Below are 55,997 nucleotides of genomic sequence, written 5' to 3'. Positions count from 1 at the left end.
GCCCTGGCCGTCCCCGGTGAACTTCAGGCTGACCACCCACTGGCTGGTCTGGTCCAGCGCGGCGTCGGCGTCGGCGACGTCGGTGCCGAGCACCTTCGCCACGTCGAGCAGGTTCTTGACCGCGCCGCCCTCGCAGGCGACCGCCCGCTGCTTCTCGTCCTTGACCGAGCCGGCGGGCCGGTCATCCAGCTGGGCGCAGGTGATCGTCGGGACGTTGAACTGCATCTCCGGCGTCAGCACCGCCACCTCCTGCGGGGAGAGCTGGCCGAACGGCTTGAGCTTCTCCGCCAGGGCGGGGTCGGCGGCGAGGTCGGCCGGAGCCTGCAGGCCGCTGGCCGCGGCCCAGGCGGCGGCGCCGACCTTCTTCTCGACCGCCGCGCGCTGCTGCTGGATGCTCTGCGGCACCGGGGCGGCACTGGCGCTCGGCGAGGCCGCCGGCGCGCTCGGCGAGGCCGAGGGGCTGGCGCCGGGGCTCGCCGCGGGAGCGCCGCCACCCTGGCCGCCGGCGCCCGGCGAGGCGGTCGCCTTCGCCGAGGCACTGCCGGACGGCTTCGGCGAGACACTGCCCGAGGGCTGCGGCGAGGCGCTGGCCGACGGCGACGGGGCCGGGCTGGCGATCGCGCCGCTACCATCGGTGATCTTGAGCACCTTGCGGAACCGCAGCTCGGCCGCCTCGCCGACGCCGCTCATGTCGCGGTTCTCGCCGGGCAGGGAGATGACGATGTTCCGGTCGCCCTCGGTGACCACCTCGGCCTCGGCCACGCCGTAGACGTTGACCCGGCTCTCGATGATCTGCCGGGCCTCCTCGAGGTTCTCCGCCGTCGGCGGCCTGCCGTCGAGGGTGTTGGTGGCCTCCAGGGTGAGCCGGGTGCCGCCGACCAGGTCCAGGCCGAGCCGGGGCTCCAGCCGGTCCTTCCAGCCGCCGCTCGCCCCGCCCGAGAAGAACACCAAAAGATAGAGGACGACGAAGATGAGCCCGAGTACGGCGAGCTGCCGCCCGGGGCGCATCTGTCCCTGAGGTGGTGCCACGGCTGTCCTGTCTCCCTGTAACGGTCGCGCCGCCGGTGCGGCGGCGGCGAGGTCGGACCGGGTGGCCCGGCCGACGCGCTCCACGGAGCCGGTGCCGACGGTCGGCGGGACCAGCCGCCGACGCCGCGGAGGCGTCGTACGGGCGGACCCGCCGCTCCGGCGTCGGACGCCGGCTCACCTGTCCAGTTGTCCGGTCACCCCGCCCGGCCGTTGCCGGACGGGCGGGGTGCTGTTCACTCCTTGACGGCGTCCGCGTCCCCGGTGACCGGCTCGCTCGTCGGCTCGGTGCTCTCGGCCCTGGTGACCACCCGGGCGATGGCCGGCCGGGCGTAGCGGGTCTGCACGCCGGGAGCCACCTCGAGCAGCACGGTGTCGTCGTCCACGCCGGTGACCGTGCCGTAGAGGCCGCCGATGGTGACCACCTCGTCCCCGGCGGCGAGCCCCTTCTGCATGGCCTCGGCCTCACGGCGGCGCTTCTGCTGCGGCCGGATCATCATGAAGTACATGACCCCGAAGAGCAGGGCGATCATGAGGATCGGCGTCAGACCACCGGCGCCTCCGCCGGTTTGTGCGAGGTAAAGCACGGTGTGCGACCTTCCCATTGGCCCCTGTCCGGCGGCGAAGCGCCGGAGCGGAGGCGGATTCTCACATCCTGTACAGACCGCGGCGAGTCTAATCCCTGCGCCTGAGAACGCCGAATGCGGTGCAGATCACGTTCGGATCACGGCTGATCGGGCGCAGCGGAGAACAGATCGGGCGCGGGCGGGGCATCGGTGCCAAATGTACCAGTTGGTGGGGTCCGACCCAGGTGCCGCCAGGCCGCCTCGGTGGCCACCCGGCCCCGTGGTGTCCGGGCCAGCAGACCCGCCCGCACCAGGAAGGGCTCGCAGACCTCCTCCACGGTGTCGGGCTGCTCCCCCACCGCCACGGCGAGCGTGGAGAGCCCGACCGGGCCACCCCGGAACGAGTCGACCAGCGCGGTGAGCACCGCCCGGTCCAGCCGGTCCAGGCCGAGCGCGTCGACGTCGTACACGGTGAGGGCGGCCCGGGCGGTCTCCAGGGTGACCACCCCCTCGGCCCGGACCTCGGCGAAGTCCCGGACCCGGCGCAGCAGCCGGTTGGCGATCCGGGGCGTGCCCCGGGACCGGCCGGCGATCTCGGCGGCCCCGTCGTCGGTGATCGGCACGCCGAGGATCCGCGCCGAGCGGTGCAGCAACGTCTCCAGGTCGGCCGGGGAGTAGAAGTCCAGGTGCGCCACGAAGCCGAACCGGTCCCGCATCGGGCCGGTGAGCAGCCCGGACCGGGTGGTGGCGCCGACCAGGGTGAACGGCTCGACGTCCAGCGGGATGGCGGTGGCGCCCGGCCCCTTGCCCACCACCACGTCGACCCGGAAGTCCTCCATCGCGCTGTAGAGCAGCTCCTCCGCCGGCTTGGCGATCCGGTGGATCTCGTCGATGAAGAGCACGTCGCCCTCGGCGAGGCTGGTCAGGATGGCCGCCAGGTCGCCGGAGCGCTCGATCGCCGGGCCGCTGGTCACCCGGATGCCGGCGCCCAACTCGGCGGCGACGATATTGGCCAGGGTGGTGTTGTGCACCACGAAGTCGTTGACGGTGAAGGTATGGTCGCCGTCCACGGTCAGGCATCGACATTCGTGGAGGCCCACCCGATCCACGGAAACCACCCGGTCGGCGGCGAGCCGCTCCTCGAAGCGGTCCCGACGTGGCGCCCATCCCGCGAGCCGCTCGCCCCGCGCACCGATGATCGTCATCCGCTGGACGAAGCGGGCCACGTCGTCCTGACTGGTGATGCTCAGCCGCCAGGACTCGTGGGGTCTGCCCTGGTAACGCCCCCGCTTGAGCTTCAATCGGGACTGAACCCCCAGCCGTAGCAGCAGGTGCTGCACGTCCTGGAGGAGCCCTCGGGAGACGCTGTAGTACTCAACCACGACGTCGTAGCGGTCGCGCCCACGCCGGCTGACCGAGCCGTCACAGGCGAAGTACGCGGCGAGGAACGCCGACACCTGCCAACTGTCACCCCGGAAGACGAAGTCCGGCACGCGCTTCTGCCAGGCGGTCTTGTCGAGGAGGCCGTGCTCCTCCAGCCACGGCCGTAAGCCACTGATCCGGATCAGCGAGCTCCGGGCGCTGTTGGGCCTCGTGGTGTGCGGGTGACCAAGCTGGTCGCACGTCGCCCGGAGGTCCGCCAGGACGTCCTCGTCCCCACCGGTGAACGTCACCTGGTTGGTGGTGCACCCGTCACCGATCAGATAGCCGGCGAGCTTGTACTCCGCGAGGTCCTCGGTGGCGTCGGCGACTAGATCGGGGCAGAGGACGTTCGCCAGATAGTCGTCCTCCGTGAGGTCTCCGGCCTTGGCCCAGCCCTCGGGCGTCCAGAACGGGTGGTCCGGCGCCGCGACGACCTCCCGTCCGCTGCCGGTACGGATCCGGACGCAGTCGAGTTCGCCCTGCTCGTGTACGGCTGTCACCGCCGCGCCCTGACCCGTCCGGGTTATGACGCGGTCACCGACGACGATGTCGCCCAGCCTGCGCCGTGATCCGTCCTCCATGAGCACGAGCGCATCCACGGAAACGGGCTTCCCAAGGCCAGGCGGCCCCGACAGGAGAATGTGGTCGGGTGGGGAGCCGCGCCGCATCGCGCCCTGGAGCAGCAGGTCGAGCTGGTCGCGGACCCGGTGCTGGGCGATGAACTCCTCCAGCCGCTTCGGACGGACGCTGGCCTCCGCGTCCAGCTCGGCGTCGCTGACGTACGCCGAGACCAGGTCGTCGCCCGTCACCGGTGCCGACCCAACAGCCGGATCGCCTGCTTGAGCAGGACCGGCACGGGCGGGGTCTCCCCCTCGACGGTCTCCGCCACCGCCGCGACCGCCTGGTCCGCCTGGGCGGCCGTCCAGCCGAGCCCGACCAGTGCCTGGCGGACCTGCTCGGGCCACGCCCCACCGGTGACCCCGGCCGCGCCGTCCGCGCCGACCGGCACCGGACCGATCCGGTCCCGCAACTCCAGCACCAGGCGTTCGGCGCCCTTCTTGCCGATCCCGGGAACCCGGGTCAACGCGGCGGTGTCGGCGTTGGCGATGGCCTTGCGGACCGCGTCGGGAGTGTGCACGGCGAGCACCGCCTGGGCCAGTCGGGGGCCGACCCCGCTGGCGGTCTGGAGCAGCTCGAAGAGCTGCTTGGCGTCGTCGTCGGCGAAGCCGTAGAGGGTGAGCGAGTCCTCCCGGACGACCAGGCTGGTGGCGAGCCGGGCCGGCTGACCGACCCGCAGCTCGGCGAGGGTGCCGGGGGCGCACTGCACCGCCAGGCCCACCCCGCCGACCTCGACCACCGCGTGGTCCGGACCGGTCGCGATCACCGTGCCGCGCACGCTGGCGATCATCGTGCTCCTCCTCGTCGTACCCGGTCGGCGGCGGCGGCCAGCTTCGACCGGGTGCCGCCGCGCCACACGTGACAGATGGCCAGCGCCAGGGCGTCGGCCGCGTCGGCCGGCTTCGGCGGCTCGGGCAGCCTTAGCAGCCGGGTCACCATAGCGGTCATCTGTTTCTTGTCGGCCTGACCGGAACCGGTCACCGCCGCCTTGACCTCGCTGGGCGTGTAGGTCTGCACGGGCAGGCCGGCGCGCGCGCCGGCCAGCACCGCGACCCCGCTGGCCTGGGCGGTGCCCATCACGGTGCGGACGTTGTGCTGGCTGAAGACCCGCTCGACGGCGACCGCGTCCGGCCGGTGCTCGGCGACCAGGTCGGCGAGCGAGCGGTCCAGGTGCAGCAGACGCAGCGGCAGATCCTCGTCGGGGTCGGTGTAGACGACGTAGTAGGCGACCAGGGTGCAGGGCCGGCCCGGCACGCCCTCGACCACGCCGACCCCGCACCGGGTCAGCCCCGGGTCGACGCCCAGCACGCGCACGCCGCCTCCCTCCCAGCCGCCGGCAGTACGTGTGTTCGACACCCTACTGGTGCCCGCCGACGGCCGCCGGACCGGACACGCCAACCGGACACGCCGGGCCGTCAGCGGGGACGCATGCCTTCCAGCACCCCGTCGACGATCCGCTCGGGAAGGACCCGCTCGTCGAGTTCCGGATGCCAGCGCAACATCCGCTGCATCAGCATCGGGCCGGTCAGCAGCGCCATCGCCACCTCGACGTCGAGGTCGGCGCGGAGCTCGCCGGAGCGGACGCCTCGTCGCAGCACCTCGCGCATCAAATGCCGGCGCGGCTCGATGATGGTCTGGTAGAGCCGGTAGTTCTCCGGGCTGCGGTTCACCTCCGGCACCAGGCAGGGCATGATCTTCGCGGCGCGGGGGTCGATGTGACGCCCGACCGCGCCGACGAGCTGCACCAGGTCGTCCCGGACGGAGTGGCCGGCCGGCTGCGGCACGATGCCCTTGAGCCGGCGCAGCGCGTCCAGCAGCAGCGCCTCCTTACCCGGCCAGCGCCGGTAGATGGTGGCCTTGCCGACCCCGGCGCGGGCGGCGATCGCCTCGATGGAGAGCGTCTCGATGGTGCTGCCCTCGGCGAGCAGGTCGAGGGTGGCCTCGATGATGGCCTCGTCCGCGGTGGAAGTCATGTCAGACATTGTCCCGAACCTAGGCGGTTGCGGCCAGTTCCCGCTCGCCCACCGGCGCGCCCGCCGGCCCGGTCGCGCGGCCGGGCATCCACCGCAGCACGACGAGGATGCCCAGGGCGACCACCAGCGCAGCGAGCCCGGCCACCCAGTGCATGGCCGACACGTACGACGCGTTGGCCGCCGCGATCAGCGTCGGCGCGGCCGGCCCGAGCTGCGCCGCCGCGGCGTACGCGCCGGCCAGGGACTCGGTGGCGGCGTCTCGAGCCGACGCCGGCAGCGTGTCGACGGCGCTGGCGACGTCCGCCCGGTAGAGCGCGGAGAGCAGCGAACCGAGCACGGCCACCCCCAACGCACCGCCGACCTGCCGAACGGTGTTGCTGACCGCGGAGCCGACGCCGGCCTTCTCCCGGGGTAGCGCCGACATGATGGACTCGGTGGCCGGCGGCATGATGTTCGCCATCCCGGCGCCCTGGAGGAAGAAGAACACCAGGATCGCCCAGATCGGGGTGGTCTCCGAGACGAAGGCGAAGGCGCCCAGCGCGACCGCGGTCAACACCAGCCCCACCACGGCGACCGCCCGCCCGCCGTAGCGGCGGACCATGGCGGCGCTGCGCGGCGCGAAGACCAGTTGGGCCCCGGCGAAGGGCAGCAGGAGCAGGCCGGTCTCCAGCGGGCTGTAGCCACGGACCAGTTGCAGGTAGAACGAGCTGAAGAAGAAGAGGCCCATCGCGGCGAAGAAGACCAGGCCGACGATCACCACGGGCGCGGCGAACTGCGGCACCCGGAACAGTCGGACGTCCAGCGACGGGTGGTCGCTGCGCCGCTCGTGCAGGACGAACAGGGTCAGCACCGCCAGCCCGCCGACGACCGAGAGCCACACCAGCGGGCGACCGAAGCCGTGCTCACCGCCATCGATGATGCCGTAGGTCAGCGCGACCAGACCCACCACCGAGAGCAGCACGCCGAGCACGTCCACCCGGCCGGGGCGCGGGTCGCGCGACTCGGGCACCAGCAGCGCCACCAGGACGACACCGAGCGCCACCACCGGCACATTGATCAGGAAGACCGAGCCCCACCAGTAGCGCTCGAGCAGCGCACCGCCGAGGACCGGGCCGATCGCCACGGCGAGGCCCACCGCGCCGGCCCAGACGCCGATCGCCCGACCCCGTTCCCGGGGATCGAAGACGTTGGAGATGATCGACAGAGTCACCGGCATGATCGCCGCGCCACCCACACCCATCAGCGCGCGCGCCGCGATCAGCTGGCCGGGGGTCTGCGCGTACGCCGACAGCAGCGACGCCAGCCCGAACAGCACCAGCCCGATCAGCAGGAACCGACGCCGCCCGGCGCGGTCACCGAGCACTCCGCAGGTGAAGAGCAGACCGGCGAAGACCAGGGTGTACGCGTTGATCGCCCACTCCAGCTCGCCCTGTGTGGCGCCCAGGCCGTGCACCGGGTCGGCCAGAGTGCGTAGCGCGACGTTGAGGATGGTGTTGTCGAGCACCACCACGAGCAGGCTGACCACCAGCACGCCGAGGATCGCCCAGCGCCTCGGGTGGCCGGTGTTCTCGTACGGTTCCATGCGAATTCTCTCCCCCGGGACGTCCACGGCGTGAAACACGGACGGGACTCGTAACAGCGCTCCCGAGCCTAGGGCGAGTCTTTTCGATACGGAACCGTCTCGTATCGTTTGTGACGGGCTTCACCCACGCCGCCACCAGACCCCGACCACCACATCGCGGCATGATCGACGTCGGTGGCGGCATATCGTGGTCTGCCGCAGCGGACACCTACCGCAAAATGCCAGACCAGCGACGCACGACCTCGCGGAAGCGCGCAGGGCGTGCCAGGGTGTCCGATTTGCGGCCGTCCGGGGGCGGTGTCCGGTGCCGCTGGCGCGCGTGGTCGGGGAATCCCGGCGTGCCGCCGGTGGTTACACCCTGTGAACGATCGCAGCAGCCCTCGCTGCCTGGCCCGACACCCCGGCGCTCGACGCCGTTGGCGGAATGACGCCGGGCCGGTGGTCGTTACACATGGTCCCGGCGCCGCGAGCGAGGCCGCCACGGCCCCCGGCCTGCCGGACACCGATCCCCCACTCATGAACTTTCCGCGCGCCTGTTCGCAGGCGTCCGTGCGTGGCCGCACCCCCCATGCCACCCGCGCGTCGATGTGTGAAGGAGTCACCCCCATGAACACGATCATGCGTAAGAGCGTTCTCGGTATCGCCGGTCTGGCGTTCGCCGGTGGACTGGCCGCCGGCCCGCTGAACCACGGCACCACCGGCGAGCCCGTCGACACGAACCCCATCGCCTTCGTCCAGGCCGACAAGCCGGCCGTGGACACCGCGAAGCTGGTTCCGCACGGTGTGCAGGGCGAGCAGTCGCGCATCGAGCTCTCCGGCGAGCAGGTCGGCAACGTCAGGGCGATCATCGCCGCGACGAAGAAGGCCGGCATGGACGAGCGGGCCGCCGTGGTCGCGGTCGGGACCGCCTTGCAGGAGTCGAAGCTGGAGAACCTGGGCCACCTGGGTGACCGCAACGACCACGACTCGCAGGGGCTGTTCCAGCAGCGTCCGTCCTCGGGCTGGGGCACGGTGGAGCAGATCACCGACCCCGAGTACGCGACCACCGCGTTCCTCAAGGGCCTGAAGCAGGTCGACGGCTGGCGGGACATGCCGCTGACCCGAGCCGCGCAGACCGTGCAGGTGTCGGCCTACCCGGACCACTACGCGCAGTGGGAACAGCAGGCCGCCGACCTCGTCGCCCAACACTGGAACAGCTGACCCACCCACAGCACGCTGGCCGGCACCCCACCCGGGGTGCCGGCCAGCGGCGTGCAGGCACCCTGCTCAGCTCGTCAACGCGTCCAGCGCCAGGTCGACGTCCGCCTCGGTGGTGTAGAGGTGGAAGGAGGCGCGGACCCGTCCGGCGCGGACGGCAGCCCGTACCCCGGCCCGTGCCAGCTTCTCCTGCGCGCCCGGCACCTCCACCGTGACGATCGCGCTGTCCCCGGGCGGCTGGCCCAGGCCGGCGAGGAAGCGGTTGGCCAGCGCCACGTCGTACGCCTGGATCACCGGCGGGCCGATCTCGGCGACCAGTTCCAGGGCGGGCGCGGTGCCGACCCAGCTGAACCAGGCCGGGGAGATGTCGAACCGACGGGCGTCGTCAGCCAGCCGCAACGGCGGGCCGTAGTAGGAGGAGTGCGGGTCGGCGCCCGCGTACCAGCCGGCGGCGTCCGGGCGCATCCGCTCGCGTAGCGCCGGGGCCAGATAGGCCAGGGCCGAACCACGCGGCGCCATCAACCACTTGTACGCCCCGACCGCGACCGCGTCGGCCAGGCCCGCGTCGAAGGGCAGCCAGCCGCATGCCTGGGTGGCGTCGACCACCACCAGCGCGTCGTGCGCACGGGCGGCGGCGACGACCTTCTCGTACTCGGCGACCGTGCCGTCGGCGGACTGCACCAGACTGAACGCGACCAGGTCGGTGTCGGAGTCGATCGCGTCGACCAGCCCCGCCAGCGGTACGGTGCGCACCCGCACCCCACGCTGCTCCTGCGCCAACCAGGGGAAGAGGTTCGAGGTGAACTCCACCTCCGGCACCACCACGCTCGCCCCGGCCGGTAGGGCCGCGGCGACCGGCGCGAGCAGCTGCGACACGGTACTGCCGACGGTGACGTCCGCCGCCGGTACGCCGACCATGTTGGCGAAGGCCGTCCGGGACCGTTCGGTGGCCTCCCCCCACACCTCCCAGGAGGTACGCCCCACCCGCCAGTCCGCGAGGGCGTCCTGCACCGCCGTCCAGACCGGTTCGGGCGGCACCCCGTAGCTGGCGGTGTTCAACCAGCCGGGCTCCGGCTGCCACAACTTCTGCGCCTGCTCCAGTTCCATGCGGCCGACGGTAACCGCGCCCCGGCGGCGGCGTCAGCGCCAATCTCCGCCTCGTGGCCCGGGTCGCCGCCGACGTCGGTTGGCCGATGCGGGAAATGCGGCCGGGCCTGTCCGACCCGGGGACCGTGACCGGAGGCAGGTGACGACCGCACGAAGCCGTCAGCCGCCGCCTCCGGGGCCACGGCGACCAGCGGGGCCTGCCAGCGTCAGCTGACGTTGGCCGGGCCGAGGACGCTCTTGAGGTCACCCATCAGCGCGGTGGTGGGCGCCACCCGGAACGGGCCGAGCCGCAGGGTGGTGGTCCTGCCGCCGTTGAGCAGTTTGACGTGCACCTCGGTGTCACCCGGGTGCAGCACCAGGGTTTCCTTGAGCCGCTCCACCAGCGGTGGGGTGCAGCGGTGCACCGGGATGGTGAGGGTCACCGGCTTGTTCGCCGGGTTGCTGCTGATATCCGGCATGGACATGTCCATCGCCATGATCCGTGGGGTGTCGTCACGGCGGTCCACCCGCCCCTTGACCACCACGATCGCGTCCTCGGCGATGTACTGCCCGATCACCTCGTACGTGTTGGGGAAGAACAGCGTCTCGACCCCACCGGCCAGGTCCTCCAGCGTCGCCGACGCCCAGGCACGGCCCTGCTTGGTGACCCGCCGCTGCACCCCGGAGAGGATGCCGGCGAGGGTGACCACCGCCCCGTCGGGGACGGTTCCCTCCTCGGACAGGGCGGCGATGGTGCAGTCCGCCGCCGCACCGAGCACGTGTTCCAGGCCGAAGAGCGGATGGTCGGAGACGTACAGGCCGAGCATCTCGCGTTCGAAGGCGAGCTTGTCGCGCTTGTCCCACTCGCTCTCGCCGATGGTGGGCATGACCGTGGTGCTGCCCCCGGTGTCGGCGTCACCGAAGCCGGCGCCGAAGAGGTCGTACTGCCCGACGGCCTCCTTGCGCTTGACGTCGGCGAAGGCGTCGATCGCGTCGGCGTGCACGGCGAGCAGGCCCTTGCGGGTGTGGCCCAGGGAGTCGAAGGCGCCCGCCTTGATCAGGGATTCGATGGTCTTCTTGTTGCAGACCACCGCGTCGACCTTGGACAGGAAGTCGTAGAAGTCGGCGTACTCGCCCTTCTCCTGGCGGCACCGCATGATCGCCGCCACCACGTTCGCGCCGACGTTGCGCACCGCCGCCAGACCGAAGCGGATGTCCCGTCCGACCGGGGTGAACGGGCCGGCCGAGGTGTTGACGTCCGGCGGCAGGACCTGGATGCGCATCCGCCGGCACTCCGACAGGTAGAGCGCCATCTTGTCCTTGTCGTCACCGACCGAGGTGAGCAGCGCCGCCATGTACTCGGCCGGGTAGTGCGCCTTCAGGTACGCCGTCCAGTACGACACGAGGCCGTACGCGGCGGAGTGCGCCTTGTTGAAGGCGTACCCGGCGAACGGCACCAGGACGTCCCACACCGCCTGGATCGCCTGGTCGGAGTAGCCGCGCTCGCGGCAGCCGTCCCGGAACGGGATGAACTCCTTGTCGAGGATCTCCTTCTTCTTCTTGCCCATCGCCCGGCGCAGCAGGTCGGCCTGGCCGAGGGTGTAGCCGGCGAGGATCTGGGCGGCGCGCTGCACCTGCTCCTGGTAGACGATCAGGCCGTGGGTGGGGGCGAGGATCTCCCGCAGCGGCTCCTCCAACTCCGGGTGGATCGGGGTGATCTCCTGGAGGCCGTTCTTGCGCAGCGCGTAGTTGGTGTGCGAGTCCACGCCCATCGGGCCGGGCCGGTACAGCGCCAGGACGGCGGAGATGTCCTCGAAGTTGTCCGGTTTCATCAGCCGCAGCAGCGAGCGCATCGGCCCGCCGTCGAGCTGGAACACGCCGAGGGTGTCGCCTCGGGCCAGCAGTTCGTACGCGGCCTTGTCGTCCAACGGCAGGGCCAGCAGGTCCAGTTCCTTGCCGTGGTTGAGCTGGATGTTCTTGACCGCGTCGTCGATGATCGTCAGGTTGCGCAGGCCGAGGAAGTCCATCTTCAACAGCCCGAGCGACTCGCACGTCGGGTAGTCGAACTGGGTGATGATGACCCCGTCGGAGTCCCGGCGCATCAGCGGGATGTGCTCGATGATCGGCTCGGCGGACATGATGACGCCGGCGGCGTGCACGCCGGTCTGCCGGATCAGCCCCTCGATGCCCTTCGCGGTGTCGATCACCTTCTTGACGTCCGGGTCGGACTCGTACAGGCCACGGATCTCGCCGGCCTCGGCGTAGCGCGGGTGCTTCGGGTCGAAGATGCCCGACAGCGGGATGTCCTTGCCCATCACCGCCGGCGGCATCGCCTTGGTGATGCGGTCGCCCACGGCGTACGGGAAACCGAGCACCCGGGCCGAGTCCTTGATCGCGGCCTTCGCCTTGATCGTGCCGAAGGTCGCGATCTGGGCGACCTTGTCCTCACCCCACTTGTCGGTGACGTACTTGATCACCTCACCGCGCCGGCGCTCGTCGAAGTCGATGTCGACATCCGGCATCGAGACCCGCTCGGGGTTGAGGAACCGCTCGAAGATCAGCCCGTGCGGGATCGGGTCCAGGTCGGTGATGCCCAGCGCGTACGCGACCAGCGATCCGGCGGCCGAACCACGGCCCGGGCCGACGGCGATGCCCTGGCTCTTCGCCCACTGGATGAAGTCGGCGACCACGAGGAAGTACGACGGGAAACCCATCTGGACGATGACGCCCAGCTCGTACTCGGCCTGGACGACGTGCCCCTCCGGGATCCCGTTCGGGAAGCGGCGGGCCAGCCCCTTGAAGGTCTCCTTGCGGAACCAGGACTCCTCGGTCTCCCCCTCGGGCACGGGGAACCGGGGCATCAGGTTGTGGAACTCGAACATCCCGGCCGGGTCGACCTTCTCGGCCACCAGCAGCGTGTTGCGGCAGCCCTGCTGCCACAGCTCCGAGGAGTCGACCGCGCGCATCTGCTCGGCGCTCTTGACGAAGTAGCCGCCGCCCTCGAAGCGGAACCGGTTCGGGTCGGCGATGTTGCTGCCGGTCTGCACGCAGAGCAGCACGTCGTGCGCCTCGGCCTGCGCCTCGTGCGTGTAGTGCGAGTCGTTGGTGACCACCGGCGGGATGTCGAGCTTGCGGGCGATCTCGGTGAGCCCGTCGCGGACCCGGCGCTCGATCTCCAGGCCGTGGTCCATGATCTCCAGGAAGTAGTTCTCCCGGCCGAAGATGTCCTGGTACGCGGCGGCGACCTTGAGCGCCTCGTCGAACTGGCCCAGTCGCAGCCGGGTCTGCACCGCCCCGGAGGGACAGCCGGTGGTGGCCATGATGCCCTCGGCGTGCTCGGCGATCAGCTCCATGTCCATCCGGGGCCACTTGACGTAGTGGCCCTCCATCGAGGCGCGCGAGTTGAGGGTGAACAGGTTGTGCAGGCCGGTCTTGTTCGCCGCCCACATGGTCATGTGGGTGATCGCACCGTTGCCCGAGACGTCGTCGCTCTTCTGTTCCGGCCGGCCCCACTTCACCCGCGCCTTGTGGAACCGCGACTCCGGGGCCACGTACGCCTCGACGCCGAGAATCGGCTTGACCCCGGCAGCCATCGCCTGCTTGTAGAAGTCGTTCGCGCCGTGCATGTTGCCGTGGTCGGTGATCGCCACCGCCGGCATGCCGAGCCGGTTGGCCTCGGCGAAGAGATCCTTGAGCCGGGCCGCCCCGTCGAGCATCGAGTACTCCGTGTGCACGTGCAGATGCGCGAACGAATCGCCCATGCGGAGCGCCCCCCCGGGGTCGGATCGTGGATGGTCGGCCTACCCTATCGCCGGCCGGACGAGCGTCTCCAGCGCACGCGCGGAGACACCCGCGGCCAGTGGCGTGGATCTCCCACGGCCGATGTGGATCTTCCCGAAACGGTGGGCCACCGCCGTCGTCGAGTCGGCTGCCGGACTCGGTCCGCGCACCGGCGCAGGTGTCGTCGTAGCCTGGACGCCAGCGCGGCATCGGCGAACACGGGACGGCGCAATGGCCCTGGGCAACGGCATCGACGAGCTGGCCGCGGCGGCGGCGCGCGGCGAGCCGGGGGCACTGGACGCCCTGCTGGCGGCGGTACGTCCGGAGGTGCTGCGGTTGTGCGGCCGGCTGCTGCCCAACCGGGAGGACGCCGAGGAGGCCTGCCAGGACGCGCTGCTCGCGCTGGCCCGGGGCATCACCCGGTTCGAGGGCCGGTCGTCGTTCCACACCTGGCTGTACCGGCTGACCGCCAACCGGGCCCGCTCGACGTACCGGGCGCTGCGCCGGCGGTGGCAACTGGAGGCCGGTGGGGTTCCGCTGCCGGATGCGGCCGACCCCCGGCGAACCAGCGTGGTCGCCGGCACCCGGCTGGACCTGCTCGACGCGCTCGACCACGTCCGCCCCGAACTCGCCGAGGCGGTGGTCCTGCGCGACGTGCTCGGACTGAGCTACCGCGAGATCGCCGGCCTGCTCGACCTGCCGGAGGGCACCGTGAAGTCACGGATGCACGAGGCGCGCCGGCAGGTGCGCGCCCGGTTGGCCGGCTCCGGCGACTGATCCGCCGGACCGGCTCGTCGGGTCGGTGGCGACCGGCGGGTGCGGGTGGGGGGTGGGGTGGTTCTCCGCGGCGGAGAAGGCTCGGCCATCCGACGAACCGCCACGGCCGGCGCGGGGACCAACAGGGCAGGCAAACCCCACCGTCGAGAAGGAGACTCCCGTGCACCGTCTTGCGTACGTCGTCGTCGCGGCCGTGCTGGCCCTCGCCGGGCCGGCTCCGGCCGCTGCCCGGGTGGCGTCACCCGGCCACCAGTCGCCCGGCCGCCCGGCCGCGGCGCCCGCCGCGCACCCCGACAGCACCAACCCCGCCGGCACGGGCCGCACCGGCACCATCGCACCGGCCGGGGCGGGCCGCACCGGCACCGCCCGGGCCGGGGCCGGCCACCCGCGACCTGTCACCCCTGGGGCCGACGAGGTCGACCTGATGAGTGTCCGGGGTGCCGGCCCGTTCCGGATCGGTGCGCGCCTGGACGACCTGTCGGCCGCCGGCCTGATCGACTGGACGGCGTCCGACTGCGCGGGCGTGGTCCGGGCCGGGGTCACCGGCACCTGGGCGGGGGTGATCCTGCTGGCCTTCCGGAGCGGACGGCTGGTGGAGATCGGCACCGCCACCGCCCCGCCCCGCTCGCCCGCCGGGGCCGCCGTCGGGATGAGCTTCGCCCAACTGGAGGAGATCTACGGGCCCCGGGGAGAACTCATCGCGAACGACGCCGGGACCGCCAGCGCGTACCTGGTGCGGGTGGGTGCCCGGGTGGAGCTGTTCACCGGCCACCCGATCCGCTCGGGGGTCGGCTACTTCCAGGTGGGTCCGGCGTCCTTCGTCGAGCGCGCCTTCCAGCGAGGCGCCTGCTGAGCGGTGGGTACGGGCGCCCGGACCAGACCGGGTGCCCGGTACGCCGGATCCGTCCCGTTGTGCAAATGATCCAACACAGCAATGTCTGCTCACCCATTAGTGTGTGGCACACAGTATGGTGTGACACATGGTCAGCGATGACGTCCTACGAACACACCTCCAAGAGCTCCGCCGGGGCACGGTGGTGGTGGCGAGCCTGGTCGCCCTACGCCACCCCGACTACGGCTACGCGCTGCTGCAACGCCTGACGGCACACGGCTTCCCGGTCGACGCCAACACGCTCTACCCCCTGCTCCGCCGGCTGGAGGAGCAGGGGCTGTTGACCAGCGAGTGGAACACCGAGGAGAGCCGGCCCCGCAAGTTCTACCGCACCAGCGGCGACGGGGAGACGGTGCTGGGCCGCCTCCTGGACGACCTCGCCGCTGTGCAGACCTCCGTCACCGGGCTGATCGAAGGAGTGGAGCGATGACCTCCCTGACCGACCGTTACCTCGCCGCGACCCTGCGGACCGTGCCCGCGCCGCGCCGCACCGAACTCGCCGACGAACTGCGCGCCTCGATCGCGGACATGATCGAGGGCCGGACCGCCGCCGGGCAGGACACCGCGGTCGCCGAGCGGGAGGTGCTCACCGAACTGGGCCACCCCGACCGGCTCGCCGCCCGGTACGCCGACCGCCCGCTCCAGCTCATCGGCCCGACGTACTACCTGGTCTGGTCGAGCCTGCTGCGCCGGCTGCTCACCCTCATCCCGGCCCTGGTGGGGGTGGTGGTCGGCGTCCTCGAGGCCACCGTGGGTGACCAGCCGCACCGGGCGATCGGGGCGGGCATCGCCGCGGCCTTCCAGGCCGCCGTGCAGATCGCCTTCTGGGTGACGGTCATCTTCGCGGTGCTGGAACGCACCCGCACTCCGCTGGACCTGCCGGAGTGGAACGTGGACCAACTCCCGGAGGCGCCGCTGGAGCGGGACGTGACCCTCACCGACACCTGCGCGTCGATCGCCTTCCTGCTGCTCACCCTCGCCTTCCTGCCCTGGCAGCACTACCGGTCCTGGGTCTCCGACGCCAACGGCGACAACCTGCCGATCCTCGACCCGGCGCTGTGGACGTCCTGGCTGCCGGTGCTCGCCGCCGTGCTGGTCGCCAGCATCGGTTTGGAGATCGTGAAATACCGCGCCGGCCGGTGGACGTGGCCGCTGGTGGCCGTCAACGCGGCGCTCGGCCTGGCCTTCGCGCTGCCGGTCGGCTACCTGGTGCTCGCCGACCGCCTGCTCAACCCGGCCCTGGCGGACCGGTTCGAGTGGCTGCGCGAGGGCGACAACCAGGGCCTCAGCGCCGGCCTCGTGGGCGTGGTCGTCGCCGCCATCACCATCTGGGACATCGCCGACAGCGTGGTCAAGGCCCGCCGGCACCACCGCTGACCGAGCCCCGCCCCGGCGCGACCCGCGCCGGGGCGGACGGTTGTCCGGTCCGCCCGACCGCCGGTTGTCCGGTCCGCCCGACCGCCTCACCGCCGGGTCGGCGCAGCGGCCACGTGGCGGGGTGCGATCCTCGACCCCGATGAGCACCATGACCGCCGGCGAATGGCGCCGCCCCGGCCCCACCCCCGAGCAGCAGCGGATCGACGTCTACAGCGGCCTCATTGTGACCGTGCTGGCGCTGTTCAGCCTCACGCTGGCCCGCAGCACCGGAGCGTTCCTGCTCGGCCCGCCGCCGTCCGGGCCCGAGCAGGTCTTCTGGGCCGTCGCGGTCACCCTGCCGCTGCTCTGGCGGCGCCGGTTCCCCACCGTGGTCATGATCGTCGTCGCGGCCGCGTTCATCGGCTCCCAGGCCCGGGCCGCTCCCGAGACGCAGCTCTCCGGCTGGGCGTTGTTCGCCGCCCTCTACACGCTCGGGGCCTGGGGGCAGAACCGCCGGACGGCACGGCGGGTGCGCGCCGCGGTGATCGCGGTGATGTTCGTCTGGCTCGGCATCTACCACGCGGTCAGCTACAACAGCATCCCCGACGACGCCTTCTCCGACGCGGTCGGTCCAGTGCCCCCGCTGCTGGCCGCGATCATCGCCACGGTCCTGGCCAACGTGCTCTACTTCGGTTTCGCGTACTTCGTCGGCGAGACCGCCTGGCTGGCCGCCCGCCGGCAACACGAACTCCAGCAACAGGCCGAACAGTTGCGCCGCTCGCAGGCCGAGGCCCGCGAGCGGGCCGTGGTCGGCGAACGGGTCCGCATCGCCCGGGAGCTGCACGACGTGGTCGCCCACCACGTGTCGGTGATGGGGGTGCAGGCGTCCGCCTGCCGGCGGGTGTTCGACAAAGACCCGGCCAAGGCGCTCACGGCGCTGTCCTCGATCGAGGAGACCGCCCGTACCGCGGTCGACGAGCTGCGGCGCATGCTGGGCGTGCTGCGCGCCTCCGACAGCGCCCCGGTCGGGCCGGAGCAGGACCGGCCGGCCGCGCTGGAACAGATCGCCGCCGTGGTCGACCGGGCACGTGAGGCCGGGTTGCGGGCCACGCTCGGGGTGTACGGTGAGCGTCCGCCGCTGCCGGAGTCGGTCTCGCAGGCCGCGTACCGGATCGTGCAGGAGGCGGTCACGAACACGCTCAAGCACGCCACCGGCGCCACCATGATCGACGTCCGCATCCGCTACCTGGCCCAGGAACTGGAGGTCGACGTGACCGACGACGGACGCGCCACCCGGCCCGCCAACGCCGACGGGCTCGGCCTGGTCGGCATGCGGGAGCGGGTCGGCACCCACGGCGGTGTGCTGGAGGTCGGCCCCCGTGCCGGGGGCGGCTGGCGGGTACGCGCCCGGTTCCCGGTGTCCACGATGGCGGAGCGTTCCGCGTGAGCGCGACGCACCCGGCGGCTGCGGCCGGTCGGCCCGTCCGAGTTCTGCTCGCCGACGACCAGCACCTCGTCCGCACCGGCTTCCGGGTCATCCTGGAGGTGGAGGACGACATCGAGGTGGTCGGTGAGGCCGCCGACGGCGAGCGGGCCGTCGCCATGACCCGGGCGCTCCGTCCCGACGTGGTGCTGATGGACGTCCAGATGCCGGGGATGGACGGTCTGGAGGCGACCCGGCGGATCACCACGGAGTTTCCCGCCGGCCCCGCGGTGCTGATCCTGACCACCTTCGACCACGACGACTACCTCTTCGCGGCGCTGCGGGTCGGCGCGAGCGGGTTCCTGCTCAAGAACGGCACCCCGGAGGACCTGGTGGAGGCGATCCGGGTGCTGGCCCGCGGCGACGGCCTGCTCGCCCCGGAGCTGACCCGGCGGGTGATCGCCACCTTCGCCCGACCCGGCGTCGCCGGTCCGACCGGGGTCGACGCCCAGGGTGCGCTGGGCGAGCTCACCCCCCGGGAACGGGAGGTGCTGGTGCTGGTGGCCAGCGGGGCCAGCAACGCCGAGATCGCCGCCGCCCTGCACCTGGGCGAGGCCACGGTGAAGACCCACGTCAGCCGGGTCCTGGCCAAGCTGGGGCTGCGCGACCGGGTCCAGGCGGTGGTCTTCGCGTACGAACACGGGGTGGTTCGACCCGGCGGCTGAGCTAATCCGCCTCGCGGCGGACGCCCAGGACCACCGCCGGACGGACGGCGACCCCACGGCGGCCGATCTAGCGTGAACGCCGTGACCAACGTGCTCCGTCTCGACGGCGTCGACCGCAGTTTCGGCGACCGTCGGGTACTCAGGAACGTGTCGTTCGACGTGACGGCGGGCCGGATGACCGGCTTCGTCGGCGGCAACGGCGCCGGCAAGACCACCTCCATGCGGATCATCCTCGGGCTGCTCGCCCCCGACGCCGGCCAGGTGAGCTGGCGGAACGCGCCGCTGACCCGGCAGGCCCGCCAGCGCTTCGGCTACCTGCCCGAGGAGCGGGGCCTCTACCCGAAGATGAGCGCCCGGGAACAGGTGATCTACCTGGGCCGGCTGCACGGGATGGACGCGCCGGCAGCCCGGCGCGCCACCGACGCCCTGCTGGACCGGCTCGGCCTGGCCGAACGCGGCGACGACCTGCTGGAGACGCTGTCTTTGGGCAACCAGCAGCGCGCCCAGGTCGCCGCGGCGCTGGTGCACGACCCGGAGGTGCTCATCCTCGACGAGCCGTTCTCCGGGCTCGACCCGCTGGCCGTGGAGACGGTCGTCGCGGTGCTGCGGGAGCGGGCCGCCGCCGGCGTGCCGGTGCTCTTCTCCAGTCACCAACTCGACGTCGTCGAGCGGCTCTGCGACGACCTGGTGATCATCGCCGACGGCACGATCCGCGCGGCCGGCTCCCGGGAACAGCTGCGGGCGACGTACACGGTGCCCCGATACGAGTTGGTGGTGGCGACCGACGCCGGTTGGCTGCGGGACCAACCGGAGGTGACCCTGGTCGACCTCGACGGGGTACGGGCTGTGTTCGATCTCGCCCCCGGCGTCGACGAACAGCCGTTGCTGCACGCGGCGCTGGCCCGCGGCCCGGTCCGCGCCTTCCGCCCGGTCACCCCGTCCCTCACCGAGATCTTCCGAGAGGCCACCCAGTGAGCACCACGCAGGCCACCGCCCTGGTCGCCGCCCGGGAGATCCGGGTCAAGCTGCGCGATCGCACTTTCCTGATCAGTACGCTCTTCTTCCTGCTCATCGCCGCCGCGGCGACGGTGCTGCCGCCGTTGCTCGACGGCGGCCCGGCCAGCGTGGCGGCCACCGAGGCGAGCGCCGGGAAACTACGGGCGGCCGGGCTCGACGTCCGGGTGGTGCCCGACGACCGGGCGGCCGAGCAGGCGGTCCGCGACGGCGACGTGGACGCCGCGGTCGTTGCCGGTCCCGTCGTGCTGGCCATGGACGAGGCCCCCGACGACGTGGTGTCGGCGTTGAGTACGGCACCGCCGGTGCGGCTGCTCGACCCCGACGCGGTGGATCCCGTGGTGGCCTTCCTGGTGCCCTTCGCCTTCGCCTTTCTCTTTTTCGTGACCTCACAGACCTTCGGCATGCAGATCGCGCAGAGCGTGATCGAGGAGAAGCAGACCCGGGTGGTGGAGATCCTGGTGGCGGCGGTGCCGGTCCGAGCGCTGCTGGCCGGCAAGCTGATCGCCGGCACCCTGCTGGCGTTGGGCCAGATCATCCTGGTCGCCCTCGCCGCGGTGGTGGGGATGCGGTTCACCGACACCGGCGGGCTGCTGGACCTGCTCGCCCCGGCGATCGGCTGGTTCCTGCCGTTCTTCCTGTTCGGGTTCGTGCTCGTCGCCGCCATGTGGGTGGCGGCCGGCGCCCTGGTCGCCCGGCTGGAGGACATCGGCGGCGTGTCGATGCCGGTGCAGTTGGCGGTGATGCTGCCGTTCTTCGCGGTGATCTTCCTCAACGACAACCCGGCGGCCATGCCCGCGCTGTCGTACCTGCCGTTCTCCGCCCCGACGGCGATGCCGCTGCGCCTGTTCACCGGGGACGCGGCCGGCTGGGAGCCGCTGGTGTCACTGGCCGTGCTGCTGGTGACCGCCGGGCTGGTGCTGGCCGCCGGGGCACGGGTCTACGAGGGTTCGCTGCTGCGGACCAACGGCCGCACCTCGCTGCGGACCGCCTGGCGGGGACGCGAGCCGCTCGGCTGAGCGGCCGGCGGGCGCGAGGCGGCCGGGGCCGGGCGCGGCGCGTCAGTGGACCGGCACGGCGGCCCAGCCGGCCGGCAGGGCCGGCAGCGGCCAGGTGGGATCGGGCCGCCACCCAGCCCAGCCCTCGTCCCACCAGCGTTTCCCGGCGTCGAGCAGCGCGGCGATCCGGTCGCCCTCGGCCCGGATCGCCGCCGCCATGCCCGGGTAACGCCCCTCGACCAGGCGTTGCGCGAACATCTCGACGTCCTTCCAGACGTACCGGTCCGCGCCCGCCGGCCACCACAGGTCCAGCTCGTGATCGAGGGTGTCCACGCCGATCGGGGTACGCCGGAACGGGTCCTGGAGGTTGAAGTACCAGCCGGCGAAGTCGCGGCCGGGACCGGTCCAGAAGACGTCCACCGAGTGCGCCTCACCGGGGCGCTGGAGCATCAGCTTGCCGTGCCCGGACCACGCGGTGTGCCCGGCGACCTGCCAGGGATGCCGGCCGCAGGGGAACGCGCCCCGCTCCGGGAAGCCGAACTCGGCCCCCGGCGGCAGGTAGAGCGCGAGCAGGTCGGCGGAGTCCTCGACGCAGATCGTCGGGCAGCCGAACCAGACCTCGCCGCGCAGCACCTCACGCCGGACGACCACGTCACCCGGCGTGAACCGATGCCCGGCGACCGCCTGGCCAGCGCTGTCCCCCGCGCCACCGCTCAGCTGCATCAGCCCAGCCTAGCCGCGGCCCGGCGAGGCCCGGGCGGCCTGCCCGCACCGTGCGCAGCCGCGACGTGGGTCTACCGCGACGCACGCAACAACGAGAAGTTTCGACCTCGACTTCCCGTTCCCCAGCCTGGTCGGCCCGCCAGCCTGAGACGAGCTTCTGCCTCGGAAAGCTCGTCGAACGCGATGGCACCGCCTTGGCTGCATCGCGCACCGCGGCGGGTCGATAGGGTGGCGCGGTGTTCTCCGCCGAGGAACGTGACACGATCCGGCAGCGCCTGCTGGACCTGGCCGCTGCCGACCCCATGATCGTCGGCGCGGCCATCACCGGTTCACAGGCCACCGGCGACGAGGACCGTTGGTCTGACATCGATCTCGCGTTCGCGGTCGACGGCTCGCTCGCCGTGACCATGCAAGGCTGGACCGACCGGCTCTATGACGACTTCGACGCGGCGCACCATTGGGACTTGCCGTCCGGCTCGGCCGTGTACCGAGTGTTCCTGCTTCCAGCATGCCTCGAGGTAGACATCGCGTTCACGCCGGCCGCTCACTTCGCTCCGCACGGCCCGAGCTGGCGGACCGTCTTCGGCAACCCCGCCCAGCCGCAACCCGCACCGCTGCCTGCCCCGGACCACCTGGCCGGCCTGGCATGGCACCACGCCCTACATGCCTGGATCAGCATCCAGCGGAATCGACTCTGGCAGGCCGAGTACTGGATCGGTGCACTGCGCAGCCACGTGATTGCACTGACCAGTCTGCGCCTCGGGCATCCGACCAGCTACGCAAAGGGCGCCCACCTGCTCCCGGCTGACCTGACGGAAGCACTTCACGCCACCCTCGTCCGTACGCTCGACCACGCCGAGCTACACCGCGCCCTCACCGCTGCCATCAATGCCCTGATCGCCGAACTTGAGCGCACTGATCCGGCGCTGGCGAACCGGCTGTTTCCCGCCCTCGCGGAACTCGCGGGACATCAACCTCGTCACGCACCCGTCCACGAGTCTTGACAATTCCTCGCCGCGACATCACCGAAGCCGCTCACTGAGCCAGCCGCAGCATGACCGGACCCTCAACCTTCCTCGGACCCAGACCATGATGTGGAAACGCCTGTGTGGGCACGAGGAAGGGAGAGCCTCCGGGGCTCTCCCTTCCTCGTCATCCGCGACGACACAGGCCACAACCCTGGGAACAGGCTCCGTCGTCAGGCGGGTCAGCTCAGGGCATCTGCCCGCACGCCCTCAATGAAGGTCTGCCAGGTTTGCGGAGTAAACACCAGGGCCTGCCCCTGAACGTCCTTGCTGTCGCGGACGCCGACAATGCCGGGCAGGTTGTCAGCCACCTCGACGCAGGCCCCCTCATTGCCGCTGCGGGTGGACTTGCGCCAGAGGGCACCAGTCATGTCACTCATCGTAGCTCTCCTTGATCACGATACTGACCAGATCCTCTGACGCGCACTCATCGAGGGCAAGCTTCCACAGCGTCTGCCATGCGTCAACGTACGTCTCAACCTCACTTGGCCTGTCCAGGTAAAGGCTGCCTGTTAGTGACTCACAGTAGATGGTGGATGGCTCGGCAGGCCGAGTGCCGAGCGCCGGGAAATCCAGCACGATGAACGCGCCAGCAACGGACGCCTTGTGCGGGCCGACATTCAGAGGCAGCACGCGGAAGCTCACGTTTCGAGCCTGCGAGGCGTTGACCAAGTGGGCAAGCTGTCTACGCCACGCCTCGAGGTCACCGATCGGGCGCCGGATCACAGCCTCGTCAATGATTGCCTCGAAGCGTGGCGCAGCAGGACTACGCCTGGCGAGAAGCTTCTGACGCTCCATCCGCAGAGCAACCTTCTGGGCAACCTCCTGCGGCGAACGGCTCTGCTTCGTAGCGAACACAGCAGACATGTATTCAGGAGTCTGAAGTAGGCCAGGGATCAAGTTCGGCTCATAGTGCCGGACGTAGCAGGCTGCGGCCTCCAGACCGACGTATAGCTCGAACCATCCCGGGATCACTTCTCCGTAGGCGTGCCACCAGCCCCGGGCCTTGCTCTCCTTGGCAAGCGACACCAACACTTCCGTTAGGTCCGACGCGGTGCCGTACAGGTCGCACATGAGTTTCACGTCATGGGTCCGCAGGGACGTGTGCCCGCCCTCAAGCCGATACATCTTGGCCCGGGACCACTCCAGCGCTTCGGCTGCGGCTTCAAGGTTGATCCCAGCTTCCTCCCGTGCCTGACGGAGGAGCCTGCCGAGCTGCCGCCGTGGCACGGAAGATCCAACATCGCTCATGTCGCCTCGTCTCAGTCTGCCGCAACCGACTGTCTCATTCAGAGCACACTGCCGTACTAGATGGCACGCCGTCAATCTCTAAGCACGAATTTCGAACTGAGACGTTGCAGATACTTGCGCATCACCGCATCGTGGCAGGTAGAGAGCTGGGCGATGATCACGGGAGGTTGATTCATGTTTCGGTGGAAATGGTTTCAGCGTCGCAACGAGCCGGTCGACGTCGTGAATCGACCCCGCTACGGGCACCAGAATGGGGCGTACGGCCCGTACCCGGACCAGGCGGCGGGCCGGAACCAACCGACCGTGCTGACGCCGGTCGTGACCCCGGGTGACTTGCGGAGGAATTGCCGTGGGTGAGTGCGACTTGGTTCCGGCTCCCCGATGGCCCTTGGTGGAAGTGGGGGACGTTCTGACGGTCCAGCCGTGGGACTACGTGTACGGGGATGTCGTGCTACGGCTCAAGGTCACTCACGTGCCGAGCAACGCAGACCTGCTCTCCCTCGAATGGGTACGCCTGTTCGGCATTGAGCTACGCCCGGACGGAAGTCCGTGGAGGGAGCGGGATGCCATGATCCGCGTCAAGGCGATACGCGCCAACCCTCCGACACGAGACGGCGTTGGAGACGTGGGGCGTCTGCGGTGAAGTTCCAAGCTGGGGAACTGTTCTACGTGACACGACGGGCGTCACCGCAGTTCGTGAAGCCGATCTACTTCCGACTCATCCGCGTTCTCGATCTGTCGACATACCAGGGGTGGATCTGGCTCGACGGCTACGAGCTGAACGCGGCGGGGGACGCCACCGAGCGACGGGAGATATACGTCCAGAAGGAAGGGCTCAAGAGGCTTCGCGTCATCCCTCGGCAGTACCGGCACCAGAAGGAGCCATCGGCATGAACGCGACCGAGGCCCTACCTCTGTCCGAGGTAGGGCCTCAGTCGCAGGCGTGGTCAGCCGACCGCGGCCATGACCTCGTCGGAGACGTCGAAGTTGGCGTAGACGTTCTGCACGTCGTCGCTGTCCTCCAGAACGTCGATCAGCTTGAAGATCTTGCGCGCCCCCTCCTCGTCCAGCGGCACGGTGACGCTGGGGATGAGGGAGGACTCGGCGGACTCGTACTCGATGCCGGCGTCCTGCAACGCGGTGCGGACGGCGATCAGGTCGCCCGGCTCGGAGACCACCTCGTACGCCTCACCGAGATCGTTGACCTCCTCGGCCCCGGCGTCCAGGACCGCCATCATCACGTCGTCCTCGGTGGTGCCTGCCTTGGGGACGATCACCACGCCCTTGCGGGAGAACATGTACGACACCGAGCCGGCGTCGGCGAACGAACCGCCGTTGCGGGTCAGCGCGGTGCGCACCTCGGTCGCGGCGCGGTTGCGGTTGTCGGTCAGGCACTCGATGAGCAGCGCCACGCCGTTCGGGCCGTACCCCTCGTACATGATCGTCTGGTAGTCGGCACCACCGGCCTCCAGGCCGGAGCCCCGCTTGACCGCGCGGTCGATGTTGTCGTTCGGGACCGAGTTCTTCTTGGCCTTCTGGATGGCGTCGAACAGGGTCGGGTTACCGGCCGGGTCGCCGCCACCGGTACGCGCCGCGACCTCGACGTTCTTGATCAACTTCGCGAACATCTTGCCGCGCTTGGCGTCGATGACCGCCTTCTTGTGCTTGGTCGTCGCCCACTTTGAGTGGCCGGACATCTGTTACCTCCGTTGCTACCCGCCGTCTGCATCGACCGCACCGCGTACGCCCCGTTCCCGCTGGCGCACGCGGACGGTGCCGGTCAGCCCTGCGGGAAGCCGTGGCGGGCAGATGGCCCTGCCGAATCTCGGCAATCCTACCGACGTCCGGCCGGCCGGTGTCACGCGCCGCGCGTCGCGGCACCGCCCCGCCCGCCCCTATCGGGACAGACGGGGCGGAAGCGCCGGCGCGAATCCCGTCGCGCCAGTCAGCGGGCGGTCCGCACCAGATCCACGAAGTACGCGTGCACCCGCGTGTCACCGGTCAGCTCGGGATGGAACGAGGTGGCCAGCAGGTTGCCCTGCCGGACCGCGACGATCCGGCCGGCGGAGGGCCCCTCGGTCACCGTGCCGAGCACCTGGACACCCGCACCCACCCGCTCGACCCACGGGGCCCGGATGAACACGGCGTGGAACGGCCCGCCCTCGACACCGGTCACGTCGACCGGTGCCTCGAACGAGTCGACCTGCCGGCCGAACGCGTTGCGTCGCACCGTCATCTCGATGCCGGCGAAGCCGCGCTGGTCGGGGCGACCGTCCAGGACCTCGGTGGCCAGCATGATCATGCCGGCGCAGGATCCGTAGACCGGCATGCCACCGGCGATCCGCTTGTCGATCGGGTCACGCAGCTCGAAGATGTCGGCGAGCTTGCTGATGGTGGTGGACTCCCCGCCGGGGATGACCAGGGCGTCGACCGCGTCCAGTTCGGTCGGCCGGCGCACCGGCCGGGCGTCCGCCCCGGCAGCGGCCAGGGCCGTGACGTGCTCGCGGACGTCCCCCTGGAGGGCGAGCACCCCGATGACGGGCGTGTCGCTCATCGCGTCGTGGCTCCTTCTCGTGTCGTCCCCGCCACCGGCGCGGGCGGCGGGCGCGGGGCGCGCCGATGACGCGCCCCCGTGATCACCAGCCGCGCTCGGCGAGCCGGTGCGGCTGCGGGATCTCGTCGACGTTGATACCGACCATGGCCTCGCCCAGGCCCCGGGAAACCTTGGCCAGCACGTCCGGGTCGTCGTGGAAGGTGGTGGCCTTGACGATCGCGGCGGCGCGCTGGGCCGGGTTGCCGGACTTGAAGATGCCGGAGCCGACGAAGACGCCCTCGGCACCGAGCTGCATCATCATCGCCGCGTCGGCCGGGGTGGCGATCCCGCCGGCGGTGAACAGCACCACCGGCAGCTTGCCGGTCTCGGCGACCTCCTTGACCAGCTCGTACGGCGCCTGAAGCTCCTTGGCGGCGACGAACAGCTCGTCGGCGGGCAGCGACTGCAGCCGGCGGATCTCCTGCCGGATGCGGCGCATGTGGGTGGTGGCGTTGGAGACGTCACCGGTGCCGGCCTCACCCTTGGAGCGGATCATGGCGGCACCCTCGGTGATCCGGCGCAGCGCCTCGCCCAGGTTGGTCGCCCCGCAGACGAAGGGGACGGTGAACGCCCACTTGTCGATGTGGTTGGCGTAGTCCGCCGGGGTCAGCACCTCGGACTCGTCGATGTAGTCGACGCCGAGCGACTGGAGGATCTGCGCCTCGACGAAGTGACCGATCCGCACCTTGGCCATGACCGGGATGGAGACGGCCTCGATGATGCCGTCGATCATGTCGGGGTCGCTCATCCGGGAGACGCCGCCCTGAGCGCGGATGTCGGCGGGTACGCGCTCCAGCGCCATCACGGCGACGGCGCCGGCATCCTCAGCGATCTTGGCCTGCTCGGCGGTGACCACGTCCATGATCACGCCGCCCTTGAGCATCTCGGCCATGCCGCGCTTGACGCGCGCGGTGCCGACGACCGGAGAGGCGTTGCTGTTCGGGGAGGTGGTTTCGGACACGGTTCATCGCTCCTCGGACGTGCTCGGGGGTGGCTAGCACTTGATGTTACGCCGGGGTCAACGCCGGCCCGACAGCCAATCAGCCCCACGGTGGCCTGCACTGTGGCCCTCATCACCGGAGGTCGTGCAGGCCAATCCGCCCGCCGAAACAGCCACCGGAGACGACCGGACGCAGCGGGCACGTCAAGCCGCGGATGTCTCGCCAGGGACGATGAGGGTGGGATCGTCGACGTCGAAGTAGCGGGGCCACTGCTGCCCACGCCCCATCCGCAACAACCGCACCAACGGTCTGCTGCGGGCCGCCCGGGCGTCGCGCACCAGGTCCGTGTGCACCTGCCGGGCCAGGGCCAGCCGCCGGCTCGCGGCGATCACCGCCTCGCAGGCCGGGTCGGTGGGATCGAGCTCCACCGCGCGCAACTGCCGGGTGAGGTCGTTCTCGGCGGCCTCCCGCTCCTCCGGGGCGGCGTCCAGGGCGATCCGCGCCGCCGCGTACAACTCCACGCCGTAGCGCTGCTCCGCCAGCACCGCCGCGGCGGCCGCGCGGCGCAGCAGGTGGGCGTCGAGCGCGCGGGCCGCCGACTCCGCCCGGATGTGCAGCCGCTGCACCCGGCCGGCCGTCCAGGCCAGGTACGCGGCGACCAGCGCCACCAGGACCGCGGTGCCGAGCACCCACCACGCCGTCGAGCTCACCCCGGGCCACCCAGTCCGGCCCACTCCTGGTCCATGACCCGACCGTCGGTGGCCTCGATCGCGGCGGCGTACACCTCCAGGACCCGGCGGGCGACCACCGGCCAGTCGTAGTGGGCTACCACCTGGTCACCGCAGGCGGTCAACGCCGCCCGCTGGTCGGCGTCGTCGAGCAGCTCCACCAGGGCGTCCCGCAGCGCCGCCGCGTCCCCGGTGGGGAAGAGCCGGCCGGCCCGCCCCCCGTCCAGCACCCGGCGGAACGCGTCGAGGTCGCTCGCGACCACGGTGGTGCCCGCCGCCAGGGCCTCGGTGAGGATCATCCCAAAGGACTCCCCGCCGGTGTTCGGCGCGACGTAGAGGTGCAGGCTGCGCAGCATCCGGGCCTTGTCCGCCTCCGGCACCATGCCGAGGAAGGTGACCCGGTCGCGCAGCTCGGCCGGGAACCGGTCGAACAGGTCGTCGGGGTCGCCCGGGCCGGCCACCAGCAGACGCAAGCCGGGCCGGTACGGTGCCAGCGCGACGAACGCGTCCCGCAGGATCGGGAAACCCTTGCGGGCCTCGGTGAACCGGCCGAGAAAACCGATCGTGCCGCCGCTGCCCGGCGCGCACTCCCCCGGCCACCCCGGCAGCGGCTCCACCCCGGCGAACTTGGTCACGGCCACCCCGTTGGGGATCTCCACCGCGCCGCCGTCCATGTGCTCGACCTGCACCTTGCGGGCCAGCGCGCTGACCGCGATCCGGGCGGTGATCCGCTCCAACACGATCTGCAGGACACCCTGCGCGGCGGCCAGCACCCGGGAGCGGGTCATCGCGGTGTGGAAGGTGGCCACCACCGGTCCCCGGGCGGAGAGCACAGCGAGCATCGACAGGCTCAGCGTCAGTGGTTCGTGCACGTGCAGCACGTCGAAGTCACCCCGGGTGATCCACCGGCGTACCCGGGCGGTGGAGACCGGACCGAAGGCGATCCGGGCCACCGAACCGTTGTACGGCAGTGGTACCGCCCGCCCCGCCGGCACCACGTACGGCGGCAGCCGGGAGTCCTCGTCGGCCGGCGCGAGCACACTCACCTCGTGGCCGAGCCCGATCAGTGCCTCGGCGAGATCCATGACGTGGTTCTGCACCCCGCCGGGGACGTCGAAGGAGTACGGGCACACGATGCCGATCCGCACGCGTCAACGCCTCTCAGACCTGTCCGGTGGCCGGGCCGGCCGCGACGTGTCGCCGCCCGTGCCCCGCTGGTCCAGCCACATCCGCTGCAACATGTGCCAGTCTTCCGGATGCCGGGCGATGCCAGCCGCCAGACTCTCGGCAATCCGCTGGGTCAGCACCCGAACCCGCTCGTCCAACGGCGCGGCATCCGGGTCGGGCAGCGGCAGCGGACCCTCGAGCGAGGCGCACGCGGCATCCGGCTCGTACCACATCGAGGCGACGTAGAGCGGGGCGCCGGTGCGGATGGCCAGCAGCGCCGGACCCGCCGGGATCCGGGTGCGCCCGCCGAAGAAGTCGACCTCGATGCCCCGGGCCGAGAGGTCCCGGTCGGCCAGCAACGGCACCACCGTGCCGGCGCGCAGCCGGTCCACCAGCACGTCGAAGGCGGGGCGCGGGCCGCCGCTGGTGGGCAGGATCTCCATGCCCAGACCCTGCCGGAAGGCGAGGAACCGCTCGTAGAGGCCCTCGGGGCGCAGCCGCTCGGCGACAGTGGCGATCGGCCAGCCGGTGGCGGCCACCCAGGCGCCGGCGGCGTCCCAGTTGCCGGCGTGCGGCAGCGCCACCACCGCGCCCCGCCCGCTGGCGACGTCGTCGGCGAGCATCTCGGTGCCCTTCGGGTCCAGCCGGAACCCGGCGAGAATCTCCGCGCGGCTCAGCGCGGGCAGCCGGAACGCCTCCATCCAGTACCGGGCGTACGAGCGCAGGCCCCGCCGGACCAGGTCGTCCAGTTCGACCTCGGGCAGCTCCGGGCCGACCACCCGACGCAGGTTGGCGCGCAGTCGGGCGGTACCCCCGCCGCCGGCGCGGTGGGCGCGGTCGGCGCCCGCCCGGAAGGCCGCGGCCACCACGGACCGGGGCAGCGCGCGGACCAGGCGCCACCCGGCCACGTAGCCGAGCTCGGTGAGGTTCACTCCTGGCCGACCCGCTGAACCTGCCGGTACACGTGGACCATCCGCTGCCCGACCGTGAAGATCGAGACTGCGGCGAGCAGCCAGAGCGCGACCTCCAGGGCCGGGCCGACGCCCAAGCCGGTGAGCAGACCGCCCACCCCGACGATGAGCAGCCGTTCGGTGCGTTCGGCGACACCCACGTCGCAGGTCAGCCCGAGCCCCTCGGCGCGGGCCTTGACGTAGGAGACCAGGCCGCCGGCGGCCAGGCAGAGCAGCGCGGCGGCCACCCCCGAGTGGTCGCCCTCGGTGGCCAGCCAGTACGCGACCGCGCCGAACACGGCGCTGTCGGCGATGCGGTCCATGGACGAGTCGAGGAACGCGCCGAACCGGGTGGAGCCGCCGCTCATCCGGGCCATCGTCCCGTCGAGCAGGTCGGTGAGCGCGAAAACGGTGACAATCAAGGCACCGGCGACCAGCTTCCCGCGAGCGCCGAAGCCGAGCGCACCGACGAGCACGCCGACGGTGCCGGTCACCGTGACCACGTTGGGGGACACGCCCGCGCGGAGCAGGCCGCGCGCGACCGGCTCCACGACTCGGGTCATCCCCGCGCGGGCCGTCACTTGGAAGATCTTCGCCATGGCGATCCCACGATAACGGCCGGCAGCAGGGTGCGATACGCCCGGTCGTCCGACCCGCGCGCCGCGGGCTTGTGCCCGGTCGGCAACGGGTGTGAGATCGGTGTGGAAGGGTGACCCAGTTCACCGACCGCACGGCTCAGACCCGCCGGCCAGCAGAGCACCGGAGGATATCGCCGCGGCACCCGCCCCGGGCCCGCTTTCCCGTCGTGCGCGGCGGTCGCCACCAACCACCGTGAGGGAGGTGCGCCGCGATGGCGCAGAAGAACCAGGAGAAGGGTGTCACCGGCGGCGTGCCGGTGGTGATTGAGCCCGGCAGGGTTCGCAACGTGGTGCTCGTGGGGCACTCCGGGGCGGGCAAGACCACACTGGTCGAGGCGCTGCTGGCGGCCAGCGGGACGATCGGCCGCGCCGGCACGGTCACCGACGGCACGACCGTCTGCGACCACGACCCGGCGGCGGTACGCCAGCAACGCTCGGTGAGCCTGGCCTGCGCTCCGCTGGTCCACTCCGGCGTGAAGGTGAACCTCCTGGACACCCCCGGTTACGCCGACTTCGTCGGCGAGCTGCGCGCCGGCCTGCGCGCCGCCGACGCCGCGCTCTTCGTGGTCTCCGCCGTCGACGGCATGGACCTGGCCACCGCCGCCCTGTGGGAGGAGTGCGCGGCGGTCGACATGCCGCGTGCCGTGGCGGTCTCCCGGCTGGACCACCCGCGCGCCGACTTCGACGAGGCGGTGGCGCTGTGTCAACGGGTCTTCGGCGACAACGTGCTGCCGCTCTACCTGCCGATGCTGGGCGACGACGGCGAGTCGGTGGCCGGTCTGATGGGGCTGGTCACCCGGCGGGTCTTCGACTACTCCGGGGGTCTGCCCGCCGCCGTACGGGACCCGGACCCGGAGCACCTGCCGGCCATTGTGGAGGCCCGCAACGAGCTGATCGAGGGGATCATCGCCGAGAGCGAGGACGAGACCCTGATGGACCGCTACCTGGGCGGCGAGGAGATCGACACCGAGGTGCTGATCACCGACCTGGAGAAGGCGGTCGCCCGAGGCCACTTCTACCCGGTGGTGCCGGTCTGCGCCCCGACCGGCGTCGGCCTCGACGTGCTGCTCGACGGCCTGGTCGCCGCCTTCCCGTCACCGTTGGAGCACGACCTGCCGCCGGTCACCGGGGTCGACGGGTCCCCCCGCCCGCCGCTGGCCTGCGACCCGGACGGCCCGCTGGTCGCCGAGGTGGTCAAGACCACCGTCGACCGGCACGTCGGCCGGGTCTCCCTGGTCCGGGTCTTCTCCGGCACGCTCCGCCCCGAGCAGGTGGTGCACGTCTCCGGGCACGGCATGGCCGAACGGGGGCACCCCGACCACGACGCCGACGAGCGGGTCGCGCACGTCTACAGCCCGCTGGGGGCGACGCTGCGCGAGGTGCCGGCTGGCGTCGCCGGCGACATCTGCGCGATCACCAAGTCGGGCAGCGCGGAGACCGGCGACACCATCTCCGCCAAGGACGAGCCGCTGCTGATCGCACCCTGGGACATGCCCGAGCCGCTGCTGCCGGTGGCCGTCGTGGCCCGCAGTCGGGCCGACGAGGACGCCCTGGCCCGCAACCTGGGCCGGCTGGTGGCCGGTGACCCGACCCTGCGCCTGGAACGCAACCCGGAAACCAACCAGCTGGTGCTGTGGTGCATGGGCGAGGCGCACGCCGACGTGGTGCTGGACCGGCTGCGTGCCGGCGGGGTGGAGCTGGACACCGAGCCGGTACGGGTGGCGCTGCGGGAGACCTTCGCCGTCGCCGCCACCGGCCACGGCCGACACGTCAAGCAGTCCGGCGGGCACGGCCAGTACGCCGTCTGCGACATCGAGGTGCAGCCGCTGCCGCGCGGCGCCGGCTTCGAGTTCGTCGACCGGGTGGTTGGCGGGGCCGTCCCGCACCAGTACGTCCCGTCGGTGGAGAAAGGCGTGCGCGCCCAGATGGAGCGGGGTTTGGTCGCCGGTCACCCGATGGTGGACCTGCGGGTGACCCTCGTCGACGGCAAGGCGCACAGCGTCGACTCCTCCGACGCGGCTTTCCAGACCGCGGGCGCGCTGGCGCTGCGCGACGCCGCGGAGAAGGGCCAGCCGACGCTTCTGGAGCCGGTGGACGAGGTCGTGGTCCGGGTGCCCGACGGCTCGGTCGGCGCGGTGCTGGGCGACCTGTCCGGCCGGCGTGGCCGGGTGCTCGGCACCGAAACCGACCCGGACGCCGAGGGCCGCACCCTGGTCCGCGCCGAGGTGCCCGCCACCGAACTGCTCCGCTACGCCATCGAGCTGCGCTCGATCACCTCCGGCACCGGCACCTTCCGTCGGGCCTTCGTCCGGTACGAACCCATGCCCGTCCACCTGGCCGAGCAGGCCCGCGGGGAACACGCCACCCGTACCTGACCGGTGCCCGGCCCACGCCGGGGCGGCGACGACCCGACGCGGCGACTCAGGGGCGGGCGGCGGGAACCGGGGGCATCGGCCAGTACGGGCGGTCGGCGTCGCGCAGCGCAGCCGCGCGCAGCCCCGCGAGCTGCCGCTCCACCTCGGCGAAGTGGTCCGGGGCGAGCGGGCCGAGCCGCAACGCGGCGGCGTTCTCCTCGACCTGGGCGACGGTGCGACAGCCGGGGATCGGCACCGTCCGGCCGCTGCGCGCCCAGAGCCAGCCCAGCGCACCCTGGGCCAGGGTACGGCCGTCGGCGGTGAGCGCGCCGCGTACCGCCCGGACCCGACGCAGCCACTCCGGTGCCGGCCGACCCCCTCGGAACCACTCGAGCCAGGTCGGGGTGAGACCCCGCACGTCGTCGCGGGGCAACCTCGACTCGGTGGTGTACTTGCCGGTCAGCAGCCCCATGCCGAGCGGGCCCCGGTTGACGCTGGCCAGGTCGTGCTTGTCGCAGACCGCCAGCATCGCCGGGGCGTCCCGCAGCACCGAGAGGCTGTGCTGCACGGCACTGGCCCGCGGCGCCGCCTCGGCGAACGCGCCGACCCGGTCGGCCCGGTCGGTGCTCCAGCCGTACGACCGGATCAGCCCGTCGGCCACCAGTTCCTCGCACGTGCCGATGAGCGCCTCGGCCCGAGCCAACCGCAGATCCCCCAGGTGCAGCTGGTACAGGTCGATCCGGTCGGTGTCCAGCCGGCGCAACGAGTCGACCACCGCCCGGCGCAGGTACGTCGGTGAGGCGTCCTCGCCGGTGGCCTGCCGGCTCCGCTCGTCGAAGGTGTACCCCCACTTCGTGGCGATCACCGCCTGGTCGCGCCGACCGGCCAGCGCCCAGCCGAGGATCCGCTCGCCGTGCCCGGCCCCGTACGTGTCGGCCGTGTCGAAGAACGTCACCCCGAGGTCGAGGGCGCGACGGACCGCCCGTACCGACTCCTCGTCGTCGACCCGGCCCCAGCCCAGCGGTCGGGTGCCTTCCGCCCAGGGGCCACCGATCGCCCAGCAGCCCATGCCGAGCGCGCTGACCTCGATGCCGCTGCGGCCCAACATCCGCGTCGCAACTGCCACCGCCGCATCCTGCCACCTTCCGGACTTCCGGGGGCACAAACGTCACGGAGCGTGGAACAGGTCATACGCGACGGTGAGGGAGGCATCGGGTGTCCCGGCGGGGGTTCGACCGGAGCGGGGCCGACCGGGCGGCGTGTGGGCGTACCGGTTGGCGGGCCGCACCGGCTAGGAGTCAGCGCGGGACGGCGTACGCCAGCGGCATCGGGGCCGGCTGTCCCAGCAAGGTGCCGCACAGTGCGGCGTCCTCCCGTACCGCCCCGGCACCGAGCCGGCGGACGACGGCCAGCTCGACGGAGTCGGTGACGATCAGCGTCGGATCGCCGTCCACCACCCGCAACGGCCCCGCCACGACCGGCGGATCCGACCGGTCGGCGCAACTGCTGGTGATCTCCATGCTCGGCGGCCGGTGCTCCCGCACGCCGTCGACCTCGAAGAACTCCTGCGCCTGGACGGCACCGCCGAGGATCGCAGCGGTCAGGACCACCGCGTAGACCGGGTCGCCGCAGGCGTCGTACACCCAGCGCTGGCCGAGCGCGGAGTGGTGCGCGGTGCCGAGCAGCCGGTCGTCGGCGTCAGCCAGCGGCGTACCCCGATAGGTGACCGGCACCTGGTACATCGGCCCGTCACCGACGCGCACCAGCAGCGTCTCGACCCCGACCGCGCCAGCCGGATCGTCGAACCGGTACGACGCCACCCGGGTCACCCCGGCCGCCGACCCGCCGTCGTACCAGTCCTGGTCGGGCAACCAGGAGGCCAGGAGTTCGAGCTTGCTGGGACGCAGTTCGGCTTTGTGCAGGAGGGCCATGCCAAGATCGTAAGAGCTGTCTCCCGCCCGCGCACCCCATCAACCGCCGGCCGAGTCTCGAGTCAGGCCGGCCAGGCCTCGGCGAAGAGGTCGCGGGTGTCGGTGAGAAGCTGCGGCAGCACCTTCGTCCGGCCGATCACCGGCATGAAGTTGGCGTCGCCACCCCAGCGCGGCACCACGTGCTGGTGCAGGTGCGCGGCGATGCCGGCACCGGCCACGCCGCCCTGGTTCATGCCCAGGTTGAACCCGTGCGCGTTACTGACCTTGCGGATCACCCGCATCGCCGTCTGGGTGAACACCGCCAACTCGCCGGTCTCCCCGGCGTCCAGGTCCGTGTAGTCGGCGACGTGCCGGTACGGGCAGACGAGCAGGTGACCCGGGTTGTACGGGTACAGGTTCAGCACCGCGAAGACGTGCCTGCCCCGCGCCACGACCAGGCTCTGCTCGGCGGGCAGGCCCGGGGCGAGACAGAACGGGCAGCCAGCGGGCTTGTCGTAACCGCCTTCGGGGCGGTCCTCACCGGAGATGTAGGTCATCCGGTGCGGCGTCCAGAGCCGTTCCAACCCGTCCGCCAGGCCGGCGTCTCCGCTACTGTTCCCGCCGTCGTCAACGTGCCGCGCCGCCCCAGTCACACGCCGATCCTACGGTCACCGCACCGGGTTCCAGCCATCCGCACCAGCCAGCCAGGTGCCCGGGGTGAGCCGGGCGGCCTCCTGTGTGATCCGTTACGGACGGTCCGGCCCGAGGCCGGCCCCAGGCCGATCACCGGGGACGGACCGAGGATCCGGACTGTCGGGCAGGAGCGATGGACCCGGATCCTCGGGCGGAACGGAGCGGCGGATCAGTTGGCCATGGCGGACGGACCGGAGTTCGCACGCGAGCGGACCACGTCCAGTACGTGCGTGACCGCCTCGGCGACCGGTACCCCGTTGCGTTGCGAGCCGTCGCGGTAGCGGAAGGAGACGGTACCGGCGGCCACGTCGTCGTCACCGGCGATCGCCATGAACGGGATCTTCTGCTGCTGCGCGGTGCGGATCTTCTTCTGCATCCGGTCGTCACCAGCGTCGACCTGGGCCCGGATCCCCTCGGCGCGCAGCGCCGCGACGAAGCCGTGCAGGTAGTCGGTGTGGTCCTCGCGGATCGGGATGCCGACCAGCTGTACCGGCGCCAACCAGGCCGGGAACGCGCCCGCGTAGTGCTCGGTGAGCACCCCGAAGAAGCGTTCGATCGAGCCGAACAACGCCCGGTGGATCATCACCGGCCGCTGCCGGGTGCCGTCGGCAGCCTGGTACTCCAGGCCGAACCGCTCCGGCTGGTTGAAGTCGACCTGAATGGTCGACATCTGCCAGGTCCGGCCGATGGCGTCCTTGGCCTGCACGGAGATCTTCGGGCCGTAGAAGGCCGCACCGCCCGGGTCCGGCACCAACTCCAGGCCAGAGGTCTCGGCGGCGGTGCGCAGCGCCTGCGTCGCCTCCTCCCAGTCAGCGTCGGCGCCGATGAACTTCGGCGAGTCATCGCGGGTGGACAGCTCCAGGTAGAAGTCGTCCAGGCCGTAGTCGCGCAGCAGGTCCAGCACGAAGGTGAGCAGGGTGGTCAGCTCGCCCGGCATCTGCTCCCGGGTGCAGTAGATGTGCGAGTCGTCCATGGTCAGGCCACGCACCCGGGTCAACCCATGCACCACGCCGGACTTCTCGTACCGGTACACCGTGCCGAACTCGAAGAACCGCAGCGGCAGCTCCCGGTACGACCGCCCGCGTCCCTTGAAGATCAGATTGTGGAACGGGCAGTTCATCGGCTTGAGGAAGTACTCCGCGCCCTCCAGCTGCATGGGCGGGAACATGGTGTCGGCGTAGTAGGGCAGGTGACCCGAGGTGTGGAAGAGCTGCCCCTTGGTGATGTGCGGGGTGTTGACGAACTCGTACCCCGCCTCCTCGTGCCGGCGGCGCGAGTAGTTCTCCATCTCCCGGCGGATGATCCCGCCCTTGGGATGGAAGACCGCGAGACCGGAGCCGATCTCGTCGGGGAAACTGAACAGGTCGAGGTCCGCGCCGAGCTTGCGGTGGTCGCGCCGGGCGGCCTCCTCCAGCAGCTTCAGGTACGCCTTGAGTTCGTCGCGGGTCGGCCAGGCGGTGCCGTACACCCGCTGCAACTGCGGGTTGCGCTCGGAGCCCCGCCAGTACGCGGCGGCCGAGCGCATCAGCTTGAAGGCGCCGATCAGGCGGGTGTTCGGCAGGTGCGGCCCCCGGCACAGGTCCGACCAGCAGACCTTGTCCTCGTTCGCGGCGAGGTTGTCGTAGATGGTCAGCTCGCCGCCGCCCACCTCCATCACCTCGGAGGAGTCGAGCCCCTCCCCCTTCACGTCGATCAGTTCCAGCTTGAACGGCTCGGCGGCCAACTCGGCCTTCGCCTCGTCCAGGCTGCCGAAGCGGCGACGACGGAACCGCTGGCCGGATTTGATGATCTCCTGCATCCGCTTCTCGAGCCGGGCCAGGTCGTCGGGCTGGAACGGCTTGTCGACGGCGAAGTCGTAGTAGAAGCCGTTCTCGATCGGCGGGCCGATACCGAGCCGGGCCTCGGGGAACACGTCCTGCACGGCCTGGGCGAGCACGTGCGCGCATGAGTGGCGCAGCACGTTGAGGCCGTCCGGGGTGTCGATGGCGACCGGTTCGACCTCGACGTCCTCGGCCGGCGACCAGTCCAGGTCGCGCAGCTGGCCCTGCGGGTCGCGGACCACCACGATCGCCTTGGGACCGGTGGTGGGCAGCCCGGCCGCGGCCACCGCGTCGGCCGCCGTCGTCCCGGCGGCGACGACGACGGGGTCGGCCACTGCGGGGGTACGAGGTGCGGACACGGTGACTCCTCAACTGCAGGCGGTAAGGGTGTGCCGGTTACCGGCTCCTGCGATGCTATCGGTCGCCCCGGTCCGTGCGGTCGCCGGGAAAGGACGACGACGTCCGGTCCGCGTTGAACCTTTCCGGCCCCGCATCCGAACTACCAGGTGTGGCCGGAGCCGGTACCGGCCTGTTGGACACGGAATGGGGGCACCGATGACGACGACCCGTGGCGGAAACCGTCGACACCGGGCCGGGCTCGTGCTGGCCGCGGCGGTGGCCGGCGTGCTGGGCTGGCCGGCAGCGGCACTGGCGACGGAGGTGACGGCCACACCGACGCAGGCGACGCAGGGCGACGCGGTGACCTGGCACCTGGCGGTGCCGGAGGAACGGCCGGGCGCGCGCACCGAGAAGATCGAACTGAAGCTGCCCGAGGCCACCCCGATCGGCGAGGTCTACCCGTTGTCGGTGGACGGCTGGGCCCCGCTGATCACCTTCCGGGACCTGAACCAGCCGGTGGCCGGCATCCACGCGCCAGGCGTGACCCAGGTGACCGCGGCGGTGACGTGGACCCGGGCCGCGGGACCACCGGTGCCGGGACCGGCCCGGCTCTCGCTGGCCATGGGCCCGCTGCCGCAGGTCGACCGGATGAGCTTCGAGCTGGTGCAGACGTACTCGGACGGCACGGTGGTCCGGTGGGCCGACCCGGTCGGCGGGGCCCACCCGGCCCCGACGCTGGCCCTGGTGCCGCCGGCTCCCGGCGCGGCCGTCGGGCACGCCCACGGCGGCGCGGCGCCGCTGGCCGCGGACGCCGACGGGGGTGGCACGGCCGACGGCCGGCCGGCCGGCTCCGGCGGACCGAGCGCGGACGTGCTGCTCGGCGGTGGCCTGGCGATCGGTCTCGGCGGTGGTGCGCTGATCGGCTGGATGGTGAGCCGGGCCCGGCACCGCGCCGAGCCGGACGACGACGAGCCGCAGGAGGAGCCGTCGACCGGGCATCCCGAGGGCGGGCGGACGGCCGGGGACGTCCGCCCGTTGGCCGAGCCGGTGCCTTCCCGCTGAGGTCAGCGCACCCACTCCGGCAGCGGCTCACGGGCCGCCAGCCAGTGGTCGGGTACCCCGCCGGAGGTGCCCACCCCGGTGTACGCGGCGACCACCGCGCCGGCGATCGCGGCGGTGGTGTCGACGTCTCCGCCCGCCGCCACGCAGGCCCGGATCGCGGCCGGGTAGTCGGACAGGTGGGTGGCGGCCACCCAGAGGGCGAAGGCCACGGTGTCCTGGGCGGTGACCCGCGAGCCGTTGCCGAGCGCCGCCACCGCCTCCGGCAGCGGCCGGCCGAGCAGCGTGGCGGCCCGGCGTACGCCGGCGGTGACCGCACCGGCCGGGTCGAGCGCACCGGCGACGGCGGCCAGCGACCGGGCCGGGTCGGGCAGGTCGCCGCCGAGCCGGGCGCGGGCGGCCAGCGAGGCGGCGACGGCCACCGCGACCGCCCCGGCGACCCCCTCCGGATGGGCGTGGGTGACCTCGGCGCTGGCCCGGGCCTGCGCGGCGGCCCGGGTGGTGGAGTCGGCGAACCAGGCACCCAGGGGCCCCACCCGCATCGCCGCCCCGTTGCCGCAGGAGCCCTGCCCGTCGAAGGCGGAGGCGGCGGCCACCGGCCAGGGGGTGCCGGTCCGGATCAGGCGCAGGATCGCCACCGCCCCCGGCCCGTACCCGCGGTACGGCTCGCACCGCTCGGCGAAGGCGAGGGCCAGCCGGTCCTGGTCGACGCCGCCGTGGGCGGCGAGTTCGGCCAGCACCGAGCAGGCCATCTCGGTGTCGTCCGTCCACTGCCAGGGTGGCGGGGGGAGCCGGTCGGCGGCCAGGTCCGCCGGGTGCCGGCCGGGCACGAAGAACTGGGAGCCGAGGGCGTCGCCCACGGAGAGGCCGGCCAGGCTGTCCCGGGCCAGGGCCAGCCGGGCGTCGGGGAACAGGGTGAACGTCATCGTCGTGCCAGCTTGCCTGGTTTCGGGGTACGCCGCAACGTGATCAACTTGCCACCGGCAGTACGGTGCTGACGTGGCCACCGTGCTCCTGGTCGAAGACGACCACGTCGTACGCGGAGCGATGCTGCGTTCCCTGACCGAGCGGGGGCACGCGGTACACGCGGTCGGCACGGCGTTGGACGCGTTACGCCGGGTGGCCGCCGAGAGCCCCGACCTGGTCGTGCTCGACCTCGGCCTGCCCGACCTGGACGGCGCGGACGCGCTGCGGATGCTGCGCGGCATCACCGACGTACCGGTCATCATCGCCACCGCCCGCGACGACGAGCAGTCGGTGGTCCGGCTGCTGCGCGCCGGCGCGGACGACTACATGGTCAAGCCCTTCACCGGCGCCCACCTGGACGCCCGGATCACCACCGTGCTGCGCCGGGTCGGCCGGGCCAGCCGGGCGGTGCCGCCGGCGGTGCACACCGTCGGCGGCCTGCGGGTTGACGTGGGCGAGCGCAGCGCCGTGCTCGACGGCGAACCACTGGCGCTGACCCGCAAGGAGTTCGACCTGCTGGCCTATCTCGCCGCCCGACCCGGCCGGGTAGTGTCCCGGCGGGAACTTTTGGAGGAGGTATGGCGGCAGCCGTCGGTCGGCGAGGACCAGACCATCGACGTTCACCTGTACTGGCTGCGCCGAAAGATGGGCGAGTCCGCGGCGAAGCCGCGTTACCTGCGCACCGTGCGGGGGGTCGGCTTCCGGCTGGTGGTCCCGGACTGAGGCTGGCGCTGGCGTACCTCACCGCCGGCATGTGCGCGCTGGTCGCACTCGCCTTCCTGGTGCCGCTCGGGTTGACCCTGCGCGAGGAGGTCCGCGACGCGGCGCTGGCCGACGCGGCGCGGCGGGGCGCGCTGGTCACCGGGGCTCTCGCGGTGAGCACCGATCCAGCGGCGGTACGCCGGGCGGTGCTGGCCAGCGGCGACGATCCGGCCATCCGGCCGGTGGTGCACGGGTTGGGCGACGCGGAACCGGTCGGCCGCGCCCCCGAGAGCGACCTGGATCGGGCCCGTACCGAGCAGCGGTCGATCATCGCCGCCGTCGACGGTGGCCTGGTGCGGCTCGATCCGGTGGTCCTCGACGATCGGATCGCCGTGGTGGAGACCTTCGTTCCCGACGCACGGTTGCGGGAGGGGGCCGACCGGACGTGGTGGTTGCTGGCCGGGGTCGCCGTGGCGCTGGTGGGGGCGGCGGTGATCGTGGTGGACCGGGTGGCGACGCGGACGGTCGAGGCCACCGCCGGGCTGGTCGGGGCAGCCATCGCGGTCGGCGACGGTGATCTGGGCGTCCGGGTGGAGCCCGGCGGTCCCCGGGAACTGGTCGAGGCGGGGTACGCCTTCAACCGGATGGCGGACCGGCTGGTAGCCGCCCGCACCGACGAGCGCGAACTGGTCGCGGACCTGTCGCACCGGCTGCGTACGCCACTGACCGTGCTGCGGCTGGACGCCGAGGGGTTGGACTCGGACGACACCGGCGTCGGCGCGTTCAGCGCGGCGGAGTTGGACCGGCGGCGGACGATCCGACGGATCCGGCAGGCAATCGTCACCCTGGAGGGCGAGGTCGACGTGCTGATCACGACGACCCGCAAGGCTGTCACCCGCGAGACCGGGCCGGCCGAGTGCGACGTCAGCGAGGTGGTCCGGGAGCGGATGGTGTTCTGGGCCGCGCTGGCCGGCGACCAGAACCGCCCCTACCAGGTGATCGGCGCCCAGTTGCGGGTCCCGGCGCCGGTCCCCCGGGCCGAGTTGGCCGCCGCCCTGGACGCGGTGATCGGTAACGTCTTCCGCTACACGCCGCAGGGGACGGCGTTCGAGGTGGCGGTCTCCCGCCGGGACGGCTACGTGGCGATCCGGGTCGACGACGCCGGCCCGGGCATCGCCGACCCGGACCGGGCGCTGCGTCGCGGCGCGAGCGACCAGGGTTCCACCGGGCTGGGGCTGGACATCGCCAAGCGGGTGGCGGTGCAGGCCAACGGCTCGGTGAGCATCGACCGGGCCCGCCTCGGCGGGGCCAGCGTGGTGATGCTGCTGGCGGACCCGGGGGCGACGCCCCGGCAGGTCAGCCGGTTCGGGCTGGTCGGCCGGATGGCCCGGGAGGTCCGGGAGGTCCGGGAGCAGCACGGGACCCGCTGGCCCCGCCGTCGTTCCTGACCCTCACCGGCCGCTCAGCGCCGCCCGGCCGCGTACGCGTCGATCTCGGCGCTGATCCGGGCCTTGTCCCCGGGCGCCAGGAACGAGGCGGTCACCGCGTCCTTGGCCAGCGCGGCCAGTCGGTCGGTGCCGGCGTCGAGCAGCCGGGCGGCCACGGCGTACTCGTCGTTGAGGGTGGTGCCGAACATCGGCGGGTCATCGGAGTTGACGGTGACAAGGACGCCGGCGTCGACCAGCCGCCGCAGGGGATGGACGGAGATGTCGGGAACCGCCCGGGTCCGCACGTTGGAGGTCGGGCAGACCTCCAGCGCGATCCGGTGCTCGGCCAGGTACGCCAGCAGTTCCGGGTCGTCGGCGGCGGAGATGCCGTGGCCGACCCGCTCGGCGCCGAGTTCACGCAGCGCGTCCCAGACCGTCTGCGGGCCGGTGGTCTCCCCGGCGTGCGGCACCGACCGCAGCCCGGCCGCCCGGGCCTGGTCGAAGTACGGCTTGAACTGCGGCCGGGGCACGCCGATCTCCGGGCCGCCCAGGCCGAAGCTGATCAGCCCGTCGGGCCGCTCCTCCAGCGCGATGCGCAGGGTCTCCTCGGCTGCCGGCAGTCCGGCCTCGCCGGGGATGTCGAAGCACCAGCGCAGGGCGATGCCGAAGTCGGCCTCGGCCCGTTTGCGGGCGTCCTCGATCGCCTCGCAGAACGCCGGTGCGGGGATGCCGCGGCGCACGTGCGAGTACGGGGTGACGGTCAGCTCGGCGTAGCGGACCTGCTGCCGGGCCAGTTCGCGGGCGACCTCGTGGGTGAGGATCCAGACGTCCTCCGGGTCGCGGATGAGGTCCACCACGCTCAGGTAGATCTCGATGAAGTGGGCGAAGTCGCGGAAGGCGAAGTAGTCGGCCAACGCCTGCGGGTCGGCCGGGACCGGGCTGCGCCCCTCGTGCCGCGCGGCGAGCTCGGCCACGATGCGGGGCGAGGCGGAGCCGACGTGGTGCACGTGCAGCTCCACCTTGGGCAGGCCGGCGATGAAGGTGGGCAGGTCGGTCACGGGTTGTTCTCCTCTGCACGGGCGCCGGTGCGGGCGACCACGAAGATCCGGCGGAACGGAAAGTACACCTGACCATGCCGCACCGGGTATGCCTCGGCGAGGCGTAGCCCCAGGTCGGTCCGGAAGTCGGCCCAGCCGTCGGCGTCCAGCGCGGCCTGTACCGGGCGCAACGCGGTGCCCTCCATCCAGCGCAGCACCGGATGGTCGGCTCCCGGTTCGGCGGGTAGCAGGTGCACGTACACAGTCTCCCAGGCGTCGACGGCGCACCCGATGCCGGCCAGTGACGCCGCGTAGTCGACGGCGTCGTCGACCGGGTCGGCCCGCAGCAGCGGGCCGAGGGTGCCCACCCACCGGTCCCGGCGGGCGATCTCGCGCAGGGCCCGGTGCGACGGGGCGGTGAAGTTGCCGGGCACCTGGAACGCCAGCCAGGCGCCGGGGGGCAGTTCCTGGGCCCAGCGGGCCAGCAGGTCCCGGTGCTCGGGCACCCACTGGAGTACCGCGTTGGCGACGAGCACGTCGACGTCGGGCCCGGGTCGCCAGTCGGTGGCGTCACCGACGCGGAACTCGGCCCGGGTGTCGAGGGCGGCGGCGCGGGCGATCATTTGCGGGGACGTGTCGAACCCGACGACCCGGGCGTCCGGCCAGCGGGCGGCGAGGGCCGCGGTCAGGGTGCCGGGGCCGCACCCGAGGTCGACCACGGCACGCGGCCGGTCCACCGGGATCCGGGCGACCAGGTCGTGGAACGGACGGGACCGCTCGCTGCCGTAGCGCAGGTAGGTGCCGGGATCCCACATCGTCAACTCCAAACCGTACGTACGTTTTGTTCAAACCTACGGCCCGCGTCCCGGGCCGGCAAGCCGTTCACTAGGCTCGGGCGCATGGAACAGCGCAGCTTCGACCGGCTCGGCCGGCAGGTGGGTGTGGTCGGCCTGGGTGCCTGGCAGCTCGGGGCGGACTGGGGACAGGTCGGCGAGGACGACGCCCTGGCCGTCCTGGCCGCCGCCGTGGACTCCGGAGTCACCTTCCTCGACACCGCCGACGTCTACGGCGACGGCCGCAGCGAACAGCTCATCGGCCGCTTCCTGCGGGAACGACCCGGGCACGGGCTGACCGTGGCGACCAAGATGGGCCGCCGGGTGGCCCAGACGCCGCAGGCGTACACCCTGGACAACTTCCGGGCCTGGACCGACCGGTCCCGGGCCAACCTCGGCGTGGACACCCTGGACCTGGTCCAACTGCACTGCCCGCCGACGCCCGTCTTCACCGACGACCGGGTCTTCGACGCCCTGGACACCCTGGTGCAGGAGAAGCGGATCGCCGGGTACGGCGTCAGCGTCGAGACCTGCGACCAGGCGCTCACCGCGATCGCCCGGCCCGGGACGGCCAGCGTGCAGATCATCCTCAACGCCGTCCGGCTCAAGCCCCTGGAGCGGGTGCTGCCCGCCGCCGCCTCCGCCGGTGTCGGGATCATCGCGCGGGTGCCGCTCGCCAGCGGTCTGCTCTCCGGCAAGTACGACGAGCACACTACCTTCGCCGCCGACGACCACCGGAACTACAACCGGCACGGGGAGAGCTTCGACATCGGGGAGACCTTCTCCGGCGTCGACTACGACCTCGGCCTGGCGGTCGTCCGCCGACTCGCCCCGCTGGTCGGCCCCGACCGCACCATGGCGCAGTTCGCGCTCCGCTGGATCATCGACCAGCCCGGCGTCACGGTCGTCATCCCCGGCGCCCGCAACCCGCAGCAGGCACGCGGCAACGCCACCGCCGCGGCGCTGCCGCCGTTGACCGACGCGGAGCGCGACACCGTACGCGCCGTCTACGACGAGTTGGTCCGGCCCCGGGTGCACGACCGGTGGTGAGCCGTGCCGGCAGGGTGCTCGCGGCCGGCCCCGCCAGCCCGGATGCTGGGGGTGGGGCCGGCGTGGCCGGCGCACTGGAGGTGGCACGAATGAGAGGTTGGTTCACGCTCACCCTCGGCCTGCTGGCCGTGGTGACCGGCGCCGTCTGGACGGTGCAGGGGCTCGGCTACGTCAGCGACAGCGTCATGACCGACCAGCGGATCTGGGCCGTGCTCGGTCCGGCGCTGGCGGCGGTCGGGCTCGGCCTGCTCTGGCACGGCATGCGGTCCCGCCGGGGCGGCTGAACCGACGGCGGGAGACCGCCCGGACGGCCCGGGAACGCGGAAAGCCCCGCGTCCGAAACAGACACGGGGCTTCTCGTCGATCCGGCTGGCCGGATCACCCGGGCCGGCGGCTGCCGACCGGCACTGGTCAGATGGGGCGGACCTGCTCGGCCTGCGGACCCTTCTGACCCTGGGCGATCTCGAACTCCACCCGCTGGTTCTCCTCCAGCGTGCGGTAGCCGCTGGTCTGGATGGCCGAGAAGTGGACGAACACGTCAGCACCCCCGCCGTCGACGGTGATGAAGCCGAAGCCCTTGTCAGCGTTGAACCACTTCACGGTTCCCTGCGCCATGTGTATCTCCTTCTAAAACTGGCGGCCGAGCACACCGTGCGGCCGATTGGCCGTTTTCGAGCAGCGGTGCCTGAGGCGGCCCCCACGAAGGAGACTTCTCTCAACCCACGCCGTCTCGACAACAGCGGGGATCAGCAAACCACGTACGCAAAAACTTCGCACAGCCTACCGGACGAAATTCTCCGACATGTGACCTGACGGATGCCGGATCTCCGCTCGGCGGCTCCCTCGGGTCATGCGAAAGGCCCCCGACCGCCGCCGCGGGAAGGGGCACACCGCCGGTCCCGGTCAGTCCGGCCAGCTGCCGGTCAACCGGCGTACGCCGACCGCACCGCCACGGTCCACCGCCGCCCGGACCACCGCGAAGATCGCCCCCTGCAGCGCCGCCGCGGCGAGGACCTCGCCCCAACCGCGGTCCTCATCGGTCGCGCTGGGGGCCTCGCCGTCCCCCGCGGTCATCTTCCAGACCTGCCGGAAGATGACCCCGGCGACCGTGCCGGCCGCCAGACCGAGCAGCACCCCGACGGGTCGGTATGCCGCCTTGCCGATGCCCTTGCTCACCTACGCCTCCCCCGCACGATCAGCAGCACCACCACCGCTGCCAGCGCCCCAGCCGCAACCGCCGCCCAGGGGGCCGGGCCGCGCCGCAGCGCCTCCCGGTATTCCTGCGACCGCAGCTCGTCGGTCTTCTGCGCCGCCTGCCCGCGAACCCGGGCCACGGTGAGCGCCGCCTGCCCGCGCATCCGTTCCCTCGCCTGGCCGGCGGAGGACCGCAGCCGGGCCCTGACGTCGGCCTTCGCGGCCAACAACTCCATCGTCTCGCCCAACTCCACCCGGGTACGCCGGATCTCCTCGCGCAGCGCCTCGGTGTCGCCGGTCCCGTTGCCCGTCATGCCCGTCCCCTGTCCTTCACGGCCGCGGTGACCACGTCCATGTCCGCCCGCAGGCTGCGGACCGTCCTCTCCGGAACCGGCGGTACGGCACGGCTGACCTGCTTCTTCCCGACCAGGGCGAGGACCCCGGCGACCAGGAACAGCAGCACCGCCACGATCAGGGCGGCCGCCCACGCCGGCAACGCCAGGTCCAACAGCAGGATCGCCGTGGTGACCAGCGCGCCGAGGCCGTAGAAGGCGAGCGCCCCGCCACCGCCGAAGAGGCCGATGCCGATCCCGGCGTGCTTGCCCTTCTGGGTCAGCTCCGCCCGGGCCAGCGCCAGCTCGTCCCGCACCAGTCGGGAGACCTGCTCGGTGGCCCGCTGCACCAGCTCGGCGGTGGAGGGCTCGTTCCCCTTCGTGGACGTGCGGTGGTTCGCGACGTCAGCCATGCTGTCCTCCTTTCGTCATCACCGCGCTGAATGCCCGCAGTCGCTACCCGTCAATCCTGCGTACGGTGACCAACCACATCTGACCTCAGGTTGGGCCGTACCGTCCGGCGAAACGCAGAAGCCGATCCGACGAAGCCCCCGTGACCGGCGGTCACGGGGGCTTCGTGGAGACGGGTCAGCGGTGGCCGTCGAGGGAGTCCCGGGAGCCGACGAGCGTCCCGCCGCGGCCATCGGCGTCGGCGCCGCTGCCGTCGTCGCCGGACTCGCCCCGGCCGTCGGACCCTACCTCGCTCTTCTCCCGGGGCTCGGCATCGTTGTCCGGGCCGACGAAGGCCTCGCTGCGCGCCTCACCGTCGCCACTGCCGCCGAAGACGCGGGCGTCGTCCGGCACGTCGGTCTCCGTACGACGGCGCACCGGGCGGCGCGGCTGCACCCACTGCCAGGGCAGGGTGCCGGAGGAGTCGCCGATCTCGGTCCGCGAGCGCGGCAGGGCGGTCGGCCGCTGGTCGCGGATCCAGCCGACCAGATGCTCGCGGACCAGGCAGCGCAGATCCCAGAGGCTGCCCGCGTCGGCGGCGCTGACCAACGCGCGGAGCTTGACCAGACCGCCGGTCGCGTCGGTCACCTGGAGCACGCACACCCGGCCGTCCCACAGGTCGGTGCTCTCCACCAGCCGGCGCAGTTCCTCGCGCATCGTCTGCACCGGGACCGACCAGTCGACGTCGAACTCGGCCGTGCCGAGCACCGCCGCCTCGGTCCGGGTCCAGTTCTGGAACGGGGTGCTGGTGAAGTAGGAGGTGGGCAGGATCAGGCGTCGGTCGTCCCAGATCTGCACCACCACGTAGCTGAGGGTCAGCTCCTCGATCCGCCCCCACTCCCCCTCGACAACCACCACGTCGTCGAGGCGTACCGCGTCGCTGAAGGCGAGTTGGAGACCGGCGATGACGTTGCCGAGCAGGCTCTGGGCGGCCAGCGCGGCGACCACACCGGCCACCCCGGCACTGGTCAGCAGGCCGGCGCCGATGCCGCGTACGGCGGGAAAGGTCATCAGCATCACGCCGATGGCCAGCACCACGATCACCGCGATGGTGAGCCGCCGCAGCAGGACAACCTGGGTGCGCACCCGCCGGGCGTGGCGGTTGTTCGGCACGTCCACCCGGAACCGGGCCAGTGCGGTGTCCTCCACCACCACCAGCAGCGCCGCCACCAGCCAGGCAGCGGCGGCGACCACGGCGAGCACCAGGGTGTGCAGCACCACCTGCCGCCACTGGGTGCCCACCGCGTACCCGGTGCTGAACCGCACCGCGAGTTGCACGGCCAGCACCGTCGTGGCGACCTGAAACGGCCGGTGGACGTGCTCGGCGAGTTCGGTCATCAGCAGCGAACGCCGGCCGAGCCGGCGGATCATCCGATGCACCACCGCGGCGGCGAACACGGCGATGGCCGCCGCGGCAGCCGCGGCAGCCATCGTCATGAGGTAGTTCCGCACTGAGTCTCCCTCCGAACAGGCGGGTCAGTTCCGGGCAAAAGCCCTATGGTGCCTGGGCATCCGGATATCGACCAACTCAGACGCGGCGGTAGCGGGACTGCACGAAACAGTAGACACCGAAGGCGGCGATGCCGAGGGCCATCAGCACCAGCAGGAGCTGACCGTAGGGCTGGTCCCGCAGGGTACGCAGGGCGCCGTCCAGGCCCCGCGACTTCTCCGGGTCGTAGTGCACGGCGGCCACCACGATCAGCAGACCGGCGATCGCGAACACGGCCCCTCGGGCGCTGTAGCCCGCCATACCCAGCCGGCGGCTGAGCGTCCGGGTCTTCCGGCTCATCTCGCCGATCTTCAGGTTGCGCTCGAACTTCTTCTTGAGGCCGTAGATCACCATGCCGATGCCGACGGCAGCGAGCACCAGGCCGGCGAGCCCGACCAGCCAGCGACCGCCGGTGGAGGCCATCAGCCGGGCGGAGAAGGCTTCCTGCTGGTCGGCGCTGGCGGCGCTGGCGTCGCGGACGACCAGGACCGCGGTCCAGGCGAGCCAGAGGAAGACCACGGTACGCACGACCGAGGCGATCCGCTCGAACAGCCGCTCCCTGCCCCGCTTGGCGTGGTGGCCGACGGCAGCCTCCAACGCCTGCCAGACAGCCATGGCGGCCAGGCCGACGGCGATCGCGATCAACAGAAACTTGCCCATGGGCTGCGCGCCCAGGGTACGTAGCGCACCGTCGTGGTTGGCCTGCTCGCCGGAGGTGCCGAAGGCGACCTGGAGGGCGAGCCAGGCGAAGAGCAGGTGCACGATCCCGTAGCCGACGAAGCCGGCCCGGGCGAGGAGTTCCAGCCAGCGGCTGTCCGCGGTGCGGGCGGCGGTGGCTCCGGCGTTCCGGGTGAGAGACATGGGGCCGTCTATTGCCGGTCGCGCAGATCGGCAAACGTGGGCCCCGCCGGGCCGGTCAGCCGTTGGGGTTGCGCGCCACCCGAATCTTGACCTCCTGGTCGGTGACGCTGTCCAGCGTCACCGCGAAGCCGCCGACCTCGGCGGCCTGCTGGCCGGTGGTCAGCGAGACCCGCTCACCGGCGACCTCGACGGTGACCTGGTCACCCTCCGCGCCGATCAGCTTGGCCTTGACGCCGAGAATGTTGGCCTGGGCGTCGACGCCCCGGTCGAAGGTGATCGTGCAGGCGTCCAGACCGCAGTCGGTGCTGGCGCCCTCGGAGCTGCAGCCGGCCAGCAGCGCCGCACCGAGAGCGAGAGGGGCCAGCAGGCCGGCGGCCCGTCGGGTGAGGGAGGAGATTCCGGTTCGGGTCGTCACCCGACCAAGGGTACGAGACGCGGGCCAGACAGGCACCGCTCGAGCCGAGGCGGGCGGTTACCGCCGAACCGGACCGGCCGGCCCGGTGCCGGGAGACAATGGCCCGGTGAGTTTCCTGGTCGAGGAGAACCCTGCCAAGCGCCGCTTCGAGATCCTGGTCGACGGCGCGCTGGCCGGCTTCACCGCGTACCTGCCCCGAGGCGAGGTGCGGGTGTTCACCCACACCGAGGTACGCCCGGAGTACCAGGACATGGGCGTCGGCGCGGCACTGGTCCGCAACACGCTGGAGCAGGTACGCGCGGAGGGTGGCCGGGTGGTGCCGCAGTGCCCGTTCATGCGGGCCTTCATCACCCACCACCCCGAGTACGCCGACCTGGTGGTCGCGCCCACCTGACCGCTGTGGCGGCCGGCCCCGTGGCGTGCGACAGTGCCGGGATGGACGCGCTGCCGCTGGCCGACGCCAGCACACCGGCCGACATCCCCGGCGTACGCCTGCTCGGCCTGGTGGTCGGCGGCCTGCTGCTGCTCGCCGCCATCCGGGCGATGTTCCGGCGACGCTGACCGGAGGGTTTCGTCGATGATCGGCACGGGTACCTCCGGCCCCTGATGAAGCTGTCCACGAACTCCATGACGTTGCGGCGCGCGGCGCGCAGCCTGTTCGGCTGGACCGCCCTGCGGCCCCATCAGCTCGCCGCGATGCGCGCCGTGATGAAGCGGCGCGACGCGCTGGTGGTGCTGCCCACCGGTGCCGGCAAGTCGGCGATCTACCAGATACCGGCCAGCCTGATCCCCGGCCCGACGGTGGTGATCTCCCCGCTGCTGGCCCTTCAGCAGGACCAGATCGCCGCCCTCAACGAACGGCAGCGTCCGGAGCTGCGGGCGGTACGGATCAGCTCCGCGGAGAGCCCGGCCCAGCAGGCCGAGGCGATCACCGAGATCCGCGACGGGCGGGCGGAGTTCCTCTTCATCACCCCGGAGCAGCTCGGCAACCCCGACCGGATGGCCGAGGTGAGGTCGCTGAAGCCGGCCCTGGTCGCGGTCGACGAGGCACACTGCATCTCCGCCTGGGGCCACGACTTCCGCCCGGACTACCTGGCGCTGGGTCACCTCGTCGACGGCCTCGGCCGGCCGCCGGTGGTCGCTCTGACCGCCACCGCCTCACCCCCGGTACGCGACGACATCATCGCCCGGCTGCGGCTGCGCGACCCGGAGGTGGTGATCTCCGGGCTGGATCGGCCGAACCTCTTCATCGAGGTCGCCCACTGCCCGACCGACGACTACCGGTGGCGGCGGCTGACCACGCTGCTGGGCGACGACGGCCGCCCCGGCATCATCTACGTTCCCACCCGCCGCACCGCCGAGGAGCTGGCAACACGGCTCACCGATGCCGGTTTCCCGGCGCGGCATTACCACGGCGGTATGCCCACCGGTGCCCGCCAGGACCTGCACGAGGCATTCCTCGCCGACCAGGTGCCGATCATGGTGGCCACCTCGGCCTTCGGCATGGGCATCGACAAACCGAACATCGCCTGGGTGGTCCACATGGCGCTGCCCGACTCCCCGGACAGCTACTTCCAGGAGATCGGCCGTGCCGGTCGGGACGGCGAACCGGCCCGGGTGCTGCTGCTGTGGCGGGCCGAGGACGTCTCGCTCCAGCGCTATTTCAGCGGCGGCCTGCCCGACCCCACCGAGCTACGGGACCTGGCCGCGTTGCTGCGCAAGCAGCCCCGCACCAGGAAGGAGCTGCGCGAGCTGACCGGCCTCGGCGCGCGCAAACTGGGCCAGTACCTGGCACTGCTGGAGCAGGTCGGCGCGGCGCAGCCACGCGCGCGGCAGAAGATCGGCGCTCCCCGGTACTCCCCCACTCCGGTGGATGCCGCCCGCGCAGCGGTGGCCGAGGCGGAACGCCGGCAGACCGTCACCCGCTCGCGCACCGACATGATGCGCGCCTTCGCCGAGACCACCGCCTGCCGGGGGCAGACGCTGCTGGCGTACTTCGGCGAGCAGATGTCCGCCGTCTGCGGGCACTGCGACAACTGCCACGAGGGCACCAGCCGCGCCGACGACGGCGCGGTCGGCCCGTTCCCGGTGCACAGCCAGGTCCGGCACCCGGAGTGGGGGACCGGCCTGGTGCTCAACTACGTCGACGACCGGATGACGGTCCTCTTCGACGAGGTCGGCTACAAGACGCTCTCCGTGCCCGTGGTGTCGGAGCAGGGTCTGCTGACGCTGGACTAGCCTGGCCGGGCACCCGCGCGGGTGCCACGGACGTGTGAGAAGTGACCCAGGGCGAGAGGGGCTCAAGTCGTGATCGAACAACCGGCGTACACCGGTTTCGGGTTCTCCGACGAGGAGTGGGGGCTGCTGGTCGGCCTGCCGCAGGCGGTGCTCACCGCCGCCAGCGCCGCCGAGTCCGACGGCTCCCGACGCACCCGTGCGGAGACCGCCGCCGGGTTGGAGACCATCGCCGCCGGCCGGGAGTCGGCCAGCCCGCTGGTCGCCGCGGTGGCCGGGGAACTCGTGGCCCGGGTGGGCGATCCGGAGGCGGGCGAGGAACTGCCGGTCATCGAGCCGGCCGACCCGCAGGGCCTGATCGACGACGTGCTGGCCCGGGCCGGTCAGGCGTCGGCCCTGCTCTCCGCCAAGGTCGACGAGGGCCAGGCCGGGGCGTACCGACACTGGCTGGTGGAGATCGCCGAGCAGGTGGTGGGCGCGGCCTCGACGGGCGGCCTCCTCGGCATCGGTGGCGACCAGGTCAGCGACTCGGAGCGGCGCTTCCGGGACCGGCTCTCGCACGTGCTCAACGACTGACGGCCGACGACGGCGGCGGTCCCGGTGGACCGCCGCCGTCTCGTGGCGCCGCCGGCTCAGGCGACCCGGCGCCGGAACAGCACGGCGGCGAGCAGCACGGACACCAGCAGGATGCCGACGCACCAGGCCGCCGCGATGGCCGGTGCCGACCCGGGCGGCGTGCCGAGCAGCAGCGCCCGCAGGGTCTCGATGACCGGGGTGACCGGCTGGTGGTCGGCGAAGCCGCGCAGCCAGCTCGGCATGGTCTGCACCGGGACGAACGCGCTGCTCGGGTAGGGCAGGAACATGACCAGGAAGGTGAAGCCGCTGGCCGCCTCCGGGGTCCGGGCGAGCAGCCCGAACGCGGCGGACAGCCAGGACACCGCGAGCAGGAACAGCAGCAGCACCCCGGCCGCGGCGAGCCAGCCCAGCGGGTCGACGGCCGGGCGGAACCCGATCGCCACGGCCACGCCGAGGACGAGCACCGTCGAGACCAGGTTGCGCAGGACGCTCGCGACGACGTGGCCGCCGAGGATCGCGGTGGCGGCGACGTCCATCGTGCGCAACCGCTCGACCAGGCCGTTGCCGAGATCGGTGGTGACGCTCATCGCGGTGCCCGCCGCCCCGAAACCGGCGCAGAGCAGCAGCACCCCGGGCACGACGTAGGTGACGTACGCGCCGCCGGTGTCGATGGCGCCGCCGAAGAGGTAGACGAAGATCAACATCAGGATCACCGGCAGCAGCAGCGAGGTGAGCAGCGCGTCGATGTTACGGCGGGAGAGTCGTACGCACCGTTGCACCAGGACGGACAGCTCGGCGCCCCGGGCGGTCAGCTCAGACACCGGCTACCTCCCGGTGGGTGGCGGGCGTCTGCCCGGTCAGGGTGAGGAAGACGTCGTCGAGCGTCGCGGTGCGCAGGTGGAATCGCTCGACGCCCTGCCGGTCGGGGTCCACCTCGTCGAGCAGTCGGCGGACCTGCGGCGCGTCGCCGTCGATGGGTACGGCCAGTTCGCGCCGGCCGGGGTCGATGTGGGCCAGCCGGCCGCCGAGCCGGCGGGCCGCGGCGGCGAACCGGTCGTCGTCGCGCATGGTCAGTTCCAGCCGGTGGGCACCGAAGCGCCGCTTCAGCTCCTCGGCGGTCCCCTCGGCCGCCAGCCGGCCCCCGTGCAGGACCGCGACCCGGTCGGCGAGCTGGTCGGCCTCCTCCAGGTACTGCGTGGTCAGCAGCACCGTGACACCTCCGGCGGCCAGCTCCGCGACGACCTCCCACAGCGCCTGCCGGCTGCGCGGGTCGAGCCCGGTAGTCGGCTCGTCGAGGAAGATGACCGACGGCGAGCCGACCAGGCTGGCCGCGAGGTCGAGCCGGCGACGCATCCCGCCGGAGTAGGTCGACACCCGGCGGTCGGCCGCCGCCGCCAGGTCGAAGCGCTCCAACAGGTCGGCGGTGCGCCGACGGGCCGCCGGGCGGGGCAGCCCGGCGAGCCGGGCCAGCATCGTCAGGTTCTCCATCCCGGTCTGCGCGTCGTCGAGGGCCGCGTGCTGGCCGGCGAGGCTGATCAGTCGGCGCACCCGGCGCCGGTCGCGGATCACGTCGAGACCGTCCACCCGGGCGCTCCCGCCATCGGGGGCGGTCAGCGTCGACAGGATCCGGATCGTGGTGGTCTTGCCCGCGCCGTTGGGTCCCAGCAGGGCGTGCACGCTGCCCCGGGCCACCCGCAGTGTCAGCCCGTCGAGCACCGCCACCGCGCCGAAGGACTTGCGCAACCCGACGGCCTCCACCGCCGAAGTTGTCCGCTCCCCCATGGTTCCTCACTCTCCGCATTCTGCGTATGCCATACGCTCTACTGCGTAGAGGATACGCAGAAGCTAGGATGGCGTGTCAACACCGCGAGCGAGAGGCGAGGATGAACGAGCCGGACGACGACCTGCCCGAGAGCGTGGCTATCGCCTGGGGCCTGCGGGAGCGTCCCGGCAAGGGCCCCCGGCGCAGCCTCACCCTGGACCAGGTCGTGGCCGCCGCCATCCGGGTGGCCGAGGCCGACGGACTGGCCGGGGTCTCGATGAGCCGGGTCGCCGGCGAGCTGGGCGTGGCCACCATGTCGCTCTACCGCTACGTCCCGGCGAAGACCGACCTGGTGGATCTGATGACCGACGCCGCCTACGGCGGTCCTCCGCCGCCACGCGACCCGGACGAGGGATGGCGGTCGGCGCTCACCCGCTGGGCCGAGGGCAACGTGGCGACCATCCGTCGCCACCCGTGGCTGCGGCACGTGCCGGTCAGCGGCCCGCCCATCCGCCCCAACCAGGTGCGCTGGATGGAACGAGGGCTCGACTCCCTGCGCGGCACCGGCCTGTTGCCGAGCGAGCGCCTGTCGACGGTCCTGCTGGTCAGCGGATACGCCCGGAACTGGGCGACGCTGACCGTCGACCTCGCCGAGGCGGCCGCCCGCTCCCAGCTCACCGCCGAAGAGGCCGGCGTCCGCTACTGGCAACACCTCGAACGGCTCACCCGGGCGGGCGCCTTCCCGGCGATCCGGGAACTGCTCGCCGAGTGGGCCGCCGCAGAGGACGACGAGGAGTTCGACGCGGAGTGGCAGTTCGGCCTCGACCGCCTGCTCGACGGTGTCGAGGCCCTGATCAACGGCCGGCCGCCCGCCGCCTGAGCGGCAGCGGGGCCGGGTCAGGTCTCCTGCAACAACGTGAGCACCGCCCGCTCCGCCTCGTCGCGCGACGCCCGCCGGCCAACCGGCACCAACACACCGTCGTGGTAGAGATCCACCACCCGCGGATCCACGTACGACGTACGCGCCACCGTCGGGGTGTTGCCGAGCAGCTCCGCCACCGCGCGCATCACGGCGGCGATCGCCCTGCGGCGCGCGGTGGCCGACCGCTGCCGGCCCACCGTAGCCAGCTCGGTGGCCGCCAGCACGGTGGCGTGCCAGGTCCGGAAGTCCTTCGCGGTCATCTCCCCGCCACTGGCCTCGCGCAGGTAGTCGTTGATCTCGTCGCTACGCACGTCGCGCCAGGCGCCGCCGTCCCGGTAACCGAAGAGCCGCTGCTCGCCGCGGCGGCGGCGGCGCAGCGCGGTCAGCACCCGGCACAGCTCCGGGTCCTCGATCCGGCGGACCTGCTCGATGCCCCCCTTCGCGGGAAACTCGAACACCACGCAACCACCCCGGGACCGGGCGTGCTCGGGGCGCAGGGTGGACACGCCGAAGGTGGCGTCCTCGCCGACGGCGTACTGGCCGTTGCCGACCCGGAACATACCCATGTCGAGCAGTCGGGTGACGGTGGCCAGCACCCGCTCCCGGTGCAGGCCACGCCCGTCCAGGTCACGTGCGATCCGGGCACGCAGCGCCGGCAGCCGGCGGGCCACCTCCAACACGTGGTCGAACTTCGCCTCGTCCCGCCTGCGCCGCCACTGCGGGTGGTAGAGGTACTGCTTGCGCCCGGCCGCGTCGATGCCGGTCGCCTGGATGTGCCCGTTCGGGTACGGCGAGATCCACACGTCCTGCCAGGCCGGCGGGATCACCAGAGCCCGCAGCCGGGCCCGCTCCTGCGGGTCGCGGACCGGCTCGCCCTGCGGGTTCAGGAACACCCAGCCCCGACCGGCCCGGCGACGCCCGTAGCCCGCCCGGCCCGGATCACTACGCCGCAACCGCACCGGATATCCGCACCGCCTCTTCGGCCTCGTCCACGGCGGCCAGCACCCGGTCCACCGGAATGGCCGCCAACGTCGGATGGGTTCCTACCCCGGGCCGGCACGGGCAATCCCGCTCCCCGCCCCACAGCACGCGGTGCCGGGGCCGGTCCGGTGGTGGGCCC

56 protein-coding genes and 5 pseudogenes (1 of these 61 running past the window's edge) are annotated in these 55,997 nt (G+C 72.1%); 22 read left to right on the top strand and 39 right to left on the bottom strand.

Annotated features, from left to right (window positions below; genetic code table 11):
• The 9 genes and pseudogenes from secD to E1166_RS04975 all read right to left on the bottom strand — a co-directional run.
• Window positions 1-1,029, bottom strand: partial view of a protein translocase subunit SecD gene (gene secD / locus E1166_RS05010; protein ID WP_207914009.1) — the 5' portion only. It extends 867 nt beyond the left edge of the window; only the first 1,029 of its 1,896 coding nucleotides appear in the window; the start codon lies at window positions 1,027-1,029; its stop codon lies off the left edge, out of view.
• A 233-nt stretch (window positions 1,030-1,262) separates the two neighbouring features.
• Window positions 1,263-1,613: a preprotein translocase subunit YajC gene (gene yajC, locus E1166_RS05005; RefSeq protein ID WP_207914007.1), complete on the bottom strand. Its 351-nt coding sequence runs from the start codon at window positions 1,611-1,613 to the stop codon at window positions 1,263-1,265.
• 137 nt (window positions 1,614-1,750) lie between these two features.
• Window positions 1,751-2,737, bottom strand: a pseudogene (gene ruvB / locus E1166_RS31795) (Holliday junction branch migration DNA helicase RuvB); the annotation flags it as partial.
• A 72-nt stretch (window positions 2,738-2,809) separates the two neighbouring features.
• A pseudogene (locus E1166_RS31790) lies at window positions 2,810-3,595 on the bottom strand (LAGLIDADG family homing endonuclease); the annotation flags it as partial.
• Window positions 3,596-3,622: 27 nt separating this feature from the next.
• A pseudogene (locus tag E1166_RS04995) lies at window positions 3,623-3,823 on the bottom strand (Holliday junction branch migration DNA helicase RuvB); the annotation flags it as partial.
• Window positions 3,820-4,422, bottom strand: a complete 603-nt coding sequence (gene ruvA, locus E1166_RS04990; protein WP_132336187.1) for a Holliday junction branch migration protein RuvA — start codon at window positions 4,420-4,422, stop codon at window positions 3,820-3,822. The gene ruvA and the pseudogene E1166_RS04995, both read right to left, overlap by 4 nt.
• A complete protein-coding gene (ruvC, locus tag E1166_RS04985) occupies window positions 4,419-4,946 on the bottom strand; it encodes a crossover junction endodeoxyribonuclease RuvC (RefSeq protein WP_132268801.1) in 528 nt (175 codons plus the stop codon). The genes ruvA and ruvC overlap by 4 nt, the downstream gene beginning before the upstream one ends.
• 101 nt (window positions 4,947-5,047) lie before the next feature.
• Window positions 5,048-5,605, bottom strand: coding sequence for a TetR/AcrR family transcriptional regulator (locus E1166_RS04980; protein WP_243710158.1), 558 nt, complete (start codon window positions 5,603-5,605; stop codon window positions 5,048-5,050).
• A 19-nt stretch (window positions 5,606-5,624) separates the two neighbouring features.
• Complete coding sequence (locus E1166_RS04975; RefSeq protein WP_132336183.1) at window positions 5,625-7,187, bottom strand: MFS transporter; 1,563 nt, start codon at window positions 7,185-7,187, stop codon at window positions 5,625-5,627.
• A 606-nt stretch (window positions 7,188-7,793) separates the two neighbouring features.
• Here E1166_RS04975 and E1166_RS04970 point away from each other — a divergent pair.
• A complete protein-coding gene (locus E1166_RS04970) occupies window positions 7,794-8,387 on the top strand; it encodes a hypothetical protein (protein WP_132336180.1) in 594 nt (197 codons plus the stop codon).
• A gap of 66 nt (window positions 8,388-8,453) precedes the next feature.
• Here E1166_RS04970 and E1166_RS04965 read toward each other — a convergent pair whose 3' ends face one another.
• A complete protein-coding gene (locus E1166_RS04965) occupies window positions 8,454-9,491 on the bottom strand; it encodes an aminotransferase class V-fold PLP-dependent enzyme (protein WP_132336177.1) in 1,038 nt (345 codons plus the stop codon).
• 206 nt (window positions 9,492-9,697) lie between these two features.
• The gene (gene dnaE / locus E1166_RS04960) at window positions 9,698-13,231 is read right to left on the bottom strand and encodes a DNA polymerase III subunit alpha (RefSeq protein ID WP_132336175.1); all 3,534 of its coding nucleotides are present in this window, start codon (window positions 13,229-13,231) and stop codon (window positions 9,698-9,700) included.
• A gap of 250 nt (window positions 13,232-13,481) precedes the next feature.
• Here dnaE and E1166_RS04955 point away from each other — a divergent pair, with 250 nt between their 5' ends.
• The 8 genes from E1166_RS04955 to E1166_RS04920 all read left to right on the top strand — a co-directional run bounded on the left by E1166_RS04955 (window position 13,482) and on the right by E1166_RS04920 (window position 20,456).
• Entirely contained in the window at window positions 13,482-14,027 is a 546-nt protein-coding gene (locus E1166_RS04955) for an RNA polymerase sigma factor (protein WP_132336173.1), read from the top strand.
• Window positions 14,028-14,187: 160 nt separating this feature from the next.
• A complete protein-coding gene (locus E1166_RS31405; protein WP_207914006.1) occupies window positions 14,188-14,880 on the top strand; it encodes a hypothetical protein in 693 nt (230 codons plus the stop codon).
• A gap of 127 nt (window positions 14,881-15,007) precedes the next feature.
• A complete protein-coding gene (locus E1166_RS04945; protein ID WP_132336170.1) occupies window positions 15,008-15,349 on the top strand; it encodes a PadR family transcriptional regulator in 342 nt (113 codons plus the stop codon).
• The gene (locus E1166_RS04940; RefSeq protein WP_132336168.1) at window positions 15,346-16,296 is read left to right on the top strand and encodes a permease prefix domain 1-containing protein; all 951 of its coding nucleotides are present in this window, start codon (window positions 15,346-15,348) and stop codon (window positions 16,294-16,296) included. The genes E1166_RS04945 and E1166_RS04940 overlap by 4 nt, the downstream gene beginning before the upstream one ends.
• Window positions 16,297-16,435: 139 nt before the next feature.
• The gene (locus tag E1166_RS04935) at window positions 16,436-17,722 is read left to right on the top strand and encodes a sensor histidine kinase (protein ID WP_132336166.1); all 1,287 of its coding nucleotides are present in this window, start codon (window positions 16,436-16,438) and stop codon (window positions 17,720-17,722) included.
• Window positions 17,719-18,423: a response regulator transcription factor gene (locus E1166_RS04930; RefSeq protein WP_132336164.1), complete on the top strand. Its 705-nt coding sequence runs from the start codon at window positions 17,719-17,721 to the stop codon at window positions 18,421-18,423. The genes E1166_RS04935 and E1166_RS04930 overlap by 4 nt, the downstream gene beginning before the upstream one ends.
• Window positions 18,424-18,504: 81 nt before the next feature.
• On the top strand, window positions 18,505-19,398 hold the full coding sequence (locus tag E1166_RS04925; protein WP_132336161.1) for an ATP-binding cassette domain-containing protein: 894 nt from the start codon (window positions 18,505-18,507) through the stop codon (window positions 19,396-19,398).
• Entirely contained in the window at window positions 19,395-20,456 is a 1,062-nt protein-coding gene (locus E1166_RS04920) for an ABC transporter permease (protein ID WP_132336159.1), read from the top strand. The genes E1166_RS04925 and E1166_RS04920 overlap by 4 nt, the downstream gene beginning before the upstream one ends.
• A 42-nt stretch (window positions 20,457-20,498) precedes the next feature.
• Here the strand turns inward: E1166_RS04920 and E1166_RS04915 are convergent, their stop codons facing one another.
• Window positions 20,499-21,158: a DUF402 domain-containing protein gene (locus tag E1166_RS04915; protein ID WP_132336157.1), complete on the bottom strand. Its 660-nt coding sequence runs from the start codon at window positions 21,156-21,158 to the stop codon at window positions 20,499-20,501.
• A 236-nt stretch (window positions 21,159-21,394) separates the two neighbouring features.
• Between E1166_RS04915 and E1166_RS04910 the strand changes: the two genes are divergently transcribed.
• A complete protein-coding gene (locus E1166_RS04910) occupies window positions 21,395-22,162 on the top strand; it encodes a nucleotidyltransferase domain-containing protein (RefSeq protein ID WP_132336154.1) in 768 nt (255 codons plus the stop codon).
• A 203-nt stretch (window positions 22,163-22,365) separates the two neighbouring features.
• On the opposite strand, the gene E1166_RS04905 is transcribed toward E1166_RS04910, so the two are convergent.
• On the bottom strand, window positions 22,366-22,563 hold the full coding sequence (locus E1166_RS04905) for a DUF397 domain-containing protein (protein ID WP_132336151.1): 198 nt from the start codon (window positions 22,561-22,563) through the stop codon (window positions 22,366-22,368).
• Window positions 22,556-23,434, bottom strand: coding sequence for a helix-turn-helix transcriptional regulator (locus tag E1166_RS04900; protein WP_132336149.1), 879 nt, complete (start codon window positions 23,432-23,434; stop codon window positions 22,556-22,558). Before E1166_RS04900 ends, E1166_RS04905 begins: the two co-directional genes overlap by 8 nt.
• Window positions 23,435-24,073: 639 nt before the next feature.
• Between E1166_RS04900 and E1166_RS04895 the strand changes: the two genes are divergently transcribed.
• On the top strand, window positions 24,074-24,328 hold the full coding sequence (locus E1166_RS04895; protein WP_132336147.1) for a hypothetical protein: 255 nt from the start codon (window positions 24,074-24,076) through the stop codon (window positions 24,326-24,328).
• A gap of 53 nt (window positions 24,329-24,381) precedes the next feature.
• Here the strand turns inward: E1166_RS04895 and E1166_RS04890 are convergent, their stop codons facing one another.
• The 7 genes from E1166_RS04890 to pgsA form a co-directional block, all read right to left on the bottom strand.
• A complete protein-coding gene (locus E1166_RS04890) occupies window positions 24,382-25,131 on the bottom strand; it encodes a YebC/PmpR family DNA-binding transcriptional regulator (protein ID WP_132180049.1) in 750 nt (249 codons plus the stop codon).
• A 248-nt stretch (window positions 25,132-25,379) separates the two neighbouring features.
• Entirely contained in the window at window positions 25,380-25,988 is a 609-nt protein-coding gene (pdxT, locus tag E1166_RS04885) for a pyridoxal 5'-phosphate synthase glutaminase subunit PdxT (RefSeq protein ID WP_132336145.1), read from the bottom strand.
• Window positions 25,989-26,070: 82 nt separating this feature from the next.
• Entirely contained in the window at window positions 26,071-26,988 is a 918-nt protein-coding gene (gene pdxS, locus E1166_RS04880) for a pyridoxal 5'-phosphate synthase lyase subunit PdxS (protein ID WP_132261889.1), read from the bottom strand.
• Window positions 26,989-27,171: 183 nt separating this feature from the next.
• Window positions 27,172-27,678: a hypothetical protein gene (locus tag E1166_RS04875; protein ID WP_132336143.1), complete on the bottom strand. Its 507-nt coding sequence runs from the start codon at window positions 27,676-27,678 to the stop codon at window positions 27,172-27,174.
• Complete coding sequence (locus E1166_RS04870; protein ID WP_132336141.1) at window positions 27,675-28,844, bottom strand: glycosyltransferase family 4 protein; 1,170 nt, start codon at window positions 28,842-28,844, stop codon at window positions 27,675-27,677. Before E1166_RS04870 ends, E1166_RS04875 begins: the two co-directional genes overlap by 4 nt.
• Window positions 28,845-28,847: 3 nt before the next feature.
• The gene (locus E1166_RS04865) at window positions 28,848-29,795 is read right to left on the bottom strand and encodes a phosphatidylinositol mannoside acyltransferase (protein WP_132336139.1); all 948 of its coding nucleotides are present in this window, start codon (window positions 29,793-29,795) and stop codon (window positions 28,848-28,850) included.
• Entirely contained in the window at window positions 29,792-30,412 is a 621-nt protein-coding gene (pgsA, locus tag E1166_RS04860) for a phosphatidylinositol phosphate synthase (RefSeq protein WP_132261897.1), read from the bottom strand. The genes E1166_RS04865 and pgsA overlap by 4 nt, the downstream gene beginning before the upstream one ends.
• Window positions 30,413-30,663: 251 nt before the next feature.
• On the opposite strand from pgsA, the gene E1166_RS04855 reads away from it, so the two are divergent.
• A complete protein-coding gene (locus tag E1166_RS04855; RefSeq protein ID WP_132336137.1) occupies window positions 30,664-32,826 on the top strand; it encodes an elongation factor G-like protein EF-G2 in 2,163 nt (720 codons plus the stop codon).
• Window positions 32,827-32,872: 46 nt separating this feature from the next.
• Here the strand turns inward: E1166_RS04855 and E1166_RS04850 are convergent, their stop codons facing one another.
• From E1166_RS04850 to thrS, 4 genes are all read right to left on the bottom strand, one after another.
• Window positions 32,873-33,931, bottom strand: a complete 1,059-nt coding sequence (locus E1166_RS04850; protein WP_132336135.1) for an aldo/keto reductase — start codon at window positions 33,929-33,931, stop codon at window positions 32,873-32,875.
• Window positions 33,932-34,103: 172 nt separating this feature from the next.
• Window positions 34,104-34,736 (bottom strand): hypothetical protein, encoded by a 633-nt coding sequence (locus E1166_RS04845; protein ID WP_132336133.1) that lies wholly within the window; start codon window positions 34,734-34,736, stop codon window positions 34,104-34,106.
• Window positions 34,737-34,798: 62 nt separating this feature from the next.
• Window positions 34,799-35,272 carry an HIT domain-containing protein gene (locus E1166_RS04840; protein WP_132336213.1) on the bottom strand — a complete coding sequence of 158 codons (474 nt, stop codon included), beginning with the start codon at window positions 35,270-35,272 and terminating at the stop codon, window positions 34,799-34,801.
• 305 nt (window positions 35,273-35,577) lie between these two features.
• Entirely contained in the window at window positions 35,578-37,587 is a 2,010-nt protein-coding gene (gene thrS / locus E1166_RS04835; protein WP_132336131.1) for a threonine--tRNA ligase, read from the bottom strand.
• Between the two features lie 196 nt (window positions 37,588-37,783).
• Here thrS and E1166_RS04830 point away from each other — a divergent pair, with 196 nt between their 5' ends.
• Entirely contained in the window at window positions 37,784-38,629 is an 846-nt protein-coding gene (locus E1166_RS04830) for a DUF1775 domain-containing protein (RefSeq protein WP_165944236.1), read from the top strand.
• Between the two features lie 2 nt (window positions 38,630-38,631).
• On the opposite strand, the gene E1166_RS04825 is transcribed toward E1166_RS04830, so the two are convergent.
• On the bottom strand, window positions 38,632-39,552 hold the full coding sequence (locus tag E1166_RS04825) for an ADP-ribosylglycohydrolase family protein (protein WP_132336127.1): 921 nt from the start codon (window positions 39,550-39,552) through the stop codon (window positions 38,632-38,634).
• A gap of 73 nt (window positions 39,553-39,625) precedes the next feature.
• Between E1166_RS04825 and E1166_RS04820 the strand changes: the two genes are divergently transcribed.
• A complete protein-coding gene (locus E1166_RS04820) occupies window positions 39,626-40,315 on the top strand; it encodes a response regulator transcription factor (RefSeq protein ID WP_132261911.1) in 690 nt (229 codons plus the stop codon).
• Between the two features lie 29 nt (window positions 40,316-40,344).
• Entirely contained in the window at window positions 40,345-41,742 is a 1,398-nt protein-coding gene (locus tag E1166_RS04815; RefSeq protein ID WP_165944235.1) for a HAMP domain-containing sensor histidine kinase, read from the top strand.
• A 14-nt stretch (window positions 41,743-41,756) separates the two neighbouring features.
• On the opposite strand, the gene E1166_RS04810 is transcribed toward E1166_RS04815, so the two are convergent.
• Window positions 41,757-42,779, bottom strand: coding sequence for an adenosine deaminase (locus E1166_RS04810; protein WP_132336125.1), 1,023 nt, complete (start codon window positions 42,777-42,779; stop codon window positions 41,757-41,759).
• Complete coding sequence (locus E1166_RS04805; RefSeq protein WP_132336209.1) at window positions 42,776-43,573, bottom strand: trans-aconitate 2-methyltransferase; 798 nt, start codon at window positions 43,571-43,573, stop codon at window positions 42,776-42,778. The genes E1166_RS04810 and E1166_RS04805 overlap by 4 nt, the downstream gene beginning before the upstream one ends.
• Before the next feature lie 84 nt (window positions 43,574-43,657).
• On the opposite strand from E1166_RS04805, the gene E1166_RS04800 reads away from it, so the two are divergent.
• A complete protein-coding gene (locus E1166_RS04800) occupies window positions 43,658-44,641 on the top strand; it encodes an aldo/keto reductase (protein WP_132336123.1) in 984 nt (327 codons plus the stop codon).
• An 89-nt stretch (window positions 44,642-44,730) separates the two neighbouring features.
• Entirely contained in the window at window positions 44,731-44,925 is a 195-nt protein-coding gene (locus E1166_RS04795) for a hypothetical protein (RefSeq protein WP_132261919.1), read from the top strand.
• Window positions 44,926-45,052: 127 nt separating this feature from the next.
• Here E1166_RS04795 and E1166_RS04790 read toward each other — a convergent pair whose 3' ends face one another.
• The 7 genes and pseudogenes from E1166_RS04790 to E1166_RS04760 all read right to left on the bottom strand — a co-directional run bounded on the left by E1166_RS04790 (window position 45,053) and on the right by E1166_RS04760 (window position 49,382).
• A complete protein-coding gene (locus tag E1166_RS04790; protein ID WP_007075740.1) occupies window positions 45,053-45,256 on the bottom strand; it encodes a cold-shock protein in 204 nt (67 codons plus the stop codon).
• A 288-nt stretch (window positions 45,257-45,544) separates the two neighbouring features.
• Window positions 45,545-45,817, bottom strand: a complete 273-nt coding sequence (locus E1166_RS04785) for a DUF4235 domain-containing protein (protein ID WP_132261921.1) — start codon at window positions 45,815-45,817, stop codon at window positions 45,545-45,547.
• On the bottom strand, window positions 45,814-46,149 hold the full coding sequence (locus E1166_RS04780) for a DUF3618 domain-containing protein (protein ID WP_132336121.1): 336 nt from the start codon (window positions 46,147-46,149) through the stop codon (window positions 45,814-45,816). Before E1166_RS04780 ends, E1166_RS04785 begins: the two co-directional genes overlap by 4 nt.
• On the bottom strand, window positions 46,146-46,580 hold the full coding sequence (locus E1166_RS04775; protein ID WP_132261925.1) for a phage holin family protein: 435 nt from the start codon (window positions 46,578-46,580) through the stop codon (window positions 46,146-46,148). The genes E1166_RS04780 and E1166_RS04775 overlap by 4 nt, the downstream gene beginning before the upstream one ends.
• A gap of 298 nt (window positions 46,581-46,878) precedes the next feature.
• A pseudogene (locus E1166_RS04770) lies at window positions 46,879-48,069 on the bottom strand (mechanosensitive ion channel domain-containing protein); the annotation flags it as partial.
• A gap of 76 nt (window positions 48,070-48,145) precedes the next feature.
• Window positions 48,146-48,967 (bottom strand): DUF1206 domain-containing protein, encoded by an 822-nt coding sequence (locus E1166_RS04765; protein WP_132336117.1) that lies wholly within the window; start codon window positions 48,965-48,967, stop codon window positions 48,146-48,148.
• 55 nt (window positions 48,968-49,022) lie between these two features.
• Window positions 49,023-49,382, bottom strand: coding sequence for a hypothetical protein (locus E1166_RS04760; protein ID WP_132261931.1), 360 nt, complete (start codon window positions 49,380-49,382; stop codon window positions 49,023-49,025).
• Window positions 49,383-49,488: 106 nt separating this feature from the next.
• On the opposite strand from E1166_RS04760, the gene E1166_RS04755 reads away from it, so the two are divergent.
• From E1166_RS04755 to E1166_RS04745, 4 genes are all read left to right on the top strand, one after another.
• The gene (locus E1166_RS04755; protein ID WP_132336115.1) at window positions 49,489-49,776 is read left to right on the top strand and encodes a GNAT family N-acetyltransferase; all 288 of its coding nucleotides are present in this window, start codon (window positions 49,489-49,491) and stop codon (window positions 49,774-49,776) included.
• Between the two features lie 41 nt (window positions 49,777-49,817).
• The gene (locus E1166_RS32440; RefSeq protein ID WP_256370817.1) at window positions 49,818-49,943 is read left to right on the top strand and encodes a hypothetical protein; all 126 of its coding nucleotides are present in this window, start codon (window positions 49,818-49,820) and stop codon (window positions 49,941-49,943) included.
• A 45-nt stretch (window positions 49,944-49,988) separates the two neighbouring features.
• A complete protein-coding gene (locus tag E1166_RS04750) occupies window positions 49,989-51,620 on the top strand; it encodes a RecQ family ATP-dependent DNA helicase (protein WP_132336113.1) in 1,632 nt (543 codons plus the stop codon).
• A gap of 69 nt (window positions 51,621-51,689) precedes the next feature.
• Window positions 51,690-52,193, top strand: a complete 504-nt coding sequence (locus E1166_RS04745; protein ID WP_132336111.1) for a hypothetical protein — start codon at window positions 51,690-51,692, stop codon at window positions 52,191-52,193.
• 56 nt (window positions 52,194-52,249) lie between these two features.
• On the opposite strand, the gene E1166_RS04740 is transcribed toward E1166_RS04745, so the two are convergent.
• Together E1166_RS04740 and E1166_RS04735 are read right to left on the bottom strand one after the other, a co-directional pair.
• On the bottom strand, window positions 52,250-53,014 hold the full coding sequence (locus E1166_RS04740; RefSeq protein ID WP_132336109.1) for an ABC transporter permease: 765 nt from the start codon (window positions 53,012-53,014) through the stop codon (window positions 52,250-52,252).
• Window positions 53,007-53,975 carry an ATP-binding cassette domain-containing protein gene (locus tag E1166_RS04735; RefSeq protein WP_132336107.1) on the bottom strand — a complete coding sequence of 323 codons (969 nt, stop codon included), beginning with the start codon at window positions 53,973-53,975 and terminating at the stop codon, window positions 53,007-53,009. Before E1166_RS04735 ends, E1166_RS04740 begins: the two co-directional genes overlap by 8 nt.
• Before the next feature lie 101 nt (window positions 53,976-54,076).
• Here E1166_RS04735 and E1166_RS04730 point away from each other — a divergent pair, with 101 nt between their 5' ends.
• On the top strand, window positions 54,077-54,835 hold the full coding sequence (locus E1166_RS04730; protein ID WP_132336105.1) for a TetR/AcrR family transcriptional regulator: 759 nt from the start codon (window positions 54,077-54,079) through the stop codon (window positions 54,833-54,835).
• 17 nt (window positions 54,836-54,852) lie between these two features.
• Here the strand turns inward: E1166_RS04730 and E1166_RS04725 are convergent, their stop codons facing one another.
• Both E1166_RS04725 and E1166_RS31785 read right to left on the bottom strand, forming a co-directional pair.
• Complete coding sequence (locus E1166_RS04725; protein ID WP_132336103.1) at window positions 54,853-55,836, bottom strand: DNA topoisomerase IB; 984 nt, start codon at window positions 55,834-55,836, stop codon at window positions 54,853-54,855.
• A pseudogene (locus tag E1166_RS31785) lies at window positions 55,820-55,997 on the bottom strand (glycosyltransferase family 9 protein); the annotation flags it as partial. The pseudogene E1166_RS31785 and the gene E1166_RS04725, both read right to left, overlap by 17 nt.

Source organism: Micromonospora sp. KC213, from assembly GCF_004348325.1.
GTDB lineage: Bacteria > Actinomycetota > Actinomycetes > Mycobacteriales > Micromonosporaceae > Micromonospora.
The sequence above is the reverse complement of the archived record's forward strand: the minus strand, read 5'-3'. Positions and strand labels throughout refer to the sequence as shown.

What these genes read in the sequence shown, in the direction of transcription:
- ruvA (WP_132336187.1), bottom strand. Translation starts at nt 4,422, where the DNA reads ATGATCGCCAGCGTGCGCGGCACGGTGATCGCGACCGGTCCGGACCAC.
- E1166_RS04980 (WP_243710158.1), bottom strand. Translation starts at nt 5,605, where the DNA reads ATGACTTCCACCGCGGACGAGGCCATCATCGAGGCCACCCTCGACCTG.
- E1166_RS04975 (WP_132336183.1), bottom strand. Translation starts at nt 7,187, where the DNA reads ATGGAACCGTACGAGAACACCGGCCACCCGAGGCGCTGGGCGATCCTC.
- E1166_RS04970 (WP_132336180.1), top strand. Translation starts at nt 7,794, where the DNA reads ATGAACACGATCATGCGTAAGAGCGTTCTCGGTATCGCCGGTCTGGCG.
- E1166_RS04965 (WP_132336177.1), bottom strand. Translation starts at nt 9,491, where the DNA reads ATGGAACTGGAGCAGGCGCAGAAGTTGTGGCAGCCGGAGCCCGGCTGG.
- dnaE (WP_132336175.1), bottom strand. Translation starts at nt 13,231, where the DNA reads ATGGGCGATTCGTTCGCGCATCTGCACGTGCACACGGAGTACTCGATG.
- E1166_RS04955 (WP_132336173.1), top strand. Translation starts at nt 13,482, where the DNA reads ATGGCCCTGGGCAACGGCATCGACGAGCTGGCCGCGGCGGCGGCGCGC.
- E1166_RS04945 (WP_132336170.1), top strand. Translation starts at nt 15,008, where the DNA reads ATGGTCAGCGATGACGTCCTACGAACACACCTCCAAGAGCTCCGCCGG.
- E1166_RS04940 (WP_132336168.1), top strand. Translation starts at nt 15,346, where the DNA reads ATGACCTCCCTGACCGACCGTTACCTCGCCGCGACCCTGCGGACCGTG.
- E1166_RS04935 (WP_132336166.1), top strand. Translation starts at nt 16,436, where the DNA reads ATGAGCACCATGACCGCCGGCGAATGGCGCCGCCCCGGCCCCACCCCC.
- E1166_RS04915 (WP_132336157.1), bottom strand. Translation starts at nt 21,158, where the DNA reads ATGCAGCTGAGCGGTGGCGCGGGGGACAGCGCTGGCCAGGCGGTCGCC.
- E1166_RS04905 (WP_132336151.1), bottom strand. Translation starts at nt 22,563, where the DNA reads ATGAGTGACATGACTGGTGCCCTCTGGCGCAAGTCCACCCGCAGCGGC.
- E1166_RS04900 (WP_132336149.1), bottom strand. Translation starts at nt 23,434, where the DNA reads ATGAGCGATGTTGGATCTTCCGTGCCACGGCGGCAGCTCGGCAGGCTC.
- E1166_RS04890 (WP_132180049.1), bottom strand. Translation starts at nt 25,131, where the DNA reads ATGTCCGGCCACTCAAAGTGGGCGACGACCAAGCACAAGAAGGCGGTC.
- pdxT (WP_132336145.1), bottom strand. Translation starts at nt 25,988, where the DNA reads ATGAGCGACACGCCCGTCATCGGGGTGCTCGCCCTCCAGGGGGACGTC.
- pgsA (WP_132261897.1), bottom strand. Translation starts at nt 30,412, where the DNA reads ATGGCGAAGATCTTCCAAGTGACGGCCCGCGCGGGGATGACCCGAGTC.
- E1166_RS04855 (WP_132336137.1), top strand. Translation starts at nt 30,664, where the DNA reads ATGGCGCAGAAGAACCAGGAGAAGGGTGTCACCGGCGGCGTGCCGGTG.
- E1166_RS04845 (WP_132336133.1), bottom strand. Translation starts at nt 34,736, where the DNA reads ATGGCCCTCCTGCACAAAGCCGAACTGCGTCCCAGCAAGCTCGAACTC.
- E1166_RS04840 (WP_132336213.1), bottom strand. Translation starts at nt 35,272, where the DNA reads ATGACCTACATCTCCGGTGAGGACCGCCCCGAAGGCGGTTACGACAAG.
- E1166_RS04830 (WP_165944236.1), top strand. Translation starts at nt 37,784, where the DNA reads ATGACGACGACCCGTGGCGGAAACCGTCGACACCGGGCCGGGCTCGTG.
- E1166_RS04825 (WP_132336127.1), bottom strand. Translation starts at nt 39,552, where the DNA reads ATGACGTTCACCCTGTTCCCCGACGCCCGGCTGGCCCTGGCCCGGGAC.
- E1166_RS04815 (WP_165944235.1), top strand. Translation starts at nt 40,345, where the DNA reads ATGTGCGCGCTGGTCGCACTCGCCTTCCTGGTGCCGCTCGGGTTGACC.
- E1166_RS04805 (WP_132336209.1), bottom strand. Translation starts at nt 43,573, where the DNA reads ATGTGGGATCCCGGCACCTACCTGCGCTACGGCAGCGAGCGGTCCCGT.
- E1166_RS04800 (WP_132336123.1), top strand. Translation starts at nt 43,658, where the DNA reads ATGGAACAGCGCAGCTTCGACCGGCTCGGCCGGCAGGTGGGTGTGGTC.
- E1166_RS04795 (WP_132261919.1), top strand. Translation starts at nt 44,731, where the DNA reads ATGAGAGGTTGGTTCACGCTCACCCTCGGCCTGCTGGCCGTGGTGACC.
- E1166_RS04790 (WP_007075740.1), bottom strand. Translation starts at nt 45,256, where the DNA reads ATGGCGCAGGGAACCGTGAAGTGGTTCAACGCTGACAAGGGCTTCGGC.
- E1166_RS04780 (WP_132336121.1), bottom strand. Translation starts at nt 46,149, where the DNA reads ATGACGGGCAACGGGACCGGCGACACCGAGGCGCTGCGCGAGGAGATC.
- E1166_RS04775 (WP_132261925.1), bottom strand. Translation starts at nt 46,580, where the DNA reads ATGGCTGACGTCGCGAACCACCGCACGTCCACGAAGGGGAACGAGCCC.
- E1166_RS04765 (WP_132336117.1), bottom strand. Translation starts at nt 48,967, where the DNA reads ATGTCTCTCACCCGGAACGCCGGAGCCACCGCCGCCCGCACCGCGGAC.
- E1166_RS32440 (WP_256370817.1), top strand. Translation starts at nt 49,818, where the DNA reads ATGGACGCGCTGCCGCTGGCCGACGCCAGCACACCGGCCGACATCCCC.
- E1166_RS04750 (WP_132336113.1), top strand. Translation starts at nt 49,989, where the DNA reads ATGAAGCTGTCCACGAACTCCATGACGTTGCGGCGCGCGGCGCGCAGC.
- E1166_RS04735 (WP_132336107.1), bottom strand. Translation starts at nt 53,975, where the DNA reads ATGGGGGAGCGGACAACTTCGGCGGTGGAGGCCGTCGGGTTGCGCAAG.
- E1166_RS04730 (WP_132336105.1), top strand. Translation starts at nt 54,077, where the DNA reads ATGAACGAGCCGGACGACGACCTGCCCGAGAGCGTGGCTATCGCCTGG.